Here is a 57,671-nt window from a genome sequence, read left to right on the forward strand (position 1 = left end):
GCCGTTTGTCATCGTCGCACTGTTGAGCCTGGGCACTTTCCTCCTGGGGTACCGACTCATTGCGGCCGCCGCCGGCAGGCTGAAACGGCGCCGGCTGCTCCGCTGATCCACCCCCTCATGTACTAGGCTGGCAGCACACAGCAACGCCTGCCGTGCCCGCAGGGGCGCACCTATCCGAAAGGTCAAGAGTGATCACCGCATTCGTCCTGATCAAGACAGACGCCTCCCGCATTCCGGAGACGGCAGAGGAAATTTCGGCGATTCCGGGCATTAGCGAGGTCTACTCCGTAACCGGGGAATGGGACCTGATCGCCGTCGCGCGGGTGGCGAAGCATGAGGAACTGGCCGACGTCATTGCGGACAAGCTGTCGAAGGTTCCCGCGGTGGTGCACACCACAACGCACATCGCCTTCCGTGCCTACTCCCAGCACGACCTGGACGCTGCCTTCGCGCTGGGCTTCGAACAGTAAGCCCGTCGCCTCCCTAGCCCTGGGTAAGGGCGACCCACTTTTCCAGTACGGCTGCTGCGGCACCTGAGTCAATCGACTCTTCCGCGCGCTTCAGTGCAGCCGCCATCCGGTCGGCTAGGGGACCGTCGGCATCGACGTCGAACGCCACCAGGCCTGCCGCGGCATTCAGCAGAACAGCATCACGTGCCGGACCTGCTTCCCCTCGCAATACATCACGGACGACGGCGGCATTTGCCGTGGCGTCGCCGCCCCGGAGCTCCTCCACCGTTGCGGGACGGATACCCAGAACCTGCGGATCAAACGTTTGCTCGATGACTTCGCCGTGCCGGATCTCCCAGACGGTGGACGGTCCCGTAGTAGTCATCTCATCCAGACCGTCGCTTCCCCGGAAGACCAGGCCGCGGCTGCCGCGCTTGGCCAGCACGCCGGCAACCAGCGGGGCCATCCGGGCGTTGGCGACGCCAACCGCGGAGGCCTGGACCCGCGCCGGGTTGGTCAGCGGGCCCAAAAAGTTGAACGCCGTGGGGATGGCGAGTTCGCGGCGGGGTACCGCAGTGTGCCTGAAAGACGGATGGAACACCTGGGCGAAGCAGAAGGTGATGCCGGCTTCTTCGGCGTTGCGGGCCACGCGATCAATCGGCAGGTCCAACCGGACGCCGAGCGCCTCCAGCACGTCCGCTGAACCCGACGACGACGACGACGCACGGTTGCCGTGCTTCACCACCTTTGCACCGGCTCCCGCGCAGACGAGGGCTGCCATGGTGGAGATGTTCACTGTGTTCAGCTGGTCACCGCCGGTGCCCACGATGTCGAGTTTCTCGCCGCCGATGTCGATGGGGTTTGCATGGTCCAGCATGGCCTCGACCAGGCCGGCAATCTCATCCACCGTCTCGCCCTTGGCCCGCAGGGCCACCAGGAATCCGGCGATCTGCGCCGGACTGGCTTCGCCGGACATGATGGTGTCCATTGCCCATTCCGTGTTCTCGGCCGTCAGGTCCGTGCCGTTGATCAGTGCCGAAATGAGCCGGGGCCAGGTGTTGCCGGCCGCCTGTGCAGATGCCTGTGAAGTCACCTCCTGATGCTATCGAGGCAGCTGCCCTGATGACCAATATGAACCGGTCCGGGAACTTTTCCGCGCGAATTCGCGTCTTTGTAGAAAAAGTCCGGGCAAAAGGCGGTTTGCGTTGGGCAGGAGGAACTTTTACAGACATAATGTCTATGTGACATCTGCGACCCATGCCCCCAGTACCCCGGCGCACCCGACGCTGAACCGCCCGAATATGGTTTCCGTAGGAACCGTTGTCTGGCTGTCCAGTGAGTTGATGTTCTTCGCCGGTCTCTTTGCCATGTACTTCACACTCCGTTCGACGTCCGGACTGATGTGGGCTGAAGAGACAGCCAAGCTCAACTTCCCCTTTGCGCTCGTAAACACGATCGTCCTCGTGGCAAGTTCTTTCACTTGCCAGATGGGCGTCTTCGCCGCTGAGCGGCTCCAGCCGCGCCGCGCCGGCGGCCCCCTTGCATTCACGCGTTGGGGGATGAACGAATGGTTCACCCTGACGTTCATCATGGGTGCCTTCTTCGTTGCCGGCCAGGCGACCGAATACGCCATGCTCGTCTCGGAGCATGTGTCGCTCTCGTCGAATGCATACGGCTCGGCCTTCTACATGACTACCGGCTTCCACGGCCTGCACGTCATCGGCGGCCTCATCGCCTTCCTCTTTATCATCGGCCGTTCGTTCGCCGCCAAGAAGTTTGGTCACTTCGAAGCCACCTCCGCGATCGTCACCTCGTACTACTGGCACTTTGTCGACGTCGTGTGGATCGGCCTCTTCCTGGTCATCTACGTCCTCAGGTAGCCCGACTTGACTCTTTTTCTACAAGAGGCAGAATTTCAAGAAGCGGCTCCCGGAGCCGACGCACGATCGAATAAAGGAACCACCACGTGAAGGCACTCTCGCAGAAGCGACGTCACCCACTGGCAGCCATAGCGCTGCTGCTGATGGGCCTCCTCCTCACTGGTGGGCTGTACGCCGTTGCCACCACCGTCAACGAGGCCAAGGCTTCCACCACCAGCTTCAGTGCGAACGACACTGAAGAAGGCGGAAAGCTCTTCGCCGCAAACTGCGCCACGTGCCACGGCATGGGTGCGAGCGGAACCAAGGACGGACCCTCACTTGTGGGCGTCGGTGCTGCCGCCGTTGACTTCCAGGTAGGCACCGGGCGCATGCCCATGCAGATGAACGGCCCGCAGGCTTACAAGAAGCCGGCACAGTTCAACGACGAACAGACCCACCAGCTGTCCGCTTACGTCGCTTCGCTCGGGCCTGGCCCGTCCATCCCCGAAGAGGGCCTCCTCGATGCCCAGGGCAATGCTGCAGAAGGTGGCGAGCTCTTCCGGGTGAACTGCGCGATGTGCCACAACGCAGCGGCCGCCGGCGGCGCGCTCACCCGGGGCAAGTTCGCTCCCGCCCTCGCAGATGTATCCGAAAAGCACATCTACGAAGCCATGGTTACCGGACCGCAGAACATGCCGGTCTTCAATGACGCAAACGTCACCCCTGAAGGCAAGCGCGACATCATTACCTTCCTGAAGCAGATCGAAGCCAACGGTTCACCCGGCGGAGCCGATCTCGGCGCCCTGGGCCCGGTTTCCGAAGGTCTGTTTGTCTGGATCGCCGGTCTGGGCGTCATCATTGCCTTCACCATCTGGCTGACCTCCCGGACGTCCTAGCAGCGTCCGCAACTGTAAGAACTCCTGCTGACGAGTCAGCAGTATGGAATTGAAAACTAACCCGGCACCTGCCGGGACGAGAGAAGGATGAGGCGAATTATGGGCAACCATAGTGACGGCAGTCCGAACCACTCGGGCACCGTAGCTACGGCTGGTCAGAATGAGGTGGAGAAGTTCCAGGATCCTGGAATTCCCCCGCATCGTTTGCGCCTGGCTGACACGGACCCGAAGGCCGCAAAGCGTGCAGAACGGCAGGTTGCCGTCCTCTTCGGCAGCTCGGTCGTGGGCACCGTGATCTTCCTGGTGGCGTACTTCGCCATCGATCTTGGACCCGACTCCACGATCGCCACCATCCGGCTGCAGAACGCCCTGCTGGGCATTGGCACCGCCTTTGCCATGCTCGGCATCGGCACCGGCATTGTCCACTGGGCCAAGGCCCTTATGCCGGACCATGAAGTTTCCGAAGAGCGCCATGCCATCCGCACCGAGGACGACCGCCAGGCGGCAGTCCGCATTGTTGATGACATCGTCGAAGAAACCGGCATCAAACGCCGGCCGCTGATCCGCAACACGCTCCTCGGCGCCGTGGCGCTGGCTCCGCTGCCCGCACTGGCCATCTTCGGTGACCTTGGTCCCCGCCCTGACGACAAGCTTGCACACACCATGTGGGCCCCGCAGGAGGGCAAGCTCAAGCGCCTCACCCGTGACCCGGACGGCACGCCCATCAAGGCCTCTGACGTCACCATCGGCTCGGCTTTCCACGTGATCCCGGAAGGCCTGAACGAGCTGCACGAAGGCAAGCTGAACGAAAAGGCCAAGGCCGTCGTCCTGCTTATGCGCCTGAACCCCGAGTCCCTCAAGCCTTCCGCGGGCCGCGAGGACTGGAGCTACAACGGCATCGTTGCCTACTCGAAGATCTGCACCCATGTTGGTTGCCCTGTTGCTCTTTACGAGCAGCAGACCCACCACCTGCTGTGCCCGTGCCACCAGTCAACCTTCGACCTGACCCAGGAATGCAAGGTTATCTTTGGCCCGGCAAGCCGGCCTCTCCCCCAGCTGCCCATCGCAGTTGACGCCGAGGGCTACCTGGTCGCTACGAGCGACTTCAAAGAACCCGTAGGACCGAGTTACTGGGAGCGTGATGAGCATGAGCGCAACATCAACAGCTAATGCCCCCGCCTTCGTCGCCAAAACCAAAGGCGGCCGCATTACCGACTTCGTTGACCAGCGCGTTGGCGGTTCGGGTATTCTCCGTGAGTTCGGCCGCAAGGTCTTTCCGGACCACTGGTCGTTCATGTTTGGCGAAGTTGCCCTGTACTCCTTCGTCATCCTGCTGCTCTCCGGCACATTCCTGACGTTCTTCTTCGATCCATCCATGGCGGAGACGCACTACGACGGTTCATACACACCGCTGAAGAACGTCGAAATGTCGGTTGCCTACAGCTCTTCGCTGGATATCTCTTTTGACGTCCGCGGCGGTCTGTTCATGCGCCAGGTGCACCACTGGGCAGCGCTGCTGTTCGTGGCCTCAGTATCCGTACACATGCTGCGCGTCTTTTTCACGGGCGCGTTCCGCAAGCCCCGCGAACTGAACTGGGTGGTGGGCGGCGTCCTGCTCATCCTCTCCATGGCAGCGGGCTTCACCGGCTACTCACTCCCCGATGACCTCCTCTCCGGTAACGGCCTGCGAATCATCGACGGCGTCATCAAGTCGATCCCCGTCATCGGCACCTACATCTCGTTCTTCCTCTTTGGCGGCGAGTTCCCCGGGACCGTCATCATCAGCCGTCTCTACATGCTGCACATCCTCCTGGTTCCGGCCCTGATCCTGCTGATGATCGTGATCCACCTGTTCATGGTGGTTGTTCACAAGCACACCCAGTACCCGGGCCCGGGCCGCAACGACGGCAACGTCGTCGGCTACCCCCTCGGCCCCGTTTACGCGGCCAAGGCCGGCGGCTTCTTCTTCATCGTGTTCGGTGTCGTCGCGCTCATGGCGGCGTTCTTCACCATCAACCCGATCTGGAACTACGGCCCGTACGACCCCTCACCGGTTTCCGCAGGCACACAGCCTGACTGGTACATCGGTTGGGTTGACGGCGCCCTGCGCCTCATGCCGGGTGTGATCGGAGACTTCCACTTCGAGTACGTCATCTTCGGCCAGGTCCTGACCTTGAACGTACTTCTCCCGGCGCTGGTTCCCGCCGGCCTGGTCTTCACCGTACTGTTCATGTACCCGTGGATTGAACGCTGGATCACCAAGGACGACCGCGAGCACCACGTCCTGGACCGCCCGCGCAACGCTCCCACCCGCACCGCCATCGGCATGGCCGGCTTCACGTTCTACTGCGTGATGTGGGCCGCGGCCAGCTCCGACCTCATCGCCACGCACTTCCACGTGGCCCTGAACGATGTCACGTACTGGCTGCGGGCGCTGTTCTTCATCGGCCCGGTCATCGCCTTCATCGTGACCAAGCGGGTGGCACTGGCCCTTCAGCGCAAGGACCGTGAAATCGCCCTGCACGGCCGCGAAACCGGCCGTATCGTGCGCCTGCCGCACGGTGAGTTCATCGAGGTCCACGCACCGCTGGACGACTACAAGCGCTACAAGCTGGTTGGCTTCGAATCTCCGGTACCGCTGCCCGCAGTTCCGAACGAACACGGTGTGGTTACCCGCAAGGAAAAGCGCCGTGCAGCGCTCTCCCGCTTCTTCTTCGAAGACAGGGTTGCTCCGGCTTCGCCGGCTGAACTCGAGGCGGCCCATGGCCACCACGGTCAGCACGAAGTCGAATCGGCCGAAGCACAGAAGACTCTGAGCCACTAGGTCGAGATTGCAGTACAAAGAGGCCCGGTCCGCAAGGACCGGGCCTCTTTCTGTGTTCCGCGGCTCTGTGTTCCGCGGCTCTGCGTTCCCTAGGGGTTCCGGTAGCCTGAGGCGTAGTTGCGCGTGGGCCGCACACCCGGTCGCTGTAGCGGCACCCACAGCTTGTAACGGTCTGCCCGGTAGTACGACACGGAGTAGTCCACCATCGACCGGGCAACAAAGGCGTGCCGCTGTATCTTGAGCAGCGGGGACCCGACCTCGACATTGAGCAGCCTTGCCGTGGACGGTGATGCTGCGGTGGCCTCGATCATGTCCTCCCCCCACTCCATGACCAGCCCGAACCGTTCGCTCAGGACGTTGTACAGCGATGTCGGAGGTTCACCGTCAAGCAGCCCCGGCACCCGATGCGCGGGAATGAAGTTCTCATCCACGCTCATGGGTTCGTTGTCGGCCAGCAGGAGGCGCCTGAACCGCACCAGGGGTGTCCCCTCGTCCAGCTGGAGCTCGCGGGCCAGGAAGGCACTTGCGCTGATCTGTTCGAAGCTCAGCACTTTCGCTGCGGGCACCATGCCGCGGCGCTGCATTTCCTCACTGTAGGACGTGAGCTTGACCTGCAGATCGAGCTTCGGCTTCCGGACGAACGTCCCGAGGCCCACGACGCGTTCAATGACTTCCTCACCGACCAGCGCGTCAATGGCCTGGCGAACGGTCATCCGGGCCAGGCCGAATCGTTCGGCAAGGTCACGTTCCGAAGGCAGCGAGGAACCGGGCGGGCACGATGCCGCGATGTGCGCCCTGAGGAGCTCCCGCAGCTGGACGTAGATGGGCGTCCCGCTGGTGCGGTCGATCTCCCCCACCATCCTGCTTGCATCAGAGGCCGGCATGGCAACGTTTCACATCAACATTCATGCTTTAAGGGTAGAGCACCCGGCGGGCAGGTCTAGACCACCGCCTCGACGGTTTCGGTGACCCAGTCCGCCGCCGCTACGCTTGTTCAGGAATGCAGTCATGACGGACGAAGCCCGTCGGAACAAAGGAGTCCTGTTGCCAGTGCGCAAGGCGATCGTTCAATCACCAATAGGCCTGCACGCGCGGCCGGCCGCCGTCTTTGTCCGGGCCGTCACCGATTCCGGTCTGCCGGTCCGGATCGGAAAAGAGGGCATCGCGCCCGTCGACGCGCGGTCCCTGCTCGAGGTAATGACGGCCGATTTCCACTGCGGCTGTGAAGTGGAACTGTCGATTGACCCCGATGCGCTCCCCGCCCGCTACAGCGTTGAATCAGCGGAGGCGGCACTGGAAGGCCTGATGCTGCTGCTGGAGGCTGACGCGGCCGCCTAAAGGCTCTGCAGGACCCCTCGGTCGGCGGCCTCTGGACGGCCGCCCTTGGACGACCGCTCGGGCAAGACGACAAAACGACGGCGGCCCCACCAAGTGGTGGGGCCGCCGTCGTTGTCAGTTCAGCCTGTATTTGCTAGTGGGCGTGGTCGCCGCGGCTGTATTCGTAGACCCAGCCAACGAGGGCGACGACTGCCAGTCCGCCGGCGATGAACGTGACCCAGAAACCGATCGCCAGGCCGAGGAAACCGCCCGCGCAGGAGAGGCCCAGGACCAGCGGCCACCAGCTCCAGGGGCTGAAGTGGCCCTGCTCGCCGGCGCCTTCGTGGATCTCGGCGTCGTTACGGTCTTCGGGACGCATTCCCACGCGCTTGCCGGTGAATCCAAGGTAGGCACCGATCATGCCGGCCAGGCCGCCAACAAGCAGTACGCCAAGGATGCCGACCCATTCGGTCCAGTTGGTCAGGAATCCGTACACCACGGAGACCGGCACGAAGAAGAAGACTCCGGCTCCAAAAATCCATGATTCGATCTTCACTTGGCGGTGTCCTTCTGATCTGCGTTGCCAAGCACGGCTGCTGCCGGTGCCGGTGACTCAACGGTGTGCGACTGTGCGAGCTCCGGGTGGTGGAGGTCCAAGGCAGGACGCTCCGAGCGGATGCGGGGCAGCGAGGTGAAGTTGTGCCGCGGCGGCGGGCACGAGGTGGCCCACTCGAGCGAAGCACCGAAGCCCCAGGGGTCGTCCACCTCTACCCGTTCGTTGCTGCGCCAGGTGATGTAAACGTTCCAGAAGAACGGGATCAGCGAAGCGCCCAGCACGAACGAGGAAATGGTGGAGAACTGGTTCATCCAGGTGAAGTTGTCCTGCGGCATGTAGTCCGCGTAGCGGCGCGGCATGCCTTCAACGCCCAGCCAGTGCTGGATCAGGAAGGTTCCGTGGAAGCCGAGGAACAGGAGCCAGAAGTGGATCTTGCCAAGGCGCTCGTTGAGCATCTTGCCGGTCCATTTCGGCCACCAGAAGTAGAAGCCGGCGAACATTGCGAACACCACGGTGCCGAACACCACGTAGTGGAAGTGCGCCACCACGAAGTAGGAATCCGAGACGTGGAAGTCAAGCGGCGGTGAAGCCAGGATGATGCCCGTCAGGCCACCGAAGAGGAAGGTTGCCAGGAAGCCGATGCTCCAGAGCATGGGGGTTTCGAAGGTGATGGACCCCCGCCACATCGTGCCGATCCAGTTGAAGAATTTCACGCCGGTAGGCACTGCGATCAGCATGGTCATGAACGAGAAGAACGGCAGGAGCACCGAGCCGGTCACATACATGTGGTGGGCCCACACGGTGACGGACAGCGCCGCGATGGCGATTGTTGCGTATACGAGGCCCTTGTAGCCGAAGATCGGCTTGCGGCTGAAGACCGGAAAGATCTCGGAGACGATGCCGAAGAACGGCAGCGCAATGATGTACACCTCGGGGTGGCCGAAGAACCAGAACAGGTGCTGCCACAGGACCGCACCGCCGTTCTCGGGGTCGAAGATGTGTGCACCGAAGCGGCGGTCGGCACCAAGTGCGAACAGGGCAGCGGCCAGCGGCGGGAACGCCATCAGGACCAGGATGGCCGTCACCAGGGTGTTCCAGGTGAAGATCGGCATGCGCCACATGGTCATGCCGGGGGCACGCATGCAGATGATGGTGGTGATGAAGTTGACCGCACCGAGGATGGTGCCGAAGCCGGAGAGCGCGAGGCCGAAGACCCAGAGGTCACCGCCGACGCCGGGGCTGAAGGTCGTGTTGGAGAGCGGCGCGTACGCGAACCAGCCGAACGACGCGGCACCCTGCGGGGTGATGAAGCCGGAGACGGCGATCGTGGAGCCGAAGAGGAAGAACCAGAAGGCCAGTGCGTTCAGTCGCGGGAAGGCGACGTCGGGTGCACCGATCTGGAGCGGCATGATCACGTTGGCGAAGCCCGCGAACAGCGGAGTCGCAAACATCAGCAGCATGACGGTGCCGTGCATGGTGAACAGCTGGTTGTACTGCTCCTTGGTCTGCAGGATCTGCATGCCGGGCTCGAACAGCTCGGCACGGATCAGCAGGGCCATGACGCCGCCGAAGCAGAAGAACACGAAGGACGCGATCAGGTACATGTACCCGATGGTCTTGTGGTCGGTCGAAGTGATCCAGTTGACGACGATGCGTCCCTTGGACTTCGGTACAACGGGCGCCCCAAGGCTCCCGACAGGTGCGGATTGAGTGTAAGTAGCCACGTCGCTCCCCTTACTTAATTTCGTTCAGGTTCGGGTTGCGGTCGTACTCTTCGCCGAGCAGGCCGGTGTTGCCGTCCTGGCGCAGCTGGTCCATGTGGGCCTGGAACTCCGATTCGGAGACAACCTTCACGCGGAACAGCATTTCGGAGTGGTATTCGCCGCAGAGTTCGGCACACTTGCCGTCATAGGTGCCCTCTTTGGTGGGGGTGAACCTGATGTAGTTGGTCTTGCCGGGGATCATGTCACGCTTCTGCAGGAAGGCGGGAACCCAGAAAGAGTGGATAACATCGCGGGAGTTCAGCTCCAGGTCAACAGACTTGTTGACGGGGAGGTACAGGGTGGGCAGCTTTTCCTTGTCCACTTCAGCGCCGGTCAGGTGCGCCTGCACGCCGGCTTCGTGCACGTCTTCGGTGACGACGTCGCCCTGCTTGTAGTTGAAGTCCCAGGCCCACTGCTTGCCGCGGACGTCCACAACGACGTCGGCCGGCTTGGAGCGGTCATCGATCGCCTGCTGGTCGCGGTCGGTGAAGTAGAAGAACACCAGCACCATGAAGAGCGGGATGGTCAGGTAAAAGACCTCAAGGGGAAGGTTGAAGCTGGTCTGGCGCGGGAACCCGAGGGTGCCCTTGCGGCGACGGTAGGCGACGATGCACCAGACCATGAGTCCCCAGGTAATGATGCCCACGACCAACGCGGCAATCCATGAGTTGACCCAGAGGTCCATGATGCGGTCAGTGTGATTGGTGGTGCCACGCTCGGTGGGCAACCAGCCTCTCTGTACCTCTGGTGAACATCCAGTCAATGCCAACGCGCCGGCTAGTGCCAAGCCAGTGATCGTAGTGATCTGTTTGCGTCGGCTGCCGGTTCGGTTCTGCGAACTCACAGACGGCCCTTCCTACTTGTTGCTGTTGCCCGGGCCGTAGATGGCTCCCCGGGCACACTAAAAGTTTTACTACTCGATGTAGAGCTTACCGCTCCCCGGGGGTTTTCGCTCACATGTCGGCACCGTGCGTCGGCACCGGTTTCCACCGGTGCCGAGAGCAAGCTGTCATGGGGCAAAAGAGCCGGGTTAGTGGAAAGAATCACCGCAGGCGCAGGAGCCGCCGGCATTGGGGTTATCGATGGTGAAGCCCTGCTTCGAGATGGTGTCCTCGAAGTCGATGCTGGCGCCGCTGAGGTACGGGACGCTCATCTTATCGACAACGACTTCGACGCCGTCGTAGTCGCGCACGGCGTCTCCGTCAAGCAGCCGCTCGTCGAAGTAGAGCTGGTAAATCAGGCCGGAGCAACCGCCCGGCTGGACAGCAACGCGCAGGCGCAGGTCGGTGCGGCCTTCCTGCTCCAGGAGGCTGCGGACCTTGCCGGCAGCGACGTCGGTCAGCTTGACCTCGTGCGTGGGCAACTCTTCGCTTGCGGTGCCTGTGGCTGCGGCGCTGTTTTCATTGGTTGTAGTGCTCATTGGCCTACCTTCTTACGACGGTGGTGGCGACTCGGCTTGCGCGTTGCCCGCCCCTACGGAAACGGTATGGGCTATAGCTACATGCTACGTCGATCCTGCGTGTAGCTCTAACTCCTGACGTAACCGTGGCCATACCCTGAATGTTCCCTGACGGTTCCGTAACCGCCAGGGAACATCCCCGCTGCTGCGCGGCCGGCGTCAGGCAAGACCCTCACGGTTGAGCCGTGCCAGCAGGAGCGCTTCGGCCACCACGGCATTCCGGAAGTCCTCCAGGTGCAGCGACTCGTTGGCACTGTGTGCCCTGGAATCGGGGTCCTCGACACCGGTCACGAGGATCTGCACGTCCGGGTACACCTCCGTCAGGTCGGCAATAAAGGGAATCGAACCGCCGATCCCCATCTCCACTGCCGGAACGCCCCACGCTTCTCCGAGCGCCCACATCGCCATCCCGGCGGCGGTGGAACCCGTGTCGGTCAGGAAGGAGTTACCGCTCTCCCCCGGCGTGAACACCACCTTCGCGCCGAACGGCGCATTGGATTCAACATGGTTCCGCACGGCCTCCATGGCATCGGCCGGGTCCTGGCCCGGCGCCAGCCGCATGCTGAACTTGGCGCGCGCCCGCGGGAGCAGCGTGTTGGACGCCACATCCACGGCGGGAGCGTCGAAGCCGATGATCGACAAAGCAGGCTTGGTCCACAGCCGGGAGGCGATTGTCCCGCTGCCGGCGAGGCGGACCCCGTCCAGCACGGACGCGTCGGCCCGGTATTCCGCTTCCGTGAGGTTGACGGAAACGTCGTCCCTGCTGACCAGGCCCTTAACCGCAACGTTCCCGTCGTCGTCGTGCAGGGTCGCGATCAGCCGGGAGAGCAGCGTCGGAGCATCCAGGACCGCGCCACCGAACATCCCAGAGTGGACGGCGTGCTCCAGCACCTGCACCTCGATGGTCCCGTCGACCAGTCCGCGCAGGCTGGTGGTGAGCGCGGGAATGCCTACCTTCCAGTTGCTGGAGTCCGCCACCACGATGACATCGGCACGCAGCAGTTCGCGGTGGGTTTCCAGGAACGTGCGGAAGGTGGGCGAACCGGCTTCCTCTTCGCCCTCGAAGAAGAACGTCATGCCCAGGCCCAGCTCGTCGGCCAACACCTCAGTGACAGCGGCGTAGGCGGCTATATGGGCCATGATGCCGGCCTTGTCATCGGCCGCACCCCGGCCATAGAGACGGCCGTCGCGTTCGACGGCGGTAAATGGTTCGGTCTCCCACAGCGCCAGGTCCCCGGTCGGCTGGACGTCGTGGTGGGCGTAGAGCAGGATGGTCGGCTTCCCTTCGGCAGCAGCCCGCCGCGCCACGACAGCTGGTCCGCCCGGCGTGCCGTCCTCTTTGTTGCAACGCAGGATCCGGACGTCCTCGATCCCCGCGGCGCGCACCAGCTCCGCGACGGCCTCCGCGCTGCGGTCCAGCGGGGCGGGATCAAAGCTCGGCCAGGCGATTCCCGGGAGCCTCACGAGGTCCTTCAGCTGTCCAACAGTGGTGTCGAACGCCTCGTGTACGGTCCGGCGCAGGGCATCGACGTCGATCCCGTCGAATCCTGCGCTGATTTTTTGCGGGGTCCCCGCCGGTGATGAAGTCATGGCCAAAACCCTACCTGTGTCCGTGACCACAGGAAACACTCCGGAACCGGCCGCCAGTCCCCACTGTTCCGCCGTTGCCGGAACCCTGTGACACATGACTTTTCGCCTGCGCGTGCAAGGTATTCTGTAGGGGTGTTTGGACGTAAAAAGGAAGCGCCGACGGCGCAGGACGTAGTTGACCAGCAGGCAGCCGAGGCCTTGGCCCGGGACACTGCCCTCGGCAAGGGCGCGCCCACGCCCAAGCGCAAGGCACAGGAAGCGGCGCGGAAGCGTCCCCTGGTGCCTGAGGACCGAAAGGCCTCAAAAGCAGCAGAACGGGCGGCCGTGCAGGAGCAGCGGATCAAGATGCGCCAGGCGCTGGACACGGGTGACGAAAAGTTCCTGCCCCTTCGGGACAAGGGCCCGCAGAAGCGCTACGCGCGTGATTACGTGGATGCCCGCTTCAGCCTGGGCGAGTACCTGATGTTCGGCGCCCTGGTGTTCGTCATTGTCTCCCTGCTGGTGCCTTCCACCAGCGAGGCGATGATTTATGTGCTCGGTGGTTTCTGGGTCATGTTCCTGGCTGTTTTCGTTGACGTCTTCATCCTTTCCCGCAAGCTGCGGAAGCGCCTCACGGAGAAATTTGGCGAGGTGGAACGCGGCACTGTCTGGTACGGCTCCATGCGTTCCCTCCAGTTCCGCCGTCTTCGCCTTCCCAAGCCGCTCGTCAAGCGCGGAGAATTCCCCGCCTGACTCAGGCCACAAAGAAACCCCCGGCAGTCTGGACTGCCGGGGGTTTTGTCGTTTCCGGGCGCTTGCAGCCGGAGTGTCGGCTACGCGCGGGACTGGCGGCGGGCGGGGTGCTTGGCCAGCTGGCGGTTGATGCCGGCGGCCCAGAACGGCCCCTCATACAGGAACGCCGTGTAACCCTGGACCAGGGTGGCGCCGGCGTCGAGCCGGTCCTGGACGTCCTTCGCTGTTTCCACGCCGCCAACCGACACCAGGGTAAGGGCACCGCCGGTTGCTTCCTTGAGGCGCTTGAGAACTTCAAGGGACCTGGCCTTTAGGGGCGCGCCGGAGAGGCCGCCGGCCCCGCACTCCTGAATTTTTGCCGGGTCGGAGGTGAGCCCCTCCCGGCTGATCGTGGTGTTGGTGGCGATGATCCCGTCCAGCTTGAGATCGAGGGCCAGCCTCGCGACGTCGTCGATGTCCTCGTCCGTCAGGTCGGGTGCGATCTTCACCAGCAGGGGGACGTGCCTGCCGGCGGCACTGTCCGCTTCCTGGGCCACGGCTTTGAGCAGCGGGCGGAGGGTTTCGACGTTCTGGAGGAGGCGGAGCCCCGGCGTGTTGGGGGAACTGACGTTGACCACAAGGTAATCAGCCGCGGGCGCAAGGCTCCGGGCGCTGGTGAGATAGTCACTGACCGCGTCATCGAGCTCCACCACCTTGCTCTTGCCAATATTGACGCCGATGACCGGACGTACGCCGGGGTGGCGGCGCTGCAAGGCAGCCCTCGCGGACTTGAGCCGGGGGGCGACGGCGGCGGCGCCGTCGTTGTTGAATCCCATGCGGTTGATGACGGCTTTGTCCTCGATGAGGCGGAAGAGGCGGGGCTTTTCGTTGCCGGGCTGGGCCTGGCCGGTGATGGTTCCGACTTCCACGTGGCCGAACCCGAGTTCGGTCAGCGCTTCAATGCCGTGTCCCTCCTTATCGAAGCCGGCGGCAAGGCCGAACGGCGACGGGAAGGTGATGCCGAAGGCCTCGGTCTGAAGCGACGGCGCGGGGGCCGTGAACTTCGCGAGCACTTTGCCCGCCCCGGAGCTGTGGGCCAGCCCGATGGCACGAAAGCCGATCTTGTGGGCGCGTTCGGCGTCCATCCATGAAAAGGCCAGGCGAAAGAAGGTGGGATATACGCGCATGACACCAGTTTTCCGGTTCAGGCTCCGCAGACCAAACCGGCGCGCTCGTGACGCCTGCGGTGTGACGGATCCTGCAGGCGTCCCGGCCTGCTCGCTGCTGTGGCCTGCGTTGTTTAGGCTAATGAAATGAGGTGGCAAACAGATATCCTGGGGGACGATTTCGAAGCCTGTTCCTACCAGGCCACGGGCGACGACGGGGTGGAGCGCACCGCTACCCTGGTCCGGCACGCGCCCAAGGGCGAAGCAGGGACCGTCCGTCCCGGACGCCGGCCGCTCCCCCGCCGGGCCTTGCTGTTCCTGCACGGCTGGAGCGATTATTTTTTCAACGTGGAGCTCGCCCGATTCTGGACAGACAAGGGCTTCGAGTTTTTTGCCCTCGACATGCACAACCACGGGCGGAGCCTGCAGCCCGATACCCACGGCGGCTATGTGGCCAACCTCGACGACTACGACGCCGAGATCAGCAAGGCAATAGGGATCATCGGTTCCCTCTGGCCGGAACAGGCCGGCGGGGTGCCGGTGACCCTGATGGGCCATTCGACCGGCGGCCTCATCGCAGCCCTGTGGGTCAGCCGGCATCCGGGGGTTGTCGCCCAGCTGGTGCTGAACAGCCCGTGGCTGGAAATGCACGGCAATTCCCTGGTTCGACGCGCCACCCGGTCCATGGTGGGACCGCTGGCACGGTACCGGCCGGAGGCTGTCCTGCGTCTGCCGGAACGCGGCTTCTACTGGCGCAGTATCAGCAGCGAAGCCGAGGGTGAGTGGAACCTGGACAACAAGTACCGGCCGCCCCTCGCTTTTCCCGTCCGGGCCGGCTGGCTCAGTGCAGTCCTGGCCGGGCATTCCCGGGTGGCCCGTGGACTGCGGATCGAGATCCCCATCCTGGTGCTCCTGTCCGAAACCAGCGAGAACGGCATGTTCTGGACCGAAGCCATGCGAAAGTCCGACGCCGTGCTGGATGTGAACACGATCGCGATCAGGGCCATGGCCCTGGGCCGAACGGTCACCCTGGAACGGATTGACGGCGCCCTCCACGATGTCTTCCTCTCGCCGGCGCACGTCCGGGCTGACGCGTATGCCCGGCTGAGCCGCTGGATCCGGGGATACGTCCTGGACGACGGCGGCCAGGAGTGAAGGCTGCGGCCCCGGTCGCGCCGCGTTGGCAGCCCGACCAACTCGGTGCAGCATTCGAGTCACTGGCACTGCCGCTGCCCGACGACGACGAAGGCGCGGTGTGTGCCACGCTGGTCCGCCATGTGCCTGCCGCGCCGGCCGGACCGCCCGGCTTTCTTTCGGCGCTGCGGTACAGGGGCTTCCGAACGCTGGCCTGGCCGTTCCCGGACTCACCTGCGGGTAACAATCCCGGGCATCCCGTCGCCGTCATCTACCTTCACGGCTGGGCGGACTACTTCCTGCAGTCCGAACTTGCTGAATACGTCGGCGCCCACGGACTGTACTTCTATGCGCTGGACCTGCGGAAATTCGGCCGCAGCCTGCGGAGCTGGCAGACGCCGGGCTACACCACAGACCTGGCTGTCTATGACGAAGACATCGCAGCGGCCATGGATGCGATCAGGACGGACATGGCCGAGCGCACCGGCCAGGCCGGGGAACCTTCCATCCACATGCTGGCGCATTCACTGGGCGGGCTGATCGGCGCGCTGTGGGCAGACCGCAATCCGGGCGCGCTGGGGAGCCTTGTGCTGAATGCGCCATGGCTGGAGCTCCAGGGCAGCAGCCTGATCCGAAACATCGCCATGCACCTGGTGGAGCCGATCGCGCGGACGGATCCGCGGCGGCCGTTCCGTTTTCCGGAAATGCCAGGCTACTGGGAGAGCGTCAGCGACCAGGCCCACGGCGAGTGGTTCCTGGATCCGCAGTGGCGCCCGACGGCGTCGTTCCCCATCCGCGCGGGCTGGACCCGGGCGGTCCTGGCCGGACATGCAGCCGTCGAACGGCGCCTGGACATTGCTGCGCCGGTCCTGGTGATGCTTTCTGACCGCACCAAAATCCAGGCCGAGTGGTCTGAGGAGCTGATGTCCGCAGACGCCGTGATCGATGTGGAACAGACAGCCCGCCGTGCCCTCGGCCTGGGACGCCGGACGGCGGTATTCCGTTATCCGGGAGCCATCCACGACGTCTTCCTCTCACGCCGCGAACTACGCCAGGAGGCGTACCGGGACCTGGTGTCCTGGCTGCATTCCCATTCCGTCTAAGCCCCTGCCGGGGCCGCATCCACAGCGCCGCCGTACCGCCGGTCCCGCCGGGCGTAGACTTCGACGGCGTCCCATAGCGTGCGGCGGTCGACGTCCGGCCAGAGCGTGTCCATGAAAACGAACTCGGCATACGCGGACTGCCACAGCATGAAGTTGGAGAGCCGCTGTTCACCGGAGCTTCGGAGGAAGAGGTCGACGTCGGGCAGGTCCGGTTCGTCCAGGTACTTCTGGATGGTCCGTTCGGTGATGGCGCCCGGCTTAAGCCTGCCTGCCGCCACGTCTTCGGCGATGGCCGTCACCGCATCGGCGATTTCGGCGCGGCCGCCGTAATTAACACACATGGTCAACGTGCACGTGCTGTTGCCCCGGGTGTAATCCTCTGCCTCTTCCAGCTCGCGGATCACCGAACCCCAGAGCCGGGGCCGGCGCCCCGACCAGCGGATGCGGACGCCCCAATCGTCCAGCTGATTCCGCTGACGCCGTAGCACATCCTTGTTAAAACCCATCAGGAAGCGGACTTCCTCCGGGGAGCGCCGCCAGTTCTCCGTCGAGAACGCGTACACCGTGACGTACTTGATGCCCAGTTCAATGGCACCTGCCACAACGTCCAACAGTGCAGGTTCGCCAGCCTTGTGCCCTTCGATCCGCGGCAGCCCGCGCTGGTTGGCCCAGCGGCCGTTGCCGTCCATCACGATCGCCACATGCTGCGGGATGAATTCCTCAGGAATCGACGGCGGAACGGCACCGGAGCTATGCGGATATGGTGCTGTCACCGGCGCGGTCCGCTGCCGGACGGGAGTTTTCTTCTTTCCAAGGGCCACAGTCAGCTACGCTCCACATGTTTAAGTGATTTCAGCACACGTTCAAGATGCCATTGCAGATAGCTGGCCACCAAACCGGCAGCCTCACGCCGGTGGACCGCAACGGAGGCATCCGCCGTCGCCCAGTCCCCTGTCAACAGTGCCCCGAGCAGGAAGACCGTCTCGGCCGCGGGCGCGGGAGATCCCGGCGGACGGCAGTTGGCGCACACCATGCCGCCCAGCGGCGCTGAAAAAGCGGTGTGCGGCCCCGGCGCACCGCAGCGGGCGCACACCGTGAAGCTGGGCGCCCATCCCCCCGTTGCCAGGGCACGCAGGAGATACGAGTCGAGGATAAGTTCCGGCGTGTGCTCGCCGCGGCTCAGCGAGGCAAGCGCCCCGACCAGGAGGTTGTATTGCGCGGTTCCGGCTTCGCCGTCCACGTCTGTCAGCTTTTCGGCCGTCTCGGTCATGGCCGCCGCCACGGTATAGCGGCCGTAGTCCGCCGCGATGCTGCCGCCGTAGGCGCCCTTGGCCACCGCCTGCGTGACGATGTCCAATGTCCGGCCGGAAATCAGCTGCAGGTCCGCCACCATGAACGGTTCCAGGCGGGCGCCGAAGCGGCTGCTGGTGCGCCGCACTCCCTTTGCCACGGCACGGACCTGGCCGTGGTGTTTTGTCAGGAGCGTGATGATCCGGTCCGCTTCACCCAGCTTGTGGGTACGCAGCACCACGGCATCATCACGGTATGCGCGTGCAGAGAAGGAGGATTGTTGGGCCACGGTTAATTTTTGCACTGACTTTCTGGTTAACGCGGCTGCTGCGCCACCGGATTGCTCCGGGGCGCAGCAGCTCAGCGGATCGAACGGTCAGTCTAGGCTTGTGCGTCCCGGATTGCACGGTTGACGGCGGAGACGACCGCCTTCAGCGAGGACGTGGTGGTGTTGGAGTCAATGCCGACACCCCACAGCACCCGATCGCCCACCGTGCACTCAACGTACGCGGCCGCACGGGCATTGCCGCCTTCGGAGAGTGCGTGCTCGCTGTAGTCCAGCACGCGGACGTCCACGCCGTCCTGGCCCAGGATGCCCAGCAACGCCGCGATGGGGCCGTTGCCGGTGCCGGTGCGGCGAACCTGGACGCCGTCTACCGTGACGGTCGCATGCAGCGTCATGGTGCCGTCGTCGTCCGTTTCCGTGCTGAACGAACCCAGCGAATAGCGGCCCCACTGGCCGTCCCCCTTGCTGGAGGGCAGGTACTCGTCCTGGAAGATCTGCCAAAGCTGGGAGCCGCTGACTTCGCCGCCAACAGTGTCCGTCCGCTTCTGGATGACGCCGGAAAATTCGATCTGGGCCCGGCGCGGCAGGTCCAGGCTGTGCTCGTTCTTCAGCAGGTAGGCCACGCCGCCCTTGCCGGACTGCGAGTTGACCCGGATGACGGCTTCGTAGCTGCGCCCGAGGTCCTTGGGATCAACCGGCAGGTACGGAACCTGCCAGGTGTAGTCGGCCACATCCTTGCCGGCCGCTGCAGCGTCCTTTTCGAGCGCTTCGAAGCCTTTCTTGATGGCATCCTGGTGCGAACCGGAGAACGCGGTGAAGACCAGGTCCCCGCCGTACGGGGAACGCTCCGCAACCGGCAGCTGGTTGCAGTACTCCACGGTCCGGCGGATGTCATCGATGTCCGAGAAATCGATCATGGGATCGATGCCCTGGACGAACATGTTCAGGCCCAGCGTGACGAGGTCCACGTTGCCGGTCCGCTCGCCGTTTCCGAACAGGCATCCTTCGATCCGGTCCGCGCCGGCCAGATAGCCCAGCTCGGCGGCAGCTACACCGGTGCCGCGGTCGTTGTGCGGGTGCAGGGAGAGAATGATGCCCTCGCGGGGGTGCAGGTTGCGGCTCATCCACTCGATGGAATCGGCGTAGACATTGGGTGTGGCCATTTCAACGGTTGCCGGCAGGTTGATAATGACCTGGCGGTCAGCCGAGGCCTCGAAGACATCAGCCACAGCGTTGCAGACGCGGATGGCGTATTCGAGTTCCGTGCCGGTAAAGGATTCGGGCGAGTACTCGTAGGTGATGTGCGTGTCCGCCAGCGTTTCCTCGTACTTCTTGCACAGGCGCGCGCCCTGTAGCGCGATGTCCAGGATGCCGTCCTCGTCCTGGTTGAACACCACGCGGCGCTGCAGGACCGAGGTGGAGTTGTACAGGTGGACGATGGCCTGCTTGGCGCCGACCAAGGATTCGTAGGTCCGCTCGATCAGGTGCTCGCGTGCCTGCGTCAGCACCTGGATAGTGACGTCGTCCGGAATGTGGTTGCCCTCAATCAGCTGGCGCACGAAGTCGAAGTCAGTCTGCGAGGCGGACGGAAAGCCGACCTCGATCTCCTTGTAGCCCATGCGGACCAGCAGGTCGAACATCTTCATCTTGCGGGCCGGGCTCATGGGATCGATCAGGGCCTGGTTGCCGTCCCTGAGGTCCACGGCGCACCAGCGCGGGGCCTTGGTGATGACCTTGTCCGGCCAGGTCCGGTCCGGCAGTTCAACTTTGATCTGGTCCTGGAACGGGATGTAGCGGTGGACGGGCATTCCTGAGGGCTTTTGTGCGTTTCGCATTACTATCTGGGCCTTTTCTGTGGTTCCTATGTGAAAGGTGGCCGGGCAACACAAACTCCGCGACGAGGATTGGCCTTGCGCTAGATCGCGTCTGAGGCCTCGCCGCGGCAGCTAAGAAGAAGGAGTTCTGCGCGCACCATTTCACACTAACACGGGTGCGTAAGATGAAGGAGCAACACCTCCAGCAACGTCCACCATGCAGACGCTGCCACCGGTGCCAGCGCCGGAGGCAGCCTTCACCTGAAGGAGCACTTGTGCCAAACTCGGGGATCGACCTGTCCAACATCGACCACACCGTCCGGCCGCAGGATGACCTGTACCGGCACATCAACGGCGCGTGGCTGAAGAGCACCACCATCCCGGACGACCGCCCCCTCGAAGGAACCTTCACGGCTTTGCGGGACGGGTCCGAACTGGCGGTCAGGGAAATCATCGAAGAAGCCGCTGCGCGCGGCGAAGATGGCAGCGGCATCGAACGGAAGGTCGGAGACCTCTACAACAGCTTCATGGACGAAGCCACAGTGGAGGCCAAAGGCATGGACCCCATCCGGGAACGGCTTGCCGCGGCCTTCGCCACGCAGTCAGCCAGGGACGTCATCGAACTGGCCGGGAGGCTCTTCCGTTCCGATGTTTCCGGGCTCTTCTACATCTACCCGGCCCCCGACGCGGGCAACCCGGACCGGATCCTGCTCTACACCGGCCAGGGCGGCCTCGGTTTGCCGGACGAGTCGTACTACCGCGAAGAGAAATTCGCCCCGATGGTGTCGGCGTACCGGGACCATGTCCGGACCATGCTCGGCCTCGCGGGAACCAAGGACGCGGAGGGTGCCGCGGACCGGGTGGTCCGGCTGGAGACCGCCCTTGCGTCGCATCACTGGGACAACGTGACCCTGCGCGATCCGCAAAAAACGTACAACCTGAAATCCGCCGAAGAGACCGGTGAGCTGTTCCCGCTCATGGACGCATGGTTCGAAGCCGCCGGAATTGCTGCCGAAAAGCGCGCGGAAATCGTGGTCAGCACCCCTGATTTCTTTGCCGGGGCGGCAGGCCTTCTCGAAACCGAACCGCTGGAGGCGTGGCAGGATTGGCTGGCCATGCGCGTTCTCAGCTCTGCTGCACCTTATCTCTCGGCCGAATTCGTGGACGCGAACTTCGCGTTCTACGGCACCACCATCAGCGGCACGCCGCGTAACAAGGACCGCTGGAAGCGCGGCGTCGCCGTCGTCGAAGCCTCACTGGGCGAAGCGGTCGGCCAGATCTACGTTGCCCGGCACTTTCCCGAGACCCACAAGGCCCGCATGCAGACCCTCGTGGCCAATCTCATCGAGGCCTACCGGGAGAGCATCACCGGGCTCGCCTGGATGGGTGAGGACACGAAACTCGAAGCCCTCAAAAAGCTCGAGGCATTCCGCGCCAAGATCGGCTACCCCGATGAGTGGATTGACTACACCGCGGTGGAGATTGACCCCAGCGACCTTCTTGGCAACGTTGAGCGCGCACACAATGCCGACGTCGACCGGCACCTGGACGAGGTGGGCAAGCCGGTTGACAAGAACAAATGGCTTATGACGCCGCAGACAGTCAACGCGTACTACCACCCGCTTCTGAACGAGATCGTGTTCCCGGCCGCAATCCTGCAGGCCCCGTTCTTCACGGCCGACGCCGACGACGCCGTCAATTACGGCGGCATCGGTGCTGTCATCGGACACGAGATCGGGCACGGCTTTGACGACCAGGGCTCACAGTTCGACGGCGGCGGCGCCCTCCGCAACTGGTGGACCGAGGATGACCGCACGGCGTTCGAGGCCCTGACGTCCAAGCTGGTGGCCCAGTTCGACGCGTTGTCGCCCACCGCGGCCCCGGGGCACCATGTCAACGGCAAGCTCACCCTCGGGGAAAACATCGGAGACCTGGGCGGGCTCACCATCGCCTACAAGGCCTACCTGATCAGCCTCGACGGTGCCGAGCCTCCGGTGCTGGACGGCCTGACCGGACAGCAGCGTTTCTTCGCGTCCTGGGCTGCCGGCTGGCGGCAGGTCATCCGGAATGAGGAAGCTATCCGCAGGCTCGCCACGGACCCGCACTCCCCCAATGAGTTCCGCACCAACGCCATCGCCAAGAACCTGGACGCCTTCCATGAAGCCTTCGACGTATCGGAGCAGGACGGCATGTGGTTGCCCTTGGAGGACCGCGTCAGCATTTGGTGACCGGGCAGTAACGAAGAGACCTGCGGGGCCGGCCACTGTTTGTGGCCGGCCCCGCAGGTCTTTGATCAGCGCACGTCGTCGAACAGACGCAGCGCCGCCGTGCCGTTACTGAGTGATCAATTCCGGATTGGCCTGCTGGCAGACGGTGTCGCCGGCAGTCTGATTGACGATGTCGGTGGGAAGCGCCACGGCGCCCATCTTTGTTCCGGACATGAAGTCGGTGCCGAGGTAGACCTGCACGCCGCTGACCCCGGTGGCGGGGAGGACCTGCGTGGCGGGAATTTCAAGCAGCGCCGCGACGTCGGCCGCCACATCCTCGAAGCCGGGTCCGTAATAGACCGACGTCTTCGAGACAGACTGCGCCACCAGCGGAGCCACCTGGGTGAAGCCGCCGGCGATAATTGCCTGGGTGATTTCCTGGGTCCGCGCCGGAACGCCTGTACCGTTCGCGACGGTCACCGGCTGCAGCGCCTTGTCGTAGGCCGGCGGCGGGGTTGCAGTTGGCGTCGACGGCGAGGGGGCGGGTGCTGACTCGGTCGGTGCCGCGCTGGGGCTCGGCGGGGCCGTCGGGTCCGTCAGGTCAACGTCCTTGCGCAATGCCGCGAAAAGCTGCGATGCGGCCGGCTCGGCAACGGTGAGCCGGTTGGGATCGCTGGGCGCCGCCGTGGTGGGAACGGCAACGAACGCCACCTTGCTGATGTCAATGTTCTTGAGCCGGTTGCCGATGGTCAGCAGTGACGGGACGGAAGCCAATCCATCGTCCACCGTGAGGTTCTGTGTCACGACGTCGGCAATCTTGAGCATCTTCTGGGGATCGGACAGCGTGCCGTCATCCTTGATCTTGCGGGTGAGGGAGGAAAGGAAGCCCTGCTGCGCCTTGATGCGGCCCAGGTCGCCGCCGTCCGCGAACGCATGCCTGGTCCGCAGGTACGCCAGTGCCTGCTCGCCCTGCACCTGCGAGGTTCCGGCGGGGAGCCGCAGGCGGGAGTCGGGGTCATAGACGGCGTCGCTGATGCAGACTTCCACGCCGCCCACGGCGTTGGAGAGCTCCTTCACCGCGTTGAAATCCGCCATCATGAAGTGGTCGACTTCCAGGCCGGTGATCTTGTTCACCGTATCGACCGCGCAGCCGATTCCGGCCTGCTTCATGGCTTCGTTGATCATCACTCCGCTCTGGGCGGGGTACACCTGCTTGGTCTTCTGGTCCGTGCATTCCGGAATGTCCACCAGCAGGTCGCGGGGGAAGCTGATGACGCTGACCCGCTTGTTGTCGGCAGAGATGTCCATCATCATCATGACGTCGGACTGGCCGTACCCCGTTGAATCTTCGGCGGTGCCGTACTCCGAATTCTTGCCGTCGCGGGTGTCTGAGCCCAGGATCAGGATCTGCATCCGGTCCTTGGAATCGTTGACGGGATCTTCGGTGCGGCTGCTGCCGGCACCCAAGGGTGCCTTGTTGATGTTCAGCTGCAACCGGATTACCCAGAAGGCGGCGAAAGCCAGACCGCCAACGAGGAGCAGGGCCACAATCGCGCTGGCCACTTTGAACCAGGCGGGTTTGCCCCGCATGGCGCCGAGGTGCCGGGCCGGGCCCATGGCCTTGTTGTCAGAATGCCGGGCGGCGGCGTCGGACGCTGGCGAACCAATGCCTTGTCCGGGAGTGTCTCGGCGTCGCACCACGTGGTGTTACCTTCCTCTATAAAACGGGTTCGGTCCATTTTAGTGGCCGAGACTGGGAAAACGCCCGATGCCCGGAGGCCGCCGTCGTGCTGCCACAGCCGGGCATGCCTGCGGCAGCCGCGCGGCGGCCGGTCTGCGGTGGACCGGGAGGCTGCCGCGAATAGCGGTGCAGGCTAGAAACCGAGCTTGACCAGCTGCTTCGGGTCCCGTTGCCAGTCCTTGGCCACCTTGACGTGCAGGTCAAGGTAGATCCGCGTTCCAAGCAGCGCTTCGATGCCTTTGCGCGCATTGGTGCCGACTTCCCGGAGCCGGGCGCCGCCCTTGCCGATAATGATGGCTTTCTGGGAGGGCCGCTCCACGTAAAGGTTGACCCGGACGTCGAGGAAAGGGCTGTCCTCGGGCCGGCCTTCTCGGGGAACGATCTCCTCAACCACGACGGCGAGGGAGTGCGGAAGCTCGTCGCGGACGCCCTCCAGTGCGGCTTCACGGATCAGTTCGGCCACCATGACGGCCTCGGGCTCGTCAGTGAGGTGCCCGTCCGGATACAGCGGCTGGGACGGCGGCATGTGGCTGATCAGCACGTCGGCAACCGTGCTCACCTGGAAGCCATCCGTGGCCGACACCGGAACGATGTCCTTCCAGCCTTCCTCGCCGAGGACTTCGCGTCCCAGTGCGGCGACGGCAAGCAGCTGTTCAGTCAGTGCCTGCCGGTCCACGAGGTCGGCCTTGGTCACAATCGCAATGATGGGCTTCTTGCCCACCGCGGCCAGCTGCGCAGCGATAAAACGGTCGCCGGGGCCGATCTTCTCGTTGGCCGGAAGGCAGAATCCGATGGCATCCACTTCCGAAAGCGTGTCCGCCACGAGATCGTTGAGGCGCTTGCCAAGAAGCGTCCGCGGCCGGTGCAGGCCGGGAGTGTCGACGAGGATCAGTTGGGCGTCGTCCCGGTGGACGATTCCACGGATGGTGTGGCGCGTGGTCTGCGGCTTGGCCGAGGTGATGGCCACCTTCTTGCCCACCAGGGCGTTCGTCAGGGTGGACTTACCGGCGTTCGGCCTGCCCACAAGGATCGAAAATCCGGCACGGAAGCCGCCAAAGGCCTCGCCGTCCGCTTTATTCTGCTTGCTCACGTGGAACTCCCTGTTGCGTTGTTTCGGCCTCGTCGAGTAGGTCTTCAAGGTCAGTTTGTTCTGGAACAGCGCCCTTTGCAACGGGCGCCGCGATGATGTGGCTGACCCTGTTGCGGCGGCCTTCCAGGCGGTCTGCCCGCAGCGAGATCCCGTCCACTTCGACGGTGCTGCCGACGATGGGAACCCTGCCCAGGGCCTTGGCCAGCAGGCCGCCGACGGTATCCACTTCGTCGTCGTCGAGTTCCACATCAAAAAGCTCACCGAGGTCGTCGATGCCCATCCGTGCGCTCACGCGGTAACTGCCGTCACCCAGCGCAACGGCCTCGGCGCTCTCGGTGTCATACTCATCCACGATCTCGCCGACGATCTCCTCGATCAGGTCTTCGAGGGTGACCAGGCCGGCCGTTCCGCCGTATTCGTCGATCACGATCGCGACGTGCGTGGATTCCTTCTGCAGTTCGCGCAGAAGGTCGCTGACCTGTTTGGACTCCGGCACGTAGCGCACTTCGCGGGCAAGTTCATCCACGATGGGGGGTTCCTCCCCCGGGCGGAGGCTGTGCAGCGCCGCAGCTACATCCTTGAGGTAGACAATGCCCAGGATCTGGTCGGTGTTGTCCCGGATGACCGGGATCCGCGAGTAGCCTGACCGCAGGAACAGGGACATGGCCCGGTGCAGGCTCGAGCCGGCGTCGATGCTCAGGATGTCCGTCCGGGGCACCATCACCGCGCGAACCAGAGTGTCACCGAAGTCGAAGACGGACTGGATCAGTTCGGCCTCGTTGTCCTCGATCATGTCCGATTCGGTCGCGCGGTCCACGAGCTCGCGGAATTCCTCTTCACTGAACGAGGCCTCGTCCACGCCGCGTCCGCCCGGCGCCACGACGCTGCCCAGTGCGACTAGCCAGCCGGGGATGGGACCTAGGACCCAGCACAGGAAGCGGATGACCGGCGCCGTGGACCGGGCGACGGCTCCGGCATGTGCCCGGCCCAGTTGCCGCGGCGAAACGCCTACGATCACGAAGCCTACGAGGGCCATGATCCCGGTGGCAGCCAGCCCGGCGAGCCAGACACTGTCCCACAGGCTGTGCAAAAGGACAGCGACCGCCACGGCCGAGGCCATTTCGAACCAGATGCGCCAGAACCTCAGGGAGCGCATGTGCGCCATCGGCTGGTCCAGGATGCGTTTGAGGGCCTGCCCGTCGCTGCGAAGAACAGCTTCTTCGGCGTCGTGGCGGGGCAGGAAATTAAAGGCGGACTCGGCCGCTGTCAGCAGGGCGGCGAAACTCAGGAAGACTACCGCCATGCCAACGAGGATCAGTGGGGTCACTGCATCGTCTCTGACGGGGCTTCTTTGCCGGTGAAGCCCTCAAGCAGTTCCCGCTGCAGGCCGAACATCTCTTCTTTTTCTTCGGGGTCGGCGTGGTCGTAACCAAGGAGGTGCAGGATTCCGTGCGTGGTGAGCAGCAGCATCTCGTCCTGGGTGGAATGTCCCGCGTTCCGGGCCTGGACTTCCGCCACCTGCGGGCAAACGGCAATATCGCCGAGCATGCCCTGCGGTGTCGGCTTGTCCGGCGTACCCGGAGTCAGTTCGTCCATGGGAACGGACAGGACATCGGTGGCCCCGGGCTCATCCATGAGCTCGAGGTGCAGCTTTTCCATGGCGGGTTCGTCCACGAGCAGGATGGAAAGCTCAGCCTGGGGGTGGATGTACAGGCGTTCGAACACATACCGGGCCAGGGCAACCAACTCGGCTTCATCCACCTGGACGCCCGATTCGTTGTTTACTTCGATGCTCATGCGTGCTCTCCCCGCTTCTCCCGGGGCACGGAATGCTTCACCCGGTTCCTTTGTGCCTCGTCCCAAATACCGTAAGCGTTGACAATGTCGCCGACGAGGCGGTGGCGCACTACGTCCGAGGAATCCAGCACGCTGAAGTTGACGTCGTCAATGCCTTGGAGAATCTCCTCCACGATCCGGAGCCCGGAACGGGTGCCAAACGGCAGGTCCACCTGCGTGACGTCGCCGGTGACCACCATTTTGGAGCCAAACCCGAGCCGTGTCAGGAACATCTTCATCTGCTCCGGCGTGGTGTTCTGGGCTTCATCCAGGATGATGAACGCGTCGTTGAGGGTTCGGCCGCGCATGTATGCGAGCGGGGCCACTTCAATGGTGCCCGCCGCCATCAGCCGCGGGATGGACTCCGGGTCCATCATGTCGTGGAGCGCGTCGTAGAGCGGACGCAGGTACGGATCGATCTTGTCGCTGAGCGTCCCGGGCAGGAAGCCCAGCCGTTCGCCGGCTTCCACCGCCGGCCTGGTGAGGATGATGCGGCTGACTTCCTTCTGCTGCAGGGCCTGGACGGCCTTTGCCATGGCAAGGAAGGTTTTGCCGGTGCCTGCCGGTCCGATTCCAAAGATCACCGTGTTCGCGTCAATGGCGTCCACATAGTTCTTCTGGTTCAGCGTCTTCGGCCGGATTGTCTTGCCACGGCTCGACAGGATGTTGTATGTCAACACCTCAACCGGATTTTGGAGCGACTGGCTCCGGAGCAGGGCCGCGAGCTGCTGGAGCACTGCCGGTGTAATGACCGTGCCCCGGTCAACGAGTCCCCTTACTTCGTGGAGCAGGCGCATGATCCTGGGAACGTCGGCCGCGGGGCCGCTGATGGCCAGTTCATTGCCGCGGACATGGAAATCCACGGCAGGAAACTGTTCTTCGATAAAACGGAGGGCCTCGTCGTGACTGCCGAGGGACTGAACCATCTGTTCGGAGTTGTCGAAGATGACCACCTCCGTCCGGACACCGGGAAGACTGTGGGGAAATTCACCTGTGGTGCGCTCACCGGCGCTGAACCGGGGCCTTCCGTTTGTTGCTTCAGTCATGGTGCCGGCCTGCGGGCCTCTGGTCCCCTCCAGTTAGGAAAATTGTTTCTCTGGCCGATCACTTCGCTCCCGCTGCTTCAGCGTCGGACTCCGTGCGCGGCCGAGTCCTTATATCTTACGCCAGTAAGCCGTCCGGGGGCCGCGGGGCGTGGCTGCCGGGCGTTTGGCCGCGACCGCTTCGTTGCAGATTCCCGTCATTAGGTATCAACTTCGTATCGGCCTCGTATCGTTCCCGTTGCAGTTCGGCAATCCGTCCGCAAACGCCGCAGGGCGCCTGGGACTCTATGTAATGCTGGAATCCATCGCGGGCTTTCGCCCGTCTTGAACCACTTCATCGGCAACGTTTATCAGGACAGGGCAGGTACCGGGATCACCATGGAGACCAGGAAACCACGACGCCGGCAGACAGCAGGAGGCGGGCGGACACGTTCCGCAGTGCTCCTGTTTGTGCTGCCCGCTGCCATGGTGCTGTCCTCCTGCGTCGCCACTCCCCAGCCGTCCTTGAACACCGCTGCCAGCACCCCCCAGACAGTCACCGGATCCGCCACCGCGGGCGTTCCCAGCACGAGTGCCCCACTGGAAACCACGCAGGCTTCCAACAAGGCACCCGTGTACTGGATCGGCCGCAGCAACGAGAACGTCTACCTGTACCGCGAATTCCGGGATGTCCCGGAGCAGGAAAACCCTGTCACCAGGGCCCTGCGCTCCATGATGTCGGACAAGCCGCTGGATCCCGACTTCTTTACCCCGTGGCAAAACCCGAAGAAGCTGGCAACGTCGATCTCCGGCAAGAACGTCATCACGGTGGACGTCTCACCGGATGCCTTCAACAGCAACCTCGACGAGGACATGGCCAAGCGGGCCATCCAGCAGCTGGTCTACACGGCAACGGCCGCGGGAGCGAGCTCAGGGCTGGTGGACTCGGGCCAGCAAATCCAGGTGGTCATCCTGGTTGACGGGCACACCGATTACCTCGCCTTCAACCACGTTCGGCTGGGCAGTCCCACTCCGCGCGGGGCAGGCATGGTGGCCCCGGTCTGGATCATCGATCCCCAGGAAGGTGTGGGCGTCCCCGACGGCAGCGTCAAGATCAGCGGACGGAGCACGCTGCCCGGGGGCAAACTTCGGTGGAAAATCCTGAAAGTCGACGGCAGCAGCGACAAGACCGCCTATTTGGGCGGCGAAGTCACTGCCTCGGCAGACCAGGCACAGTCCGGACTTTTCTCGATGAATGTCAACCTGGCGCCGGGAAATTATGAGATCCGGGTATTCCAGGTCGACCCGGGGAACCCCGACCGGGAACTGAACGTGGACTCCCGCGGTTTCAAGGTTTCCTAGCGGGGCTACCAGCGACCCAGGATGTCGCTGGCGAGCACCGTGGCGGCCGGTCCTGCCGTGGATGACCTCAGTACATGGTGGCCAAGGAGCGCCGTCACGGCACCGGCCCCGCACAGCCTGGTAACCTCCCGCGGACTGATGCCCCCTTCGGGCCCCACAATCAGCAGGATTTCGCGCGGCCCCGGCTCCGGTGCCCCGGCGTTGTTCTCGCACCACGCCTCGAGCACGCTCCGCAGCGGACGCACGGCATCCTCATGGAGGATGATGGCCAGGTCCGCGGCGGAGACTGCGGCCTGAAGTCCGGCACCGTCGACGGCGGCACGGACTTCAGGAATCCAAGCCCGCCGCGCCTGTTTGGCGGCTGCGGTCACCACGGACTGCCATTTGGCGTGGGCCTTCGCGGCCCGTTCGCCTTTCCACCGGACGATGGAGCGTTCGGACTGCCACGGGATGATCGCGTCGATCCCCAGTTCGGTGGCGGTTTCTGCGGCGAGTTCGTCCCGGTCCCCTTTGGCCAGTGCCTGGACCAGGACCAGGCGGAGGTCCGGGCGCTCCTCCGTGTCGAGGACTGAACACTCCACCGTCAGTTCACCTTGGCCAACGGCGGCGACCGTGCCGGTGAGCCTTTTGCCGGCGCCGTCGGCGATGTCAACGGATTCCCCCACGGCAATCCGCTTGACGGTGACCGCGTGCCTCGCCTCTGCGCCCTCGAGGACAAAGTGCGAACCGGGAACCTGGTGGTCCAGGGCTCCCGGGGTTGCGAAAAAGACAGGGTTGCTCACCGCTACAGGTTACCGAGCCGGTCCCGCAGCTTGGCGAAGACACCGCCGCTGGCGGAGAGTTTCCCTTCGGTGTACTGCTCGCCACGGAGTTTCGCGAGCTGCCGCAGCAGGTCTTCCTGCGCGGCATCAAGCTTGGCCGGGGTCTCGACCTGCAGGTGCACTTTCAGATCGCCGCGGCCGTAGCCCCGGAGGTGGGTGACGCCGAGCCCGCGAAGGGTGATGACCTCACCGGACTGGGTGCCCGCCTTGACGTCGATTTCCTGCTGGCCGTCGAAGGTGTCGAGGCTGAGTTCGGTGCCAAGGGCTGCGGCAGTCATCGGGATGTGCAGGGTCGCGTGAAGGTCATCGCCGTCGCGTACGTACGTCGCGTCATTGTTGACCCGGATCTCCACATACAGGTCGCCGGAGGGTCCGCCGGCAGGGCCGGCTTCGCCCTGGCCGCCAAGCTGGATCCGGGTTCCGGTGGCAACGCCGGCAGGGACCTTGACCGTCAGCGAACGCCGGCTGCGGATGCGGCCCTGCCCGTTGCATTCATTGCAGGGATCCTTGATGACGGTTCCGAAGCCTTCGCAGGAGCCGCAGGGCGCCGCCGTCATGACCTGGCCCAGGATGGAACGGACGGCCCGCTGGACCTGGCCGCTGCCCCCGCAGATGTCACAGCGCACGGGGTGGGTCCCGGGCTGGCAGCAGGAACCCTCGCAGGTGGGGCACGTTACGGCAGTGTCCACTTCGAGCTTCTTGTTGACGCCGAAGACGGCGTCGCGGAGGTCGATGCGGACGCTGATGAGGGCATCCTGCCCCCGGCGGACACGCGAGGCAGGTCCGGATGAGCCGCCCGCACCGAAGAAGGTGTCGAAGATGTCCTGGAAGGCGAAGCCCTGTCCCGAGTAGCCGGCGCCGCCAAAACCGTTATCGGTGCCGTTCTCGTTGCCGGTGGTGTCGTAGACGCGGCGCTTCTGCGGATCGGACAGCACTTCATAGGCGTGCGTGACAGCCTTGAAGCGGTCCGAGGCATCCTCACCGGGGTTCACGTCCGGGTGCAAAGTGCGCGCAAGCTTTCGGTAGGCCTTCTTGATCTCTTCGCCCGTCGCTTCGGGTGAGACTCCAAGAACGTCGTAGTGGCTGCTCAAAGTTCGTATCTCTTCCTGGTTGTACTGCCTGTGATGCTGCTGCCGCACCCCGGAAGCCGGGACACGGAGGCCGGGTTGGCTGATGAAGGGCCGGTCACGGCCCGAGGATCCTGGAAAGGTAGCGTGCCACGGCACGGACCGCGGCCATGGTGGTGGGATAGTCCATCCGGGTGGGGCCAAGGACGCCAACCTTGGCACTGGAACCGGGCCCGTAGCCTGTGGCCACCACCGAGGCTTCCGCGAGGCCGTCGTAGGGATTCTCCCGGCCGATGCTGACGGTCACGCCGCGGGGGTCCTGCGCCATTTCGCTGAGCAGGCGGAGCATGACCACCTGTTCCTCAAGCGCCTCGAGGACCGGGCCGATGCTCAGCGGGAAGTCAACGTTGGACCGCGCGAGGTTGGCGGTGCCGGCCATGACCATCCGCTCTTCGCGGGTGCTGCTGGCCAGGGCATCCAGGCCGCGGGCCAGCGCCTGGGCGGCGTGCCGGCGTGCCGGTTCGCAGCTTGCGACGACGGCGGGCAGCGCCTGCGGGAGCAGGCTCAGCGGCGTCCCCGACAGGCTTTTCAGGAACCGTGAGCGAAGGCCGGCAAGGGCCTCGTCGCTGAGTTCCTGGCCGACGTCGATGACCCGCTGCTCGACCTTTCCGGTGTCCGCAATCAGGACGGTGAGGACCTGGCGCGGCGCCAGCAGCACGAACTCGATGTGCCGCACCATGGCACGACTGAGGTGCGGATACTGCACCACGGCCACCTGGTTGGTCAGCTGCGACAGCAGCCGCACCGTGCGTTCCAGGACGTCGTCCAGGTCTTCCGATCCTTCGAGCAGCGTCTGGATGGCCCGGCGTTCCGCCTGCGACAGCGGCTTGACGGCGGAAATCTGGTCGACGAAGAGCCGGTAGCCCTTATCCGTGGGGATGCGCCCGGCGCTGGTGTGCGGCGCCGTGATTAGGCCCTCATCTTCCAGGGCCGCCATGTCATTGCGGATCGTGGCGCTGGAGACCCCCAGATGGTGCCTCTCCACCAGGGCCTTGGAGCCCACAGGTTCGCGGGAATGGACGTAGTCCTCCACGATGGCGCGCAGTACTTCAAGCTTGCGTGGTTCGCTCATTCTCCACCTCCGATCGGCTTCACCCGGGCCGCGGACCGGCTCTGTCGCCTGCCAGATCCCGTCTACCGTTAGCACTCGTCATGTCTAAGTGCTAACCAGTCTAATATGAGTCGCCGCGTTGTTAGCATTGGTACCGCTCCGGGCGAAACTCCGGAGCAGGACAAGACATGCACCTCCGTGACGCCACGGGCGCCGCTGTTCCCCTTCTCCTGTTTCACTTTCTGTGTTCACTTTTTCTAGCGCAAGGTTGTGTCTATCCGATGTCGTACCAGAACTGGGGCCCGCAGGACATCACGGCTCCCCGGAAAACCGAGCTTCCCGAAGTGCCGGTTGAACGCGGCATGGTGCTGGAAGACGTGCAGTCCGGCTGGGTGGGCGCCGTCACCAGGGTGGAGAAGTCCGGCGGGATGCATGTTGTTGCCCTGGAGGACCGGCGCGGGAAGTCCCGCACGTTCCAACTTGGCTACGGGTTCCTCCTGGAGGGCCTGCCGATCCGGCTGATGCCCCCGGCACCGCGCGCCCAGGCAGCCTCCGGCACATCCGGCAGGACGGCCTCCGGATCCGTGCGGGTGGCAGGCCAGCGCGCCCAGGTGGCCAAGGCCAGCCGCATCTGGGTGGAAGGCAAACACGACGCCGAACTTGTGGAAAAGGTCTGGGGTGACGACCTCAGGGTGGAGGGCATCGTCGTCGAGCCCTTGCACGGAATTGACGATCTTACGGCTGCGGTAGCCGCATTCCGGCCGGGTCCGGGCCGGCGGCTGGGAGTGCTGGTGGACCACTTGGTTGCCAATTCCAAGGAATCACGGATCGCCGATGCCGTGATGGCGTCCCCGGGCGCTGCGGGCAACGTCCTCATCGTGGGCCATCCCTATGTGGATGTGTGGCAGGCCATTCGGCCGGCAGTGCTCGGCATCGACGCGTGGCCGGTTATTCCGCGGGGCGTGGACTGGAAGACCGGGATCCTGACAGCCTTCGGCTGGCCGCACGAGACTAAGGAAGACATTGGCCTCGGCTGGCAGAAGCTGCTGGGGGCGGTGCGTAGTTACGCCGACCTGGAACCGTCCCTGCTGGGCCGCGTGGAAGAGGTCATCGACTTCCTCACGGTGCCCTAGGCGGAAGTTACCAGTGCGTTAGGCGGAAGTCGAACTCTCCGAATGCACCCCCGACCCAGTATTCTTGATAAGGCGGTTGTTGCTCCTGTGGCAGCGTCCGCTTATCCGGGAACCACCGCACCACTGCAATCCGAAGGACGACACCTTGGCAGAAGACGCACGTGAACAACGGGACAACCAGGCCGGCCATGGCCAGCCCCAGTATCATGGTGTCCCCGCCAACGCCCTGCCGCTGACGGCCAACGAAGACCGGCAGTGGGCAACCCTCGCGCACTTCGGCGGCATCCTTGGGTGCGTCCCGTCGCTGTTGATCTACCTGATTTTCAAGGACCGCGGACCGTTCACGGCGCAGGAATCCAAGGAAGCGCTGAACTTCACCCTGCCTCCCACGATCGCTGCAGTCATCTGCAACATCCTGGTGCTGCTGCCGGTGGTGGGGAACATCTTCGCGGTGCTGGCCACACTGATTTGGATCGCCGTGACGTGCTTCTCCGTGGCAGCCGGGATCCATGTGAACCGCGGCCAGCCGCACCGCTACGACTTCAACCTGCGCTGGATCAAGTAACCGGCACAATCGAACACCGGCTTCGAGCACCGGCCGGGTGCGCTCAGTCGGGCAGGATCCTTCGCACCACGGCGTCGGCAAGCAGCCGGCCCTTCAAGGTGAGCACCAGCCGTCCGCGGAAGGCCGACACGGGATCCACCAGGCCATCCGCGATCAGCCCGGCGACGGCGTGCTGGCCGGACGTTCCCAGCCCGGACACATCGAGTCCGCTGCTGAGCCTGGCTTCGAGCATGACCCGCTCGACGTTCCGGGTTTCGGCGTCGAGCGTTTCCCGGCCCGCCGCCGGCGACACGCCGCCGGAAAGCCTCCCCGCGTACGCCGTAGGGTGCTTCACGTTCCACCAGCGGACTCCGCCGACATGTGAATGCGCACCGGGGCCGATCCCCCACCAGTCGTCACCACGCCAGTACGCCAGGTTGTGCCGGCAGGCCTGCTCCGGTGTGCGCGCCCAGTTGCTGACCTCGTACCAGCTCAGCCCTGCCTCGCCGATCAGCTGATCGCCGAGTTCGTATTTGTCGGCGTGGTCGTCGTCGTCGATTCCAGGGACTTCACCGCGGCGGATCTGGGCTGCCAGTTTGGTGCCGTCCTCCACGATGAGCGCATAGGCGCTGATATGGTCCGGCTCATAGGACAGCGCGGTCTCCAGCGAGTACCGCCAGTCGGCCAGGGACTCCCCCGGTGTTCCGTAGATCAGGTCCAGGCTCACGGCCAGTCCCGCCTCCCGCGCCCACCGCACCACCTGCGGCACGCGGCTGGGCGTGTGCGTGCGGTCCAGGACTTTGAGCACGTGCGGAACTGCTGATTGCATCCCGAAGGACACGCGGGTGAAGCCGGCATCAGCCAGCAGCTGGAGCGATTCAGGGGTGACGGAATCCGGATTGGCTTCGGTGGTGACTTCAGCCCCGGGCTCCAGCCCCCATACCTCGATGGCGGCGCCCAGGATCCGGGCGAGGTCTTCTGCGGGGAGCAACGTGGGCGTGCCGCCGCCGAAGAAGACAGTGCTCATGCGACGGTCCGGTAGCCCGGAGGTTTTGAGCACCTCCGCGGCCAGCCTCACCTCGGATATGGCGGTGGAGGCATACGCATCCTGGGACGCACCGCCGCCAAGTTCAGTTGCGGTGTAGGTGTTGAAGTCGCAATAACCGCAGCGGACGGCGCAGAACGGGATGTGCACGTAGAGCCCGAAGGCCCGGTCCGCCGCACCGTCTGCTGCTTGGGGAGGCAGCAGACCGTCCGACGGCGCCGGGTCACCCAGGGGAAGAACGCTAGGCATTGCGGCGGCTCCGCAGGGTTGCGGCGACGGTCATCACTACTTCTTGGCCTTGTCCTTGGATTCGTCCGTGGTCAGCGCGGCGATGAAGGCTTCCTGGGGAACCTCGACGCGGCCCACCATCTTCATCCGCTTTTTGCCTTCTTTCTGCTTTTCGAGCAGTTTGCGCTTACGCGATATGTCACCGCCGTAGCACTTGGCAAGGACGTCCTTGCGGATGGCACGGATGCTTTCACGGGCAATGATCCGGGAACCGATGGCAGCCTGGATCGGCACTTCGAACTGCTGGCGGGGAATGAGCTCACGCAGCTTGCCGGTCATCATCACACCGTAGGCGTAGGCCTTCTCCCGGTGGGTGATCGCACTGAAGGCGTCCACCTGTTCGCCCTGGAGCATGATGTCGACCTTCACAAGGTCGGCCACCTGGTCGCCGTCGGCCTTCCAGTCCAGCGAGCCGTAGCCGCGGGTCTTGGACTTCAGGATGTCGAAGAAATCGAAAACGATTTCAGCCAGCGGCAGGCGGTAACGGATTTCCACCCGGTCCTCGGAGAGGTAGTCCATGCCGCCCATCACGCCGCGCCGGCTCTGGCACAGCTCCATGATGGCCCCGACGAACTCGTTCGGCGCCAGGATGGTAGCGGACACCATCGGCTCACGGACCTCCGCGACCTTGCCGGTGGGGTATTCGCTGGGGTTGGTGACGTGGACAACCTTCTTGTCCTCCAGGGTGACCTCGTACTCCACGTTGGGGGCGGTGGAAATCAGGTCCAGCTTGTACTCGCGTTCGAGCCGTTCACGGGTGATTTCCAAGTGCAGGAGGCCCAGGAAACCGACGCGGAACCCAAAGCCCAGCGCAGCCGAGGTTTCCGGCTGGTACACCAGTGCGGCGTCGTTGAGCATGAGCTTCTCCAACGCGTCGCGGAGCACCGGGTAGTCGGTGCCGTCCAGCGGGTACAGGCCGGAGAAAACCATGGGCTTGGCGTCTGCGTAGCCCGGGAGTGACTGGGAAGCAGGCTTGGCCAGGTTGGTGACGGTGTCGCCCACCTTGGACAGGCGGACGTCCTTCACGCCGGTGATGAGGTAGCCCACTTCGCCGACGCCGAGGCCCTTGGACGGGGTGGGCTCCGGAGAGCTGACACCGATCTCAAGGAGTTCGTGCGTGGCGCGGGTGGACATCATCTGGATGCGTTCACGCGGGTGCAGCATTCCGTCGACCACCCGGACGTAGGTGACAACACCGCGGTAGGTGTCATAGACCGAGTCGAAGATCATGGCGCGGGCGGGGGCGTTCGGGTCGCCCACGGGGGCCGGCAGGTCACGGACGATCTTGTCGAGCAGCACTTCCACGCCCATGCCGGTCTTGCCCGAGACACGCAGCACGTCGTCGGGGTCGCCGCCGATCAGGTTGGCGAGTTCCTCCGCGTACTTCTCGGGCTGGGCCGCGGGAAGGTCGATCTTATTGAGGACCGGAATAATCGTGAGGTTGTTCTCCATCGCCAGGTACAGGTTGGCGAGGGTCTGGGCCTCAATGCCCTGGGCCGCGTCCACGAGCAAAACTGCACCTTCACAGGCAGCCAGGGAACGGGATACCTCGTAGGTGAAGTCGACGTGGCCGGGAGTGTCGATCATGTTCAGGGCATAGCTGGTGCCTTCAACTTCCCAAGGCATGCGGACTGCCTGGGACTTGATGGTGATGCCACGCTCACGTTCGATATCCATGCGGTCCAGATACTGGGCCTTCATGTCGCGGGACTGAACGACGCCGGTGTACTGCAACATGCGGTCAGCCAGAGTGGATTTACCGTGGTCAATGTGCGCAATGATGCAGAAGTTCCGGATGATGGCCGGATCTGTTGCGGCGGGCACCGGGGCGGTGCGGGCCATGGGAGACACGCAGGGTCCTTACTGTTGGCATTTCCGCGGCTGTGCTCAGGACGGCCGAAGCCGTCGCAGGACCTGCCGCACGTGAACTTATAGTGTCCCACGTCCTGCCCCCGCTCGGTGCATTGTTTGCGTGATCGGGCTGCGGGACCGCGAACGGCACCGATCCGGGGCACAGTATCGTTGCAGGATGGCATTCAACCTCCGCTCCCTTGGCAACGCCGTCCGTACCGTATTCCGCCTCCTGGAGGGGCGCCCGGCCGAGGATGCCACGGACCGACGGCGCAAGCGCCCTGCCGGACCGGTCCGACCGGCGCCGGGCCGTGCCACGAAGCCGTCAGCACAGCCCGAGACCGGCGCGGGCATCACCGGGACATACCCGGGTGACTTCACGGGCGCCGCTCATGTCCGGTATGCCCCCTCCCCCAACGGCAAGCCGGAACCGGGTGAAGTGGTGTGGACGTGGGTTCCCTACGAAGAGGACCATTCGCAGGGCAAGGACCGGCCGGTGCTCCTGATCGGAAGCCGCGGGCGGTACCTGCTGGGGCTCATGCTCACCAGCAAGGACCACGACCAGGACCGCAGGAATGACGACAGTTACGTGGATATCGGCACCGGCAGCTGGGACCGGCAGCGCCGGCCCAGCGAAGCCAAACTGGACCGCATCATCCAGGTCAGCGCGGCGGACATCCGCAGGGAGGGCGCCGTCCTGGACCGGAAGCGTTTCGACGGCGTCGCGTCTGCACTCCGCGAGTTTCACGGCTGGAGCTGACGAAAGTTCCGAAGGGGCACGGGATCAGCAGGGCAGGCGTCAGCCGAGGCAGCAGCATTGCAGGGCATCTGCTATTATTGACAGCTGTGTGTCCGTGCAGGTCGACGGCCACTGATGGTTGGCCGCCATAGGTATCCCCACGCCGCTCAGTCAATGGCCAATCTGAAAGCCCTCTAGACCATTTCCGCATTAAAAAGAGAGTTCACACGTGGCTAATATCAAGTCCCAGAAGAAGCGCATCCTCACCAACGAGAAGGCTCGCCTGCGCAACAACGCAGTCAAGTCGGAGCTGAAGACGGCCATCCGCGCCGTCAACACCGCCGTTGAGTCCACCGACAAGGATGCCGCTGCTGCTGCGCTGGTTGCTGCAAGCCGAAAGCTGGATAAGGCTGTCAGCAAGGGCGTTCTTCACAAGAACAACGCTGCAAACCGCAAGTCGGCGATCTCCAAGAAGGTCAACGCACTCTAAGGTTTTCCAGTTCAACTGAACTGATGATCGTGGCCGGCACCCCTCGCGGGTGCCGGCCACATCCATTTAACCCTCTTAGCTCGTTGACCCGCTCCAGCTCACAGCCGGCTAGCTCGCAGGCGGGTAGGTCACCGCAGGCCTAGCGGCGCACCGACGTCGCGATGACGGTGACCGCGTGTTCCACTGCGTACACGGGGTCCCGGGAAAGGCCTTTGACCTGCGCATCCGCTTCGGCCGTCACCTGGATGGAGCGGACCAGGCCTTCCGGCGTCCAGCGCCGGACGTCCCGCTGCGCCTGTTCCACCAGCCACGGCTGCATGCCAAGCTGCCGCGCAATCTGGGCCGAGGAACCGTGTGCGCCCGCAACTTTGGCTACCGTGCGGAGTTTGGCGGCCAGCGCGGCCACTAGCGGAACAGGGTCTGCCCCTGTTGCCAGGGCGTGGCGAAGCGTGGAGAGTGCCAGCGGAGCATTGCCGGCCAGGGCGGCGTCGGCAACTTTGAAGGCCGTCGCCTCGATCCGGCCGCCGTAGTAGCGGTCCACCATGTCTGTATCGACAGTCGTGGCTGCATCCGCGATGAGCTGGCTGCAGGCCGCGGCGAGTTCCGACAGGTTGGCTCCCACCGCATTGACCAGGGCATGAACGGCCTCGGGCTCGATGCGGCGCCCTGCCGCCTTGAATTCGGAGAGCACGAACGCCGACTTGTCCGCGTCCTTTTTCAGAGGCTGGCAATCGACCACGGGCCAGCCCGCAGACTTGATGGCGTCCAGCAGCTTCTTGCCCCTGACTCCGCCGCCGTGGCGGACCACCAGCACTGCGTCAGGCTCCGGATCCGCCAGGTATTTGAGGGCGTCCGCGAGGAAGGCGTCATTCATCGCTTCAGCGGACTCCACCTCGATGAGCTTGGATTCCCCGAACAGCGAAGGGCTGACGTTCATGGCGAGGGCGCCGGGTTCGTAACTGCCTGCGTTGAGCCTGGTGACTTCGACATCCGGCTGGGCTGCACGGACCTGCGACCTGATCCGGTCCATGGCGCGGATGCCGAGGTATTCTTCGGGTCCGCCGATCAGCACGACACTGGCCGGCGCTACATCGCGCCAGGTGGCCGTCGCTGATGTTGCCGGTTTGGATCGTGCTTTTTGCGCAGCGGCCACTCTTGGTTCCTCCCGGAATTCCGATTAATACCTCTAAGGCTCCCACGGCGGCGGCGCACATCAAAGCCGGTGAACGGTGGCACCAGCTCCAGCAGGTCGATGGTCCTTCGGTGCGCCGCCAGGACCAGTGTGGCCACGGCGCGCGGGTGCAGAATGAGCCAGAGGAGCAGTACGGAGCAGGCGGAGAATGACACCATGGTGGCCGCGCCGAACGGCCCCTCCGGCCATGGCAGGGCCGCGCCGGGCAAGGCCGCGAAGAACCTGGCGACGGCGGCGACTCCGGCCGAGCAGCCACCCGCAACCGCCATGGGAACATTGGCCGCCCATGGCGCGAGCGGCACCAGCGGCACGGCCGCAGTGCCGAGGATGGTGACCGGTGCCACGAGGGGCGCAGCCACCATGTTTGCCAGGAGGGCGTAGGACGAAAACTGGGGCTGCAGCAGGACGATGACCGGCCCGCAGAAGAGCTGGGCGGAAAGCGGTACCGCCAGGCCGGCGGCAAGCCAGCGCGGGACAACCGGCGGCAGCCATTCCATGATCCGCGGCCCGGCAAGCACGATGCCGAGCGTGGCCAGCACGGACAGCAGGAAGCTGAAGCTGGTACCGAGTGCCGGGTCTGCCATGAGGAGTCCGGTCACCGCGAGGCAAAGGAAGCTCAGCCCGCGACCGGCCCGGCCGCCGGACAGGGATACGAGCCCGATCGCCCCCATCAGCGCTGCCCGGAGGACACTTGCATCCGGACCCACCATCAGGACGAATAGTGCCAGTCCGGTGAGCGCGGCTGCCGCGGCCGGGGCCCGGGGTAGTCGAACACTCCGCGCGGCCAGCAACAGCGCCCCCAGGATGAGGCTGCAGTTGGCCCCGCTGACAGCGGTCAGGTGGGTCATGCCGACAGTCTTCATGGCGCTTTCCAGCTGTTCATCGAGGAAGCCCGTATCACCCGTGACCATTCCTGGCAGGAGGCCGCGGGCATCGCCGCCGATCCATTCCGCGGCAGCGGCAAACCCGCTCCGGAGCGCGACAGGTCCTTCCCGCCATGCCGAGGGGGCAACCGTGGTGGCCGGGCCGGTGGTGGCGGACAAAGTGCCCGCCTGTGCCTGGCCGGCATCGGCCGGCTGCAGTTTTCCTGTGGTCCGGACCCGCTGCCCGGGGACCACGTGCTGCCAGTCGTCACCGCCCACGATCAGCACGCGTGCATCACCCCTGATGAGGCGCCCGTTTGCGATGATCGTGATCGCTGTTGCCTGGACAGCCCACCGGCCGGATCCGGTGCGGCCGGGAACCTTGAGTTCACGCGGCGAGCCTTCTATCTCCGCCTCAACCACAACTGCGGAGCGGGCCGTCACGGCGTCCGCCACGGGTCCGTCATGCTTCTGGGACGCTGCTACCGCCGCGTGGGACGCGACGGCTGCCGATAGCACCAGGGCAACGGCAAGAGTGGTCAGGAAGCTGCGCGGCGCCAGCCCAATCCCGTGAGTCCGCACCCGGCGCCGGCTGATCACCACAAGCAGCACCACGGCCGAGAGGAGGAGTCCCCCGATCAACACGCAGAGCGCGGGCAACGGCAACCAGACACCGCCGACGGCGGCCGTCCAGGTGAGGAGGGCACAAGGTGCCAGGCGAAGGTCAGTCCTGCGCCGTGGTCTCCCGCCGGCTCCGGACGCAGCAGGTTTTCCGATTCCCTGCGCCCTGTCCTCCGGCGGGGGAAGAAGGCGGGCGGCAACCATAGCCCGCAGTCCCGCAGACGTCCGGGGCACAATGCCCTGGATACCGGCGGAGCGTGTTCCCGGTGTACTAGGAAAAATCGAAATCGGGTCACCGGTAGCACGCCGCGGCGGCAGCAAGGCCTCGTCCTGCCCGCCCCGGACGGCTGCGTCGACGAAGCGCTGCCACGGACTGGGGCGGCCCATCTCAGGAGACCCGCACGAGCGGCAACAGCGTTTCCAGCATCTTAGGGCCGACGCCGTCCACGGCGTCGAGTTCCTCTACGGCGCTGAACCGTCCGTGTTCCTTCCGCCAATCAAAGATGCGCTGGGCCAGGACGGGCCCTACCCGGGGCAGTGTCCCCAGTTCCTCCACGGACGCCGTATTCAGGTCGACTTTGGCACTGCCTGTTCCCTGCCCGCCGGAACCTGTTCCGTCGGACCCGGTTTCGTTGCCAGCCGTTCCCTGGGCCTCCGCCGGATCCCCCGCCTGCGGAACGTGGATCTTCTGGCCATCTGCCAGCACGGAGGCCAGGTTCAGCCGTTCCAGGTCAGCCGTGGCCGTACTGCCTCCGACGGCGGCGATTGCCTCGTGGATCCGGCTGCCTTCCGGCAGTTCCACAACACCTGCCCTGTTGACCGCCCCCGTGACATGAACCACGATCTTCCTGCCGGAGGCAGGCCCGGAAGCCTGCCCTCCTTCTGACGTCCCGCCGGACTCCCCCGGGTCTGTCCCGGTGCTTCCATCCGGCTGCCCGCGTGCGTCCGGGGTGCTGACATCGCTCAGCGGCACCACCTGGCCGCGGCTGCTGGCGACGTCCCACCAGAACCAGCCGCCCAGCAGGAGGCTCACTATTCCCAGCAGCACCGCAACGCGGATGCCTGTGCGCCACCTGAACTTCGCGGGTCCGGAGGCCCTGCCACCGGCGGAGGCGTCAGGCGTATCCAGATCCGGCTGCGCACCGCCGTCGTAGGTGAAAGTCCCTTGGCCGGGGGCTCCGTGCTCCAGCAGCCCCTGTCCTGTGGCCCCGGCTGTTCCTGGCCCGCCGCTGTCATCACCGCCGGCCGGCCCAAGGGAAGCCGTCAGCCGCCGCCGTGCACGCGTGGCCGCGGCAGGTGCTCCCGCTTCCGCTTTCCGGGGTGACATACCCACAACGCTAGGAGAACACGGCGGGAACGGACACTGCGGAGGGCCGTATGTGGAAAGCGGCCGCACAACAGGTCACCGGGACGACGGCCGGTATTTTCACCATTGAATTTACATATTGACGGGGAAGCGCCGCCGCCTTAGCATTTTGCCCTGCCCCGAATCCTGGGAAAGAGTCTGAAGAATGGGGACGGTCATGATGGCAAAAAGGTCTGTGCTCTTTTCCGGTTGCGGAGTTGGTCTGGGGCTCCTGCTTGCGACCGGCGCGACGCCAGCCGGCGCGGCAGGCAACGCGGCAGGTAGTGAAGGGACCCAGTTCACCGAATACTCGTCGTGTATCACGGATGAGCTTTCCGGCTGGACGTTTTGCCAGACGGGCACTGATCGGCACATCGAGGTGCATACGCCGAGCGGAGTCGCAGTCTTCCAGGGAAGCGGTGACGTGAGCGCCACCCAGATCTCCCCCGACGGCGAAACCATCACAGTGGACAACACGCACAAGTTCGTCAGCGTGTTTGCCTACTACGAAAGCCCGTGGTCCTTCGACGCTAATGTCATCAAAACCGGCGCGACAAGTGTCTACACGTTTCCCGATGGTGCCTCCTGCACCATCGTGTCGGACAGCATCAGCGTCCTCGAGAAAAGCCGCTACAACCGTGACACGGTGACCTGCAGCCCCTGACCCGGACTGTTCCAACTGGCTACTTCTGGTAAGTGATGTAGGCCTCGTACTGGACCCGCCATGCGTCAGGCGCCTTCGGATCGGGCACCGTCGTGGTGAGGAACTGGACGCTCGTCACCTGGCCCTTGAGATACTTCAGCCAGTTCGTCACTTCTTCGGACACGTCCTTGTCGAACTGCGCCACGTGGTGCACCTGCATTGTCATGGAAGCCTCCTTGCTCGGTAGGGAGCGTGCTTGGTGGGGAGACTGTACTACCGGCGCCGCTATTGGGCCAGAGCGGGCTCCTTTTGCGGTGTGCTGCTCTCCCCCACGATCACGGCGAGGACACCCAGCCCCGCGTGGGCGGCGAGGACGGCCGGCAGCGAACTGATCTGCGCGGGGGGTACGTCCGGGAGCGAGGCTGCCAGCCGTTCCGCAAGCTCAGCGGCTTCCCCGGGATTGCCGAAGTGGTGGACGGCCAGGCGGGCCTGGCCGGGGGGACGCGCGGCGGCGTCCGCCACCACAATTTCCTCGAGGCGCGCCACGGCCCGCGAGGCGGACCTGACCTTTTCCAGCGGAACGATTTTCCCGTCATCCACGGCGAGGATCGGCTTGATGGCAAACATCGTCCCCCACAGGGATGCCGCCGCTCCGATCCGGCCTCCGCGGCGTAGCTGCTCCAGGCTGGGTAAATAGAAATACACCCTGGTACGGGCCAGCCGTTCTTCCGCAAAGGCGCGCACTTCAGGGGCTGCCCGGCCGTCTGCCGCCGCGACCACCGCACTCTGCACACCCATGCCCAGTGCCATGCCCACGGTCTTCGAGTCGACCACTTCCACGGGGATGCCGACGCGCGATGCCGCGAGCCTGGCGGAGTCGGCAGTTCCGGAAAGTGCCCCGGAAATATGCACGGAGACCACCGCTTCGAAGCCGCGGCGCTGCGCCGCAAGATAGGCCTGCTCAAACTGGCCGGGCGACGGCCGCGACGTCTTGACCGGCGTGCCCGTAGCCAGCGCCACCGCAATGGTCTCGGTGATGTCGTCTTCGCCTTCGCCGTAGATCTCGGGCCCCACCATAACGGGCATGGGAACCACGGTCAGCCGGCCGTCGGCGGCAAAGTCCATGACCCAGTCGGCCGGAAGCGCCGCTGCGGAATCGGTCACCACCGCAGTGCGCACGACGGCGGCCGTAACCACTTCCTGTGCCGCGCCCGCCGTTCGGGAAGACTGGCGCAGGCGGGCCAGCCGTTCCTTCAGCCACGGCCATCCGGCCGGCTCCCGGTCGTTCACGGCGTCCCCCTGCTGCTACGGTCGGTCAAACATCATGGCCGGCCGCCGGCGATACCGGCGGCCGGTGTCCCGGCTAGGCCGGGACGATGTTGACCAGTTTAGGGGCACGCACGATGACCGTGCGGATACCGCGCCCGTCGAGGGCGCGCTGGACGTTCTCCGACGCCAGGGCCAGTTCACGCAGCTCGTCCTCGCCGATCCCCGGGGAGACCTCGAGCCGGTCGCGGACCTTGCCCTGCACCTGGACCACGGCGGTCACGGTTTCCTGCACGAGGAGTGCTTCGTCATGCGCGGGCCAGCCGGCGTTCGCCACCGAGGCGGGATGCCCCAGCACATTCCACATGTCCTCGGCCGTGTAGGGCGCAAAAAGGCTCAGGATGACCGCAACGGCTTCCGCCGCTTCGCGGACCGCTGGATCCGCCCCGCCTGCACCCGAGTCGATGACCTTGCGGGTCGCGTTGACAAGCTCCATCAGTTTGGCCACCACAACGTTGAACTTGTTGCCGTCCAGCAGTGCGGCGGCGTCGGCGATGGTGCGGTGCGTGACAGAGCGCAGCGCGCGGTCTCCCTGGGCAGCGTCCGTTCCGGGCGCGCTGGTGACATCCTGCGCCAGGCGCCACGCCCGGGCCAGGAACTTGGCGGAGCCCGACGGCGAAACGTCCGCCCAGTCGACGTCGTCCTCCGGCGGGGAGGCGAAAATCATGGTGAGCCGCACGGCGTCAACGCCGTACTTGTCCAGCTGTTCTCCGAGGTCAACACCGTTGCCCAGTGACTTGCTCATGGCCTTGCCCCCGTTGAGGACCTGGCCCTGGTTGAGCAGTGCGCTGAACGGCTCGTCGGCGTCGATCATGCCGAGGTCGTGGATGACCTTGGTGAAGAACCGTGCGTACAGCAGGTGCAGGATGGCGTGCTCCACGCCGCCCACGTACTGCCCCACGGGCATCCAGTCGTTGATCTTCTCCGGGTCGAAGGGACCCTCGGTGTACTGCGGGGAAACGAACCGCAGGAAGTACCAGGACGAGTCAACGAACGTGTCCATGGTGTCGGTGTCGCGCTTGGCGGGGCCGTGGCAGTTGGGGCACTCAACGTTGACCCAGGCTTCGGCGGCGGCGAGCGGGGACGTGCCCTTCGGGGACAGGTCTTCACCGCGCAGGTCGGCCGGCAGGGTGACGGGCAGCTGTTCGTCGGGAACAGGGACCTCGCCGCAGGCGGGGCAGTGGATGATCGGGATGGGCGTGCCCCAGAAGCGCTGGCGGCTGAGCAGCCAGTCACGGAGGCGGAAGTTGACGAATTTTTCGCCGGTTCCCTGTTTCTCCAGCATGTCGATCGCGGCCGGGATGGCCTCAGCCTTGGGCAGGCCGTCGAGCACGCCGGAGTTGATCAGGGTGCCTTCTCCCGCCGTGGCCGTACCGGTGACCGCGGGGTCGTCCTCTCCCGTGTCCAGCACGGCGCGGACGGGCAGGTCGAAGGTTTTGGCGAAGTCCAGGTCGCGCTGGTCATGGGCGGGGACAGCCATGATGGCGCCCGTGCCGTAGTCAGCCAGGACATAGTCCGCTGCCCAGACCGCCAGCTTTTCGCCGTTAAGGGGGTTGACCGCGTAACGGCCGGTGAACACGCCCGTCTTTTCCCGTTCGGTGGACTGCCGTTCGATTTCGGACAGCGCCTTGACCTGTTCGCGGTAGGCGTCCAACGCGGCGGCGTGCTCGTCCGTGACCAGTTCGACTGCCAGCGGCGCGTCTGCGGCGACAACGAAGAACGTGGCACCGTACAGGGTGTCCGGGCGGGTGGTAAAGACAGTGACGTCCTTGGCCGGCTTCTCGCCGTCGGCTTCGATCACGAAGTTGACGTGGGCGCCTTCGGAGCGGCCGATCCAGTTCTTCTGCATGGCCAGGACGCGCTCGGGCCAGTGGCCGCGCAGCTCGTCCATGTCGTCCAGCAGGCGGTCGGCGTAGTCGGTGATCTTGAAGTACCACTGGTTCAGGGACTTCTTGGTCACGGCGGTGCCACAGCGTTCGCAGGCGCCGTTGACCACCTGTTCGTTGGCCAGCACGGTCTGGTCCTTGGGGCACCAGTTGACCGGGGAATCCTTCCGGTACGCCAGGCCGCGCTCGTAGAAGCGCTTGAACAGCCACTGGGTCCAGCGGTAGTACCCCGGGTCGGAGGTGTGCAGGCGCCGCGACCAGTCTGCGGAGATGGCGTAGCGCTTGAAGGACGCCGCCTGGGTGTCGATATTGGCGTAGGTCCACTCGCTGGGATGCGCATTGCGCTTGATGGCGGCGTTCTCTGCGGGCAGGCCGAAGGAGTCCCAGCCGATCGGGTGCAGGACGTCAAAGCCCTTCTGGCGCAGGTACCGCGCGACGACGTCGCCCATGGCAAACGCTTCGGCGTGGCCCATGTGCAGGTCACCTGAGGGGTAAGGGAACATGTCGAGGACGTAACGGCGCTCGCGCGAGCCGTCGTCCAGGGGGGTGAACACCTTGAGGTCTTCCCACACCTGCGGCCATTTGGCCTCCATCGCGGCGAAGCTGTAGGTGCCCTCCTCGGGACCTTCCGTTGCGACTGCTGCTGTTCCGGTCTCTGTCTCCGGCTGAACGCTCACTGCTGCCCTCTTCTGTTCTGTACCGCTTGTCGTAAGGCTCTGGCGTCCTGTCCCGCCCCGGCCTCCTGATCCCCTGCTTGTGGCCGGGGGATAACCCCAGACACACAAAAGCCCCTCGACATGGAGGGGCGGCCGCTCGGCAATCCGTACTTGGTCGGGATACCGCGCGGCTAGCTAAGCAGAAGGATCGCACGCATAGAACTACTTTAGCGCACCTCCACCATCACCTGAACGTAAGTCGCCACGAGCGGCTGAATAGCTGACGGACAAGTTGATGGCAGCCGCACCTCGCCGGGACGGGCGGGGCAGCTGCGGCTGCCATCAACGACAGGTCAGACTACTTCACGTCCTCGTCGACCCAGTCCATGGACTTCGTCACGGCCTTCTTCCAAAGGCGCATCTGGCGGTCCCGTTCCCCTGCGTCCATCTGCGGTTCCCAGCGCTTGTCCTCGGACCAGTTGGCCGAGCACTCCCCCAGGTCCTTCCAGAACCCGACGGCAAGGCCGGCAGCATAGGCAGCACCGAGGGCCGTGGTCTCCACGACCTTCGGCCGGATCACCGGAACGCCCAGGATGTCCGCCTGGAACTGCATCAGGGCGTCATTGGCGACCATGCCGCCGTCGACCTTCAACTCCGTCAGCGGAACACCGGAGTCCGCGTTGACGGCGTCGAGCACCTCACGGGTCTGGAAGGCAGTGGCCTCCAGGGCCGCACGGGCGATGTGGTTCCTGTTGACGAAGCGGGTCAGGCCCACGATGGCGCCGCGGGCGTCGGACCGCCAGTACGGTGCGAACAGTCCCGAGAACGCCGGCACGATGTAAACGCCGCCGTTGTCCTTGACCGAGGCGGCGAGCGTTTCCACTTCCGGGGCACTGCTGATCAACCCGAGGTTGTCCCGCAGCCACTGGATGAGGGATCCGGTGACGGCGATGGAGCCTTCCAGCGCATAGTGCGGAGCAGCGTCCCCCAGCTTGTAGCCCACCGTGGTCAGCAGGCCGTTCTTGGAGTGGACGATTTCCTCGCCGGTGTTGAAGATCAGGAAGCAGCCGGTGCCGTAAGTGTTCTTGGCCTCGCCGGCCTCAAACGCCGCCTGGCCGAACGTTGCCGCCTGCTGGTCGCCAAGAATGCCGGCAACCGGGGTTTCGCGGAGCAGCTGTGAGGTGTGGACCGTGCCATAGACCTCGGAGGAGGACTTGATGGCCGGCATCATGGAGGCTGGAACGCCGAAGGCATCCAGAATCTCCTGGTCCCAGGACAGTGTGTCGAGGTCCATGAACATGGTCCGGGAGGCGTTGGTGACGTCGGTGACGTGCACGCCGCCGTCCACTCCGCCCGTGAGGTTCCACAGGACCCAGCAGTCCGTGTTGCCGAAGACCAGATCGCCGGCTTCGGCCTTGGCACGCGCGCCCTCCACGTTGTCCAGGATCCACTTGATCTTGGTGCCGGAGAAGTACGTTGCCAGCGGCAGGCCCACCTTCTGCTTGAAACGCTCCGGGCCGCCGTCCTTGGCCAGTTCGTCGACGATGTCCTGGGTCCGGGTGTCCTGCCAGACGATGGCGTTGTATACGGCCTCGCCCGTCGTTTTGTCCCAGACAACGGCCGTTTCGCGCTGGTTGGTGATGCCGACGGCGGCGATGTCGTGCCGGGTCAGGTTTGCCTTGGACAGGGCGGACGCGATGACCTCGCGGGTGTTGTTCCAGATTTCTGCGGGGTCGTGTTCCACCCAGCCTGCCTGCGGAAAGATCTGCTCGTGTTCCATCTGGCCCGAGGAGACGATGCTGCCGCTGTGGTCGAAGACGATGGCGCGGGTGCTGGTGGTGCCCTGGTCGATGGCGATTACGTACTGGTTCATGTTGACGTCCTTGTCTGTTGTCTGAAGGGCTTGGAGGGGGTCTTGGAAGGCCGGACGGGGATCAGGAAGCCGCCGCGGCGATGATCGGCACTACTGCTGCGACGGCGCCGGCGAGTCCGCCGCCTACCAGCGGCCCGACAACCGGGATCCAGGAATAGCTCCAGTCGCTGGAGCCCTTGCCCTTGATGGGCAGCAGTGCGTGGGCGATACGGGGACCGAGGTCGCGGGCGGGGTTGATGGCGTAGCCGGTGGGGCCGCCGAGGGACACGCCGATGCCGACAACCAGCAGGGCAACGGCCAGCGGGCCCAGTCCCGAAGGGGTCCCGCCGAGGGTCAGGATGACGAAGACGAGGACAAAGGTGCCGATGATCTCGGTGATCAGGTTCCACGGTGTAGAGCGGATGGCCGGGCCGGTAGAAAACACGGCAAGCTTGCTGGCGGGCTCCGGCTCGGCGTCGAAGTGCTGCTTGTGGGCCAGCCACATGACCACTGCACCCAGGAACGCGCCCAGGAACTCACCGCCGAAGTAGGTCAGCGTAGATGCGAAGTCGACACTCACGCCGGGAGCATACTCCGTCTTACCGTTGAGCAGCAGGCCGAAAGTGACGGCGGGATTCAGGTGTGCGCCGGACTTGGCGGCCACGAAAACACCGCAGAAGACCGCAATGCCCCACCCCCAGGTGACCATCAGGAATCCGCCGTTGTTGCCCTTGGTGCCTTTGAGCGCGACGTTTGCCACAACGCCGCAACCCAGCAGGGTCAGCATCGCGGTTCCGAATACTTCGGAAAGGAAAACAATTCCAAGAGACATCTTTGACTCCTCTATTTTCTGTTGTCAGCCCTTCGCGAGTTTGAAGGGCTGTTGGGCCGGCAACGTGGTTGCGTTGCCGGCCGGCTGCTGCGCCGGCTGTTCCTCCAGCGGAACCGCGCAGCCCCTGCGCCCGGGCACTCCCTCCCCGGGCACGCAAGCTATCTAGGCGACCAGGCTGTGGACCTGGACGCCGTGGAAGCGTTCAAGCACCTCCTGGGCATAGTGGATCTCGGCTGTCCTGGCGGCGGCGTCCCAGCCGAGCGGAGCGGCAAGGACCTCTGCCACCTCGTTGAGGAGTTCGCCCGTAACCAGCCCGCGGAAGGCCAGGGACGTCCGCCGGATCAGCACGTCGATGAGGTGACCTACCTGTTCGTTGCGGGCCATGAACTCCAGTTCGCGGACACTGAGTTCCCGCGTGGAGTGCAGGAGCCTGTCCGGTCCGGCGTCGAGATAGCGCAGGACTTCTTCGGCGCGGGTACCGTAGCGGGTCAGCAATCCGGAGATCCGGTCAGCGTCCCGGCCGGCGGACATGTGTGCCTTGATCCACTGCTGGACTCCGGACGGGGTGTCCGGGAAGCCTGCGCCGCCGCCGATGGCGAGTTTCGCCGTCGAGACCTTCCGTTCCAGGCCCAGTTCCTTGAGCACGTCATTTGTCAGGTGTTCTGCCAGCGCCCGGAACGTGGTCCATTTGCCGCCCACCAGGCTGAGTACGACGGCGCCGCCGACTGACGTTGCCTGTCCGCTGGACACCGCTCCCTGTCCGCCGCGCTCGATCCGGTAGTCCCGGCTGACGAAGCCGGGCTGGGTGGCGTCGTGCCTGGGCAGCGGGCGGACACCGGCGAAGGTGTACACGATCTGGTCCCGGCTCACCGCGACGTCCGGGAAGACATGGCCGATCAGGTCGAAGAAGTAGTCGATCTCGGCGTCGGTGCAGACGGCATCCTCTGCCATGTCCGCATCCACGTCGGTGGTGCCCACCAGCACGCGGTCACCCATCGGGTAGATCAGTACGATCCGGCCGTCGGTGTGTTCAAAGAAGATTTCGCGGCCGTTGCAGGCTTCGAGGAGCCCCGGGTGGTCCAGCACGATATGCGAGCCCTTTGTCCCGCCCATAAAAGCTGATGCGGCGCCCATGGCCTGGTTGGTCAGGTCCACCCAGGCGCCGGTGGTGTTGACGATGACGTCCGCCGTGAAGTCGAAGACTTCGCCGGTGAGCTCGTCGCGAAGCTGGACAGTGCTGCCGCCAGTGGATCCCGCCGAATTTCCGGCTGCCCCGCCCATGGACAGGAGCGAGAGGTAGTTGCTGGCCCGGGCGTCACTCGGACCCGCGGCACCGGCCTTTTCGCCGTCCTGGAGCACGTCGAGCGTGAGCCGCTCGGGGTTGTGGACGGAGGCATCGAAGTAGGTGGCCGCGTACTTGATTCCGGGGTGCAGCCGCGGCAGCTCCGCCAGGGCGCGCTTCCGGCCGCGGAACTGGTGGCGCGGAACTGTGCCGCCGTCGCGTGAGAAGAAGTCGTACATGCTCAGGCCGAGCTTGATCAGGAAGGCGCCGCGTTCTTTCGGCTTGCCCTGCTGCTTGTGGGTCAGGAACCGCAGGGGCGCGGACAGCACGCCGGAGAAGGTGCTGAAGATGGGAATGGTGGTCTGGAGCGGCTTGACGTAGTGGGGAGCGATGCGCAGCAGCCGGTTGCGTTCGACAACGGACTCCTGGACCAGACGGAATTCACCGTTTTCCAGGTACCGGATTCCGCCGTGGATCATGTGCGACGATGCACCGCTGGCCCCCTGGCAGTAGTCCCCGCGTTCCACGAGCGCAACATCGACGCCCTGTAGTGCCAGATCGCGGAACGTGCCTACGCCGTTGATTCCGCCGCCGATGATCAGGACCTGCGCGCGGGGCCGCTTTCGCAGGTTCTGCACTGAGGACCGCTGGCGGCTGGAAGACGGATGGCCGGATGAATCGTTGGTTCCCAAATCTGCTCCTTTGGGTTTGGTTCTGTGCGGCACGCCTCAGCGCGGCGCCGTTCACCACTATTGTTTGGACTAATGGAAAATGGAGTCAAGCACTATGCACATACGTGCAGAACGGAAGCCGAATGCCGCGTTCACGCCACTCAGAAGCCCTCAGGGCTGCACAACTGTATTACCTCCAGGACCTCACGATGGACGCCATAGCCAGGGAGCTCCGGACCTCAAGATCCACGGTTTCCCGCCTTTTATCGACTGCCCGCGAAACCGGTCTGGTGCAGATCCAGATCCGCAATCCGCTCGACACAGGACCCGAACTGGAGAACATGATCCGCTCCCAATACGGCGTCGATGTGCACGTCGTTCCGGTGGTGGACACCCTGAATGAGGCGGAGACCCTTGACAGGGTGGCCATGCAGGCGGCAAGGACGATCGGTCCGCTGGTCGACTCAAACGCGATCATCGGCGTCGCATGGGGATCCACCCTCAGCGCGGTCAGCCGCCACCTGACCCGCAAGATCACCCATGACAGCGTGATCGTCCAGCTCAACGGTGCCGGGAACATGCAGACCACCGGCATTACCTACGCCAGCGACATCATGCGCAGGTTCGGCAGCGCCTACGGGGCGCGTGTTGAACAGTTTCCCGTTCCGGCGTTCTTTGACCACGCCGCCACGAAAACCGCCATGTGGAATGAACGCAGCGTCCAGCGCATCCTGGAACTGCAGTCACGCATGAGCATTGCCATTTTCGGCGTGGGTTCAGTGGACGCCGACTACCCGAGCCACGTCTATGCCGGCGGCTACCTCGACGAGAGCGACCTGAACATTCTGGCCAGCTCGGACGTGGTGGGTGACGTTGCCACCGTGTTTTTCCGCGGCGACGGGTCCTCCGACGGCATCACGCTCAACGAAAGATCCACCGGCCCGGCGCTGGCACAGCTGCGGCAGGTCCGGCGTCGGATATGCGTTGTATCAGGAGCCTCGAAGATCAACGGGCTGCGCGGCGCGCTCGCAGCCGGGCTCGCCACTGACCTGATCCTCGATGAAGCCATGGCGCGGCGCCTGGTGAGTTTCGACGGGTTATCGTGAAGCCTTCGGCGGAAGGCCGCGCGGCCTGTCCCGGGGAGCCGGCCGCGGGGAGTCGGTAGAGTCAGTGCTATGAAAACCTCGCCCCGGCTAAGCCTCAACAACGGTGTGCTGATCGACCAACTGGGCTTCGGGCTCTACAAGGTTCCCCCGGCAGACGCTGCCGGCCTGGTGACCATGGCACTCGAAGCCGGCTACCGGCACTTCGACACTGCGTCCATGTACGGGAATGAAACCGGGGTGGGCAAGGCCATCGGCGCCCTCTCCGGCTTCGCCGGCAGCGGAGCCGGCGGCGGCTCCGGCGAGGCGGCGCCGTCGCTCTCCCGCGAGGACCTCTTCGTCACCACGAAAGTGTGGAATGACGACCACGGCTACGACGCAACGATGCGGGCCTTCCAGACGTCCATGTCCAACCTCGGCCTGGAATACCTGGACCTCTACCTCATCCACTGGCCCTGCGCCCGCCGCGGACTCTTCACCGAAAGTTACCGGGCCATGGAAACGCTGTACCGCGAGGGCCGGATCCGGGCCATCGGAGTTTCCAACTTCCAGCCGGCCCATCTGGAACGCCTCCTGGAGACGGCCGAAGTGGTCCCCGCCGTGAACCAGGTGGAACTTCATCCCTGGCTGCAGCAGGACGAACTCCGGGCCCTGCACGACCGGCTTGGCATCCGCACCGAGGCCTGGAGTCCGCTGGGCCGGGGCCAGGTGCTCGAGGATCCAGTGGTTGTAGAGCTGGCAGCGGCGCACGGCCGGACCGCGGCCCAGGTCATCCTGAGGTGGCATGTGCAGCTGGGCAACGTGGTCATTCCGAAAGCCAGCTCTTATTCCCGGATCCGGGAAAACCTTGATGTCTTCGGCTTCACGCTGGATGCGTCGGACATGGCCGCCCTTGCAGCCCTGGAACGCAACCACCGCACAGGCTCCCACCCGGACAACGTCAACTAGGATTCGACACCATGGAACAAGTGGACACAGGCCCGGCACAGGCCCTGACCCTCTTCAGCGGCGAACTGGACGACAGGACACGGGCCGCCAGCGTCGACCTGGGTGGCTGCAATGTGGACTACTGGGTGTATGAGCCGGTATCCGTTACGGCCGGGACCAGGACGATCCTGGTAATCCACGGATTCCGTGGAGACCACCACGGCCTGCTCCGGGTTGCGGACCAGCTCCCCGACATCCGGCTGATCATGCCGGACCTGCCCGGTTTCGGCAGCTCTGATGCCTTCACCGACGGTGAGCACAGCGTCGCGCGGTACGGGCAGTTCATCCGCGACTTTATGACAGCCATGGGCCTCGGACCGGACACAGTGCTGCTGGGACACTCCTTCGGATCCATCATTGCCAGCCACTTCGTGGCGGCCAACCCCGGCGCTGTGTTCCCGCTCATCCTCATCAATCCCATTGCCGCGCCGGCACTGGAGGGGCCCAAGGGCGTCATGACCAAACTGGCCGTCTTCTACTACGAGGCCTCCGCCAGGCTCCCCCGCGCCCTGGGCCTGTACCTGCTCCGGAGCAGGCTCATTGTCAGGGTCATGAGCGTGGCCATGGCAAAGACCAGGGACAAGCAACTCCGTCGCTTCATCCACGGCCAGCACAGCGCTTATTTCTCGGCCTTCGCCAACCGGGACAGCCTGCTTGAATCCTTCAAGGCGTCCGTGGGCAGCAATGTCTCCGAAGTCGCCACGGACCTGGTCCTGCCCGTGCTGCTGGTTGCCGGGGAGAAGGATGAGATTGCGATGCTCCCGGACCAGCACAAGCTGAAGGCCCTCCTGCCGGACGGCACGCTCGAGGTCATTCCCGGCGTGGGGCACCTTATCCACTACGAGACACCCGAACCGGCCGCCGGCTACATCAGACGCTTCCTGAAGGACCATCCCGCGTGAAAATCATTATCGATGCCCGATTCACCCGCCTGGACCACCATGACGGAATCAGCAGGTACGGGGCAAGCCTAATCGCCGCCACGGCCAAAATCGCCGACGTCTCGATGCTCGTCAGCGATCCCCGGCAGCTGGCCCTGCTCCCGGATGTGCCCTACACGATGATCAACAGCCCGCTCTCGCCCGCGGAGCTGTTCGTGGCCTCCAAGGTCAACAAGCTGGGCGCCGACGTCGTGGTGTGCCCGATGCAGACGATGGGGACATTGGGCCGGAAGTACGGCCTGGTCCTGACGCTTCACGACCTCATCTACTACGAGCACCCTGCCCCGCCAGGCTTCCTGCCTGCCCCGGTCCGCGTGCTGTGGCGCCTGTACCACAAGGCGTTCTGGCCGCAGCGGCTGCTCCTGAACCGGGCGGACGTGGTGGCCACCATCAGCCACACCACCGAGGCCCTGATCGCCAAACACCGCCTCACGAAGCGGCCGGTCCGGATCGTGGGCAACGCTCCGCAGCACGGCCATACGCCCCGAGACCCCGGTGCCGGCGCGGACCGGACCCTCCTCTACATGGGCTCGTTCATGCCATACAAGAACGTGGACACCATGGTTCGGGGAATGGCCGAACTGCCCGACATGACGCTGCATCTCCTCAGCCGCATCACGCCGCAGCGCCGGGCGGAACTCGAGTCCGTGGTGCCGCCGGGCGCGGATGTCGTCTTCCACAACGGTGTGACGGATGCCGAATACGAGGCACTGCTGGCCCGGACAACGGCACTGATCAGCCTGTCACGCGCGGAAGGCTACGGCCTGCCGCTCGTGGAGGCAATGTCGCACGGCACGCCCGTCATCGCCAGCGACATCCCGATCTTCCGCGAAGTGGGGCACGACGCCGTGACGTACGTCCATCCGGATTCGCCGTCCGAGTTCGCCGAAGCGGTGCGGCGGCTGGAACAGCCGGACGTGTGGAAGGCGCTGTCGCGCCGTTCCGTGGAACGGGCTGCGGAATTCAGCTGGGACCACTCCGCCCGGCAACTCGTCGACCTGGCCGAAGAAGCCACCCGGATCAACAGCCGCTGAGTCCGGTCATGCGGGAGCTCGTCAGCCGGAGAACACCACCAGGCACAGCAGCTAGAGCACATCCACGCCGTCGAGCCTGAGCTGGACCGGATCGTCGGTGCGCCGTGCCGCCGCCGCGGCTTTGACCGCCCGCATGACGCGAGTTGCCTCCGTTGCCTGCGCGTAGGGAATGAACAGCAACGTCCGGACGTCCTCGCCGGCCTCCTGCCTGGCTGCGCGTGCATTCGACAGCACCACCGGCGCCGGACCAGCCATGCGCAAGGTAATGCCCTGCCGGGCCAGGTTCTGTTCAATGGCCTCGGTAAAGTGCCCGACGGCGGTCCGGCCGCCGGTCACCGAGGCAATCCGTACCGCCGGGGGCAGCTGGAGTTCCTGCCTCAGTGACAGTTCGCGCTGCGCGTACCCCCCTGCGTCCCAGCGAAGCAGTGCGCCCACCCCGGCTGCGTCATCCGCGGTGATCACCACAAGGCCGCCATCCGTGGCAGGCTTGACGAGCGCAGCGGCGTTGAACCAGCGCCGCACGGCGTCCTCCCCGGCGCGGAGGTTTTCCCGGCGCAGCAAGGAGTCCCCGTCCAGCAGCAGCGCGGCCGCATAGCCGCCGGCCGCCACAGGTTCCGCTCCCACGGTAGCCACCACGAGGGATTTCGTATCCGGGACAGTGGCTTTGACATGGTCGCCTGAAGACGTGATGACGGGTTTCCCGGGGAATGCCCGGCCCAGCTCCTCCGCGGTCCGCAGCACACCGGTGGCGGAGCGGCGCAGCCTGGGGCTGGTGCAGTGGCTGCAGCGCCAAGCGGGAGCCGGCGCGGAACACCAGCGGCACTGCGGCACGGCGGATGACCCGGCGGCACCGGCAACGGCCAGGGGCCCGCTGCAGGCCGTGCACCGGGCGGGTTCCCGGCAGGAGTCGCAGACCAGCGACGGCGCATAGCCGGCACGGGCAACCTGCACCAGGACGGGGCCGCGTTCCAGGCCTTCCTTGGCAGCGCGCCATGCCGCGCCCGGCAGCCTGGCGATCCGGGCAAGGGGGTCGCGTTCCTGTTCGAAGCTGTCCGCGGTGTTCACAACACGCGGAACCGTCCGCCGGACCTCCGGGCGGGCGGCTTCCACGGTCCGGGCCCAGCCTGCGTCCACCAGGCGCTGCAGTTCAGTGCTGCGTGTGTGCGCCGCCAGCAGGCACGCTGTCCCCTCCTGCTCCGCCCGCAGGAGCAGGACCTCCCTGGTATGGGCGTAGGGCGACCGCTGTTCGATATGGAGGTCGTCGCCGTCGTCCCAGCACACCACCAGGCCAAGGTTGTGCACAGGGGCATAGGCCGCCGAGCGGGTGCCGACGGCAACGCCGGCGCTTCCGGTCAGCACCCGCAGGTAGCTGCGGTAGCGGGGCGTCGGCCCATCGTCGGCGGTGAGCCGGGCGATATCCTCCCGGGGCAGCAGCCGCGCCAGCGCGGCCTCAACGCGGTCCAGGTCGCGGTGGTCCGGAACGACCACCACCGCGCCACGGCCCGCGGCACGGACGGCCGCCACAGCATCGGCGATGAGCTCGGGCCAGCCGGCAGGGCCGAAACCCTGCAGCGCGCTAAGGACCGCCCGCGGCGACTCGCCCGCCCCGAGATGGCGGAGGAAGGCCGTCCCGTTGACGTAGCGGGACCAGTTCCCGGGTGCGTGTGGAATGCGGGGCGCAACCGGCTTTGTGTCCGCCGCGGCGTCGGACGTTTGAGGGCTTGCGGAGAGCTTGCCTTCGGTGGCCAGCTCCTTCTCAAGCTTGGCAACCCGCGGAGGGATGGCCACGCGCAGGACGTCACTGACGGTGCCGGCGTAGCGGGCTGCGACGTTGCCGGCGAGTCCGGCTAATTCCGGCGTGAGGACCTGCACG

52 protein-coding genes (2 of these 52 running past the window's edge) are annotated in these 57,671 nt (G+C 65.0%); 21 read left to right on the top strand and 31 right to left on the bottom strand.

Annotation, left to right across the window (positions count from 1 at the left end; genetic code table 11):
* Both AC07YR_RS01500 and AC07YR_RS01505 read left to right on the top strand, forming a co-directional pair.
* A protein-coding gene (locus AC07YR_RS01500) for a DUF3054 domain-containing protein (protein ID WP_436057717.1) crosses the window boundary here: on the top strand, window positions 1-106 show its 3' portion. 314 nt of this gene lie to the left of the window's left edge; only the last 106 of its 420 coding nucleotides appear in the window; its start codon lies beyond the left edge, outside the window; the stop codon is at window positions 104-106.
* An 82-nt stretch (window positions 107-188) separates the two neighbouring features.
* Entirely contained in the window at window positions 189-470 is a 282-nt protein-coding gene (locus AC07YR_RS01505; protein WP_055803137.1) for an Lrp/AsnC family transcriptional regulator, read from the top strand.
* Between the two features lie 13 nt (window positions 471-483).
* On the opposite strand, the gene trpD is transcribed toward AC07YR_RS01505, so the two are convergent.
* The gene (trpD, locus tag AC07YR_RS01510; protein WP_436057718.1) at window positions 484-1,542 is read right to left on the bottom strand and encodes an anthranilate phosphoribosyltransferase; all 1,059 of its coding nucleotides are present in this window, start codon (window positions 1,540-1,542) and stop codon (window positions 484-486) included.
* A 148-nt stretch (window positions 1,543-1,690) separates the two neighbouring features.
* Here trpD and ctaE point away from each other — a divergent pair, with 148 nt between their 5' ends.
* The 4 genes from ctaE (at window position 1,691) to qcrB (ending at window position 6,028) form a co-directional block, all read left to right on the top strand.
* Window positions 1,691-2,329, top strand: coding sequence for an aa3-type cytochrome oxidase subunit III (gene ctaE / locus AC07YR_RS01515; RefSeq protein ID WP_436057719.1), 639 nt, complete (start codon window positions 1,691-1,693; stop codon window positions 2,327-2,329).
* Window positions 2,330-2,415: 86 nt separating this feature from the next.
* Window positions 2,416-3,204, top strand: coding sequence for a cytochrome bc1 complex diheme cytochrome c subunit (gene qcrC, locus AC07YR_RS01520; RefSeq protein WP_028269177.1), 789 nt, complete (start codon window positions 2,416-2,418; stop codon window positions 3,202-3,204).
* Window positions 3,205-3,303: 99 nt separating this feature from the next.
* Entirely contained in the window at window positions 3,304-4,374 is a 1,071-nt protein-coding gene (qcrA, locus tag AC07YR_RS01525; protein ID WP_028269176.1) for a cytochrome bc1 complex Rieske iron-sulfur subunit, read from the top strand.
* Window positions 4,352-6,028 (top strand): cytochrome bc1 complex cytochrome b subunit, encoded by a 1,677-nt coding sequence (qcrB, locus tag AC07YR_RS01530; protein ID WP_055803140.1) that lies wholly within the window; start codon window positions 4,352-4,354, stop codon window positions 6,026-6,028. Before qcrA ends, qcrB begins: the two co-directional genes overlap by 23 nt.
* Window positions 6,029-6,117: 89 nt before the next feature.
* On the opposite strand, the gene AC07YR_RS01535 is transcribed toward qcrB, so the two are convergent.
* Entirely contained in the window at window positions 6,118-6,912 is a 795-nt protein-coding gene (locus AC07YR_RS01535) for a GntR family transcriptional regulator (RefSeq protein WP_347894505.1), read from the bottom strand.
* A gap of 124 nt (window positions 6,913-7,036) precedes the next feature.
* On the opposite strand from AC07YR_RS01535, the gene AC07YR_RS01540 reads away from it, so the two are divergent.
* Window positions 7,037-7,366 carry an HPr family phosphocarrier protein gene (locus AC07YR_RS01540; RefSeq protein WP_436057721.1) on the top strand — a complete coding sequence of 110 codons (330 nt, stop codon included), beginning with the start codon at window positions 7,037-7,039 and terminating at the stop codon, window positions 7,364-7,366.
* A gap of 133 nt (window positions 7,367-7,499) precedes the next feature.
* Here the strand turns inward: AC07YR_RS01540 and AC07YR_RS01545 are convergent, their stop codons facing one another.
* From AC07YR_RS01545 to AC07YR_RS01565, 5 genes are all read right to left on the bottom strand, one after another.
* Entirely contained in the window at window positions 7,500-7,901 is a 402-nt protein-coding gene (locus AC07YR_RS01545; protein ID WP_055803147.1) for a cytochrome c oxidase subunit 4, read from the bottom strand.
* On the bottom strand, window positions 7,898-9,625 hold the full coding sequence (gene ctaD / locus AC07YR_RS01550) for an aa3-type cytochrome oxidase subunit I (RefSeq protein ID WP_028269171.1): 1,728 nt from the start codon (window positions 9,623-9,625) through the stop codon (window positions 7,898-7,900). The genes AC07YR_RS01545 and ctaD overlap by 4 nt, the downstream gene beginning before the upstream one ends.
* Before the next feature lie 10 nt (window positions 9,626-9,635).
* Window positions 9,636-10,508 (bottom strand): aa3-type cytochrome oxidase subunit II, encoded by an 873-nt coding sequence (ctaC, locus tag AC07YR_RS01555; protein ID WP_494732852.1) that lies wholly within the window; start codon window positions 10,506-10,508, stop codon window positions 9,636-9,638.
* A 186-nt stretch (window positions 10,509-10,694) separates the two neighbouring features.
* On the bottom strand, window positions 10,695-11,084 hold the full coding sequence (locus AC07YR_RS01560; protein WP_011692062.1) for a HesB/IscA family protein: 390 nt from the start codon (window positions 11,082-11,084) through the stop codon (window positions 10,695-10,697).
* A 198-nt stretch (window positions 11,085-11,282) separates the two neighbouring features.
* Window positions 11,283-12,713, bottom strand: a complete 1,431-nt coding sequence (locus AC07YR_RS01565) for a dipeptidase (protein ID WP_494732853.1) — start codon at window positions 12,711-12,713, stop codon at window positions 11,283-11,285.
* Between the two features lie 132 nt (window positions 12,714-12,845).
* Here AC07YR_RS01565 and AC07YR_RS01570 point away from each other — a divergent pair, with 132 nt between their 5' ends.
* Window positions 12,846-13,445 (top strand): DUF3043 domain-containing protein, encoded by a 600-nt coding sequence (locus AC07YR_RS01570; RefSeq protein ID WP_055803156.1) that lies wholly within the window; start codon window positions 12,846-12,848, stop codon window positions 13,443-13,445.
* Window positions 13,446-13,525: 80 nt separating this feature from the next.
* Here AC07YR_RS01570 and AC07YR_RS01575 read toward each other — a convergent pair whose 3' ends face one another.
* Entirely contained in the window at window positions 13,526-14,611 is a 1,086-nt protein-coding gene (locus AC07YR_RS01575; protein WP_436057723.1) for a quinone-dependent dihydroorotate dehydrogenase, read from the bottom strand.
* Window positions 14,612-14,737: 126 nt separating this feature from the next.
* Between AC07YR_RS01575 and AC07YR_RS01580 the strand changes: the two genes are divergently transcribed.
* Both AC07YR_RS01580 and AC07YR_RS01585 read left to right on the top strand, forming a co-directional pair.
* On the top strand, window positions 14,738-15,745 hold the full coding sequence (locus AC07YR_RS01580) for an alpha/beta hydrolase (protein WP_494732854.1): 1,008 nt from the start codon (window positions 14,738-14,740) through the stop codon (window positions 15,743-15,745).
* On the top strand, window positions 15,742-16,827 hold the full coding sequence (locus AC07YR_RS01585; RefSeq protein WP_436057725.1) for an alpha/beta hydrolase: 1,086 nt from the start codon (window positions 15,742-15,744) through the stop codon (window positions 16,825-16,827). Before AC07YR_RS01580 ends, AC07YR_RS01585 begins: the two co-directional genes overlap by 4 nt.
* Here the strand turns inward: AC07YR_RS01585 and AC07YR_RS01590 are convergent.
* The 3 genes from AC07YR_RS01590 to leuA form a co-directional block, all read right to left on the bottom strand.
* Window positions 16,824-17,648, bottom strand: coding sequence for an isoprenyl transferase (locus tag AC07YR_RS01590; RefSeq protein WP_494732855.1), 825 nt, complete (start codon window positions 17,646-17,648; stop codon window positions 16,824-16,826). The two genes, AC07YR_RS01585 and AC07YR_RS01590, sit on opposite strands and share 4 nt — an antisense overlap.
* A gap of 2 nt (window positions 17,649-17,650) precedes the next feature.
* On the bottom strand, window positions 17,651-18,406 hold the full coding sequence (recO, locus tag AC07YR_RS01595) for a DNA repair protein RecO (RefSeq protein ID WP_436057727.1): 756 nt from the start codon (window positions 18,404-18,406) through the stop codon (window positions 17,651-17,653).
* Between the two features lie 92 nt (window positions 18,407-18,498).
* The gene (gene leuA / locus AC07YR_RS01600; RefSeq protein WP_436057728.1) at window positions 18,499-20,238 is read right to left on the bottom strand and encodes a 2-isopropylmalate synthase; all 1,740 of its coding nucleotides are present in this window, start codon (window positions 20,236-20,238) and stop codon (window positions 18,499-18,501) included.
* 254 nt (window positions 20,239-20,492) lie between these two features.
* Here leuA and AC07YR_RS01605 point away from each other — a divergent pair, with 254 nt between their 5' ends.
* The gene (locus AC07YR_RS01605) at window positions 20,493-22,445 is read left to right on the top strand and encodes a M13 family metallopeptidase (RefSeq protein WP_436057729.1); all 1,953 of its coding nucleotides are present in this window, start codon (window positions 20,493-20,495) and stop codon (window positions 22,443-22,445) included.
* Window positions 22,446-22,550: 105 nt separating this feature from the next.
* Here AC07YR_RS01605 and AC07YR_RS01610 read toward each other — a convergent pair whose 3' ends face one another.
* The 5 genes from AC07YR_RS01610 to AC07YR_RS01630 all read right to left on the bottom strand — a co-directional run bounded on the left by AC07YR_RS01610 (window position 22,551) and on the right by AC07YR_RS01630 (window position 28,137).
* On the bottom strand, window positions 22,551-24,125 hold the full coding sequence (locus AC07YR_RS01610) for an LCP family protein (protein ID WP_436057730.1): 1,575 nt from the start codon (window positions 24,123-24,125) through the stop codon (window positions 22,551-22,553).
* Window positions 24,126-24,298: 173 nt separating this feature from the next.
* Window positions 24,299-25,255, bottom strand: coding sequence for a GTPase Era (gene era, locus AC07YR_RS01615; RefSeq protein WP_055803178.1), 957 nt, complete (start codon window positions 25,253-25,255; stop codon window positions 24,299-24,301).
* Entirely contained in the window at window positions 25,239-26,582 is a 1,344-nt protein-coding gene (locus AC07YR_RS01620; protein WP_436057731.1) for a hemolysin family protein, read from the bottom strand. The genes era and AC07YR_RS01620 overlap by 17 nt, the downstream gene beginning before the upstream one ends.
* On the bottom strand, window positions 26,579-27,052 hold the full coding sequence (ybeY, locus tag AC07YR_RS01625) for an rRNA maturation RNase YbeY (protein WP_055803182.1): 474 nt from the start codon (window positions 27,050-27,052) through the stop codon (window positions 26,579-26,581). The genes AC07YR_RS01620 and ybeY overlap by 4 nt, the downstream gene beginning before the upstream one ends.
* On the bottom strand, window positions 27,049-28,137 hold the full coding sequence (locus AC07YR_RS01630) for a PhoH family protein (protein ID WP_055803185.1): 1,089 nt from the start codon (window positions 28,135-28,137) through the stop codon (window positions 27,049-27,051). Before AC07YR_RS01630 ends, ybeY begins: the two co-directional genes overlap by 4 nt.
* 375 nt (window positions 28,138-28,512) lie before the next feature.
* Here AC07YR_RS01630 and AC07YR_RS01635 point away from each other — a divergent pair, with 375 nt between their 5' ends.
* Entirely contained in the window at window positions 28,513-29,475 is a 963-nt protein-coding gene (locus tag AC07YR_RS01635; RefSeq protein WP_436059329.1) for a GerMN domain-containing protein, read from the top strand.
* A 5-nt stretch (window positions 29,476-29,480) separates the two neighbouring features.
* On the opposite strand, the gene AC07YR_RS01640 is transcribed toward AC07YR_RS01635, so the two are convergent.
* The 3 genes from AC07YR_RS01640 to hrcA all read right to left on the bottom strand — a co-directional run bounded on the left by AC07YR_RS01640 (window position 29,481) and on the right by hrcA (window position 32,495).
* Complete coding sequence (locus tag AC07YR_RS01640; protein ID WP_055803188.1) at window positions 29,481-30,257, bottom strand: 16S rRNA (uracil(1498)-N(3))-methyltransferase; 777 nt, start codon at window positions 30,255-30,257, stop codon at window positions 29,481-29,483.
* 2 nt (window positions 30,258-30,259) lie between these two features.
* The gene (gene dnaJ / locus AC07YR_RS01645) at window positions 30,260-31,387 is read right to left on the bottom strand and encodes a molecular chaperone DnaJ (protein WP_028269153.1); all 1,128 of its coding nucleotides are present in this window, start codon (window positions 31,385-31,387) and stop codon (window positions 30,260-30,262) included.
* A gap of 94 nt (window positions 31,388-31,481) precedes the next feature.
* On the bottom strand, window positions 31,482-32,495 hold the full coding sequence (hrcA, locus tag AC07YR_RS01650) for a heat-inducible transcriptional repressor HrcA (RefSeq protein WP_055803189.1): 1,014 nt from the start codon (window positions 32,493-32,495) through the stop codon (window positions 31,482-31,484).
* Window positions 32,496-32,755: 260 nt separating this feature from the next.
* Between hrcA and AC07YR_RS01655 the strand changes: the two genes are divergently transcribed.
* The gene (locus AC07YR_RS01655) at window positions 32,756-33,607 is read left to right on the top strand and encodes a DUF3097 domain-containing protein (protein ID WP_436057732.1); all 852 of its coding nucleotides are present in this window, start codon (window positions 32,756-32,758) and stop codon (window positions 33,605-33,607) included.
* A 145-nt stretch (window positions 33,608-33,752) separates the two neighbouring features.
* Window positions 33,753-34,172 (top strand): DUF4870 domain-containing protein, encoded by a 420-nt coding sequence (locus AC07YR_RS01660; protein WP_028269150.1) that lies wholly within the window; start codon window positions 33,753-33,755, stop codon window positions 34,170-34,172.
* 43 nt (window positions 34,173-34,215) lie between these two features.
* Here the strand turns inward: AC07YR_RS01660 and hemW are convergent, their stop codons facing one another.
* Both hemW and lepA read right to left on the bottom strand, forming a co-directional pair.
* Window positions 34,216-35,445 carry a radical SAM family heme chaperone HemW gene (hemW, locus tag AC07YR_RS01665; RefSeq protein WP_436057733.1) on the bottom strand — a complete coding sequence of 410 codons (1,230 nt, stop codon included), beginning with the start codon at window positions 35,443-35,445 and terminating at the stop codon, window positions 34,216-34,218.
* A gap of 36 nt (window positions 35,446-35,481) precedes the next feature.
* Window positions 35,482-37,335 (bottom strand): translation elongation factor 4, encoded by a 1,854-nt coding sequence (lepA, locus tag AC07YR_RS01670; protein WP_200939380.1) that lies wholly within the window; start codon window positions 37,333-37,335, stop codon window positions 35,482-35,484.
* Between the two features lie 178 nt (window positions 37,336-37,513).
* Here lepA and AC07YR_RS01675 point away from each other — a divergent pair, with 178 nt between their 5' ends.
* Both AC07YR_RS01675 and rpsT read left to right on the top strand, forming a co-directional pair.
* On the top strand, window positions 37,514-38,095 hold the full coding sequence (locus AC07YR_RS01675; RefSeq protein ID WP_436057734.1) for a type II toxin-antitoxin system PemK/MazF family toxin: 582 nt from the start codon (window positions 37,514-37,516) through the stop codon (window positions 38,093-38,095).
* 208 nt (window positions 38,096-38,303) lie between these two features.
* Window positions 38,304-38,564 (top strand): 30S ribosomal protein S20, encoded by a 261-nt coding sequence (gene rpsT / locus AC07YR_RS01680; protein WP_011692086.1) that lies wholly within the window; start codon window positions 38,304-38,306, stop codon window positions 38,562-38,564.
* Window positions 38,565-38,703: 139 nt separating this feature from the next.
* Here rpsT and holA read toward each other — a convergent pair whose 3' ends face one another.
* From holA to AC07YR_RS01695, 3 genes are all read right to left on the bottom strand, one after another.
* Entirely contained in the window at window positions 38,704-39,717 is a 1,014-nt protein-coding gene (gene holA / locus AC07YR_RS01685) for a DNA polymerase III subunit delta (protein ID WP_436057735.1), read from the bottom strand.
* Window positions 39,651-41,444 carry a ComEC/Rec2 family competence protein gene (locus tag AC07YR_RS01690; RefSeq protein WP_494732856.1) on the bottom strand — a complete coding sequence of 598 codons (1,794 nt, stop codon included), beginning with the start codon at window positions 41,442-41,444 and terminating at the stop codon, window positions 39,651-39,653. Before AC07YR_RS01690 ends, holA begins: the two co-directional genes overlap by 67 nt.
* A gap of 184 nt (window positions 41,445-41,628) precedes the next feature.
* Entirely contained in the window at window positions 41,629-42,567 is a 939-nt protein-coding gene (locus AC07YR_RS01695; protein WP_436057737.1) for a helix-hairpin-helix domain-containing protein, read from the bottom strand.
* 196 nt (window positions 42,568-42,763) lie between these two features.
* Between AC07YR_RS01695 and AC07YR_RS01700 the strand changes: the two genes are divergently transcribed.
* The gene (locus AC07YR_RS01700; protein WP_494732857.1) at window positions 42,764-43,249 is read left to right on the top strand and encodes a hypothetical protein; all 486 of its coding nucleotides are present in this window, start codon (window positions 42,764-42,766) and stop codon (window positions 43,247-43,249) included.
* 19 nt (window positions 43,250-43,268) lie between these two features.
* On the opposite strand, the gene AC07YR_RS01705 is transcribed toward AC07YR_RS01700, so the two are convergent.
* From AC07YR_RS01705 to AC07YR_RS01730, 6 genes are all read right to left on the bottom strand, one after another.
* Window positions 43,269-43,454: a hypothetical protein gene (locus AC07YR_RS01705; RefSeq protein ID WP_028269142.1), complete on the bottom strand. Its 186-nt coding sequence runs from the start codon at window positions 43,452-43,454 to the stop codon at window positions 43,269-43,271.
* Window positions 43,455-43,513: 59 nt separating this feature from the next.
* The gene (locus AC07YR_RS01710; protein WP_436057739.1) at window positions 43,514-44,518 is read right to left on the bottom strand and encodes a DegV family protein; all 1,005 of its coding nucleotides are present in this window, start codon (window positions 44,516-44,518) and stop codon (window positions 43,514-43,516) included.
* A 73-nt stretch (window positions 44,519-44,591) separates the two neighbouring features.
* The gene (leuS, locus tag AC07YR_RS01715) at window positions 44,592-47,117 is read right to left on the bottom strand and encodes a leucine--tRNA ligase (RefSeq protein ID WP_436057740.1); all 2,526 of its coding nucleotides are present in this window, start codon (window positions 47,115-47,117) and stop codon (window positions 44,592-44,594) included.
* 337 nt (window positions 47,118-47,454) lie between these two features.
* Window positions 47,455-48,969, bottom strand: coding sequence for a glycerol kinase GlpK (gene glpK / locus AC07YR_RS01720; RefSeq protein WP_028269139.1), 1,515 nt, complete (start codon window positions 48,967-48,969; stop codon window positions 47,455-47,457).
* 61 nt (window positions 48,970-49,030) lie between these two features.
* Window positions 49,031-49,780 carry an MIP/aquaporin family protein gene (locus tag AC07YR_RS01725; protein ID WP_436057741.1) on the bottom strand — a complete coding sequence of 250 codons (750 nt, stop codon included), beginning with the start codon at window positions 49,778-49,780 and terminating at the stop codon, window positions 49,031-49,033.
* Between the two features lie 162 nt (window positions 49,781-49,942).
* Window positions 49,943-51,754 (bottom strand): glycerol-3-phosphate dehydrogenase/oxidase, encoded by a 1,812-nt coding sequence (locus AC07YR_RS01730; protein ID WP_436057742.1) that lies wholly within the window; start codon window positions 51,752-51,754, stop codon window positions 49,943-49,945.
* Between the two features lie 122 nt (window positions 51,755-51,876).
* On the opposite strand from AC07YR_RS01730, the gene AC07YR_RS01735 reads away from it, so the two are divergent.
* From AC07YR_RS01735 to AC07YR_RS01750, 4 genes are all read left to right on the top strand, one after another.
* Complete coding sequence (locus AC07YR_RS01735; protein WP_436057743.1) at window positions 51,877-52,839, top strand: sugar-binding transcriptional regulator; 963 nt, start codon at window positions 51,877-51,879, stop codon at window positions 52,837-52,839.
* 69 nt (window positions 52,840-52,908) lie between these two features.
* Window positions 52,909-53,784, top strand: coding sequence for an aldo/keto reductase (locus AC07YR_RS01740; protein WP_436057744.1), 876 nt, complete (start codon window positions 52,909-52,911; stop codon window positions 53,782-53,784).
* 11 nt (window positions 53,785-53,795) lie between these two features.
* On the top strand, window positions 53,796-54,725 hold the full coding sequence (locus AC07YR_RS01745) for an alpha/beta fold hydrolase (RefSeq protein ID WP_494732858.1): 930 nt from the start codon (window positions 53,796-53,798) through the stop codon (window positions 54,723-54,725).
* Complete coding sequence (locus AC07YR_RS01750) at window positions 54,722-55,798, top strand: glycosyltransferase family 4 protein (protein ID WP_494732859.1); 1,077 nt, start codon at window positions 54,722-54,724, stop codon at window positions 55,796-55,798. Before AC07YR_RS01745 ends, AC07YR_RS01750 begins: the two co-directional genes overlap by 4 nt.
* 51 nt (window positions 55,799-55,849) lie before the next feature.
* Here AC07YR_RS01750 and AC07YR_RS01755 read toward each other — a convergent pair whose 3' ends face one another.
* Window positions 55,850-57,671, bottom strand: partial view of a primosomal protein N' family DNA-binding protein gene (locus AC07YR_RS01755; RefSeq protein WP_494733023.1) — the 3' portion only. Its footprint extends 332 nt past the window's final position; only the last 1,822 of its 2,154 coding nucleotides appear in the window; the start codon falls outside the window, past its right edge; the stop codon is at window positions 55,850-55,852.

This window comes from Arthrobacter sp. GW460-12-1-14-TSB2, assembly GCF_059423525.1.

Bases quoted from the DNA above. Each gene is read 5' to 3' on its own strand.
- qcrA (WP_028269176.1), top strand. From the start codon at position 3,304: ATGGGCAACCATAGTGACGGCAGTCCGAACCACTCGGGCACCGTAGCT.
- qcrB (WP_055803140.1), top strand. From the start codon at position 4,352: ATGAGCGCAACATCAACAGCTAATGCCCCCGCCTTCGTCGCCAAAACC.
- AC07YR_RS01535 (WP_347894505.1), bottom strand. From the start codon at position 6,912: ATGCCGGCCTCTGATGCAAGCAGGATGGTGGGGGAGATCGACCGCACC.
- AC07YR_RS01540 (WP_436057721.1), top strand. From the start codon at position 7,037: ATGACGGACGAAGCCCGTCGGAACAAAGGAGTCCTGTTGCCAGTGCGC.
- AC07YR_RS01560 (WP_011692062.1), bottom strand. From the start codon at position 11,084: ATGAGCACTACAACCAATGAAAACAGCGCCGCAGCCACAGGCACCGCA.
- AC07YR_RS01565 (WP_494732853.1), bottom strand. From the start codon at position 12,713: ATGACTTCATCACCGGCGGGGACCCCGCAAAAAATCAGCGCAGGATTC.
- AC07YR_RS01575 (WP_436057723.1), bottom strand. From the start codon at position 14,611: ATGCGCGTATATCCCACCTTCTTTCGCCTGGCCTTTTCATGGATGGAC.
- AC07YR_RS01580 (WP_494732854.1), top strand. From the start codon at position 14,738: ATGAGGTGGCAAACAGATATCCTGGGGGACGATTTCGAAGCCTGTTCC.
- leuA (WP_436057728.1), bottom strand. From the start codon at position 20,238: ATGCGAAACGCACAAAAGCCCTCAGGAATGCCCGTCCACCGCTACATC.
- ybeY (WP_055803182.1), bottom strand. From the start codon at position 27,052: ATGAGCATCGAAGTAAACAACGAATCGGGCGTCCAGGTGGATGAAGCC.
- AC07YR_RS01630 (WP_055803185.1), bottom strand. From the start codon at position 28,137: ATGACTGAAGCAACAAACGGAAGGCCCCGGTTCAGCGCCGGTGAGCGC.
- AC07YR_RS01635 (WP_436059329.1), top strand. From the start codon at position 28,513: ATGGAGACCAGGAAACCACGACGCCGGCAGACAGCAGGAGGCGGGCGG.
- hrcA (WP_055803189.1), bottom strand. From the start codon at position 32,495: ATGAGCGAACCACGCAAGCTTGAAGTACTGCGCGCCATCGTGGAGGAC.
- AC07YR_RS01655 (WP_436057732.1), top strand. From the start codon at position 32,756: ATGTCGTACCAGAACTGGGGCCCGCAGGACATCACGGCTCCCCGGAAA.
- hemW (WP_436057733.1), bottom strand. From the start codon at position 35,445: ATGCCTAGCGTTCTTCCCCTGGGTGACCCGGCGCCGTCGGACGGTCTG.
- AC07YR_RS01675 (WP_436057734.1), top strand. From the start codon at position 37,514: ATGGCATTCAACCTCCGCTCCCTTGGCAACGCCGTCCGTACCGTATTC.
- AC07YR_RS01690 (WP_494732856.1), bottom strand. From the start codon at position 41,444: ATGGTTGCCGCCCGCCTTCTTCCCCCGCCGGAGGACAGGGCGCAGGGA.
- AC07YR_RS01695 (WP_436057737.1), bottom strand. From the start codon at position 42,567: ATGTCACCCCGGAAAGCGGAAGCGGGAGCACCTGCCGCGGCCACGCGT.
- AC07YR_RS01700 (WP_494732857.1), top strand. From the start codon at position 42,764: ATGATGGCAAAAAGGTCTGTGCTCTTTTCCGGTTGCGGAGTTGGTCTG.
- AC07YR_RS01705 (WP_028269142.1), bottom strand. From the start codon at position 43,454: ATGACAATGCAGGTGCACCACGTGGCGCAGTTCGACAAGGACGTGTCC.
- glpK (WP_028269139.1), bottom strand. From the start codon at position 48,969: ATGAACCAGTACGTAATCGCCATCGACCAGGGCACCACCAGCACCCGC.
- AC07YR_RS01725 (WP_436057741.1), bottom strand. From the start codon at position 49,780: ATGTCTCTTGGAATTGTTTTCCTTTCCGAAGTATTCGGAACCGCGATG.
- AC07YR_RS01735 (WP_436057743.1), top strand. From the start codon at position 51,877: ATGCCGCGTTCACGCCACTCAGAAGCCCTCAGGGCTGCACAACTGTAT.
- AC07YR_RS01740 (WP_436057744.1), top strand. From the start codon at position 52,909: ATGAAAACCTCGCCCCGGCTAAGCCTCAACAACGGTGTGCTGATCGAC.
- AC07YR_RS01745 (WP_494732858.1), top strand. From the start codon at position 53,796: ATGGAACAAGTGGACACAGGCCCGGCACAGGCCCTGACCCTCTTCAGC.